The sequence below is a fragment of the Streptomyces sp. NPDC048751 genome (assembly GCF_043198595.1).
In the GTDB taxonomy this organism is placed as follows: domain Bacteria; phylum Actinomycetota; class Actinomycetes; order Streptomycetales; family Streptomycetaceae; genus Streptomyces.
Map to the genome: position 1 here is coordinate 171,698 of NZ_JBICUX010000005.1, position 56,699 is coordinate 228,396.

The 56,699-nt window shown below is 70.7% G+C and carries 51 protein-coding genes and 2 pseudogenes (2 of these 53 running past the window's edge); 33 read left to right on the top strand and 20 right to left on the bottom strand.

Annotation, left to right across the window (positions count from 1 at the left end; all coding sequences use genetic code 11):
* From ACGFNV_RS18095 to ACGFNV_RS18125, 7 genes and pseudogenes are all read right to left on the bottom strand, one after another.
* Positions 1–584, bottom strand: the 5' portion of a protein-coding gene (locus ACGFNV_RS18095) for an NUDIX hydrolase (RefSeq protein WP_393623562.1). The gene continues 124 nt to the left of window position 1, outside the view; 584 of the gene's 708 nt are visible here — the first part of the coding sequence; the start codon lies at positions 582–584; its stop codon lies beyond the left edge, outside the window.
* 97 nt (positions 585–681) lie between these two features.
* A complete protein-coding gene (locus ACGFNV_RS18100; RefSeq protein ID WP_393624059.1) occupies positions 682–2,547 on the bottom strand; it encodes an ABC transporter ATP-binding protein in 1,866 nt (621 codons plus the stop codon).
* Between the two features lie 300 nt (positions 2,548–2,847).
* Entirely contained in the window at positions 2,848–3,459 is a 612-nt protein-coding gene (locus ACGFNV_RS18105) for a hypothetical protein (RefSeq protein ID WP_393623563.1), read from the bottom strand.
* A gap of 428 nt (positions 3,460–3,887) precedes the next feature.
* Positions 3,888–4,265 carry an STAS domain-containing protein gene (locus tag ACGFNV_RS18110; RefSeq protein WP_393623564.1) on the bottom strand — a complete coding sequence of 126 codons (378 nt, stop codon included), beginning with the start codon at positions 4,263–4,265 and terminating at the stop codon, positions 3,888–3,890.
* A 157-nt stretch (positions 4,266–4,422) separates the two neighbouring features.
* Positions 4,423–5,372, bottom strand: a pseudogene (locus ACGFNV_RS18115) (anti-sigma factor RsbA family regulatory protein).
* The gene (locus tag ACGFNV_RS18120) at positions 5,369–6,151 is read right to left on the bottom strand and encodes an MEDS domain-containing protein (protein ID WP_393623565.1); all 783 of its coding nucleotides are present in this window, start codon (positions 6,149–6,151) and stop codon (positions 5,369–5,371) included. The pseudogene ACGFNV_RS18115 and the gene ACGFNV_RS18120 overlap by 4 nt, the downstream one beginning before the upstream one ends.
* Before the next feature lie 163 nt (positions 6,152–6,314).
* On the bottom strand, positions 6,315–6,458 hold the full coding sequence (locus tag ACGFNV_RS18125) for a hypothetical protein (protein WP_393624086.1): 144 nt from the start codon (positions 6,456–6,458) through the stop codon (positions 6,315–6,317).
* On the opposite strand from ACGFNV_RS18125, the pseudogene ACGFNV_RS18130 reads away from it, so the two are divergent.
* Positions 6,390–6,709, top strand: a pseudogene (locus tag ACGFNV_RS18130) (VapC toxin family PIN domain ribonuclease). The gene ACGFNV_RS18125 and the pseudogene ACGFNV_RS18130 sit on opposite strands and share 69 nt — an antisense overlap.
* A 319-nt stretch (positions 6,710–7,028) precedes the next feature.
* Here the strand turns inward: ACGFNV_RS18130 and ACGFNV_RS18135 are convergent.
* The gene (locus ACGFNV_RS18135; RefSeq protein WP_393623566.1) at positions 7,029–9,368 is read right to left on the bottom strand and encodes an MMPL family transporter; all 2,340 of its coding nucleotides are present in this window, start codon (positions 9,366–9,368) and stop codon (positions 7,029–7,031) included.
* A gap of 145 nt (positions 9,369–9,513) precedes the next feature.
* On the opposite strand from ACGFNV_RS18135, the gene ACGFNV_RS18140 reads away from it, so the two are divergent.
* Positions 9,514–10,152: a TetR/AcrR family transcriptional regulator gene (locus ACGFNV_RS18140; RefSeq protein ID WP_393623568.1), complete on the top strand. Its 639-nt coding sequence runs from the start codon at positions 9,514–9,516 to the stop codon at positions 10,150–10,152.
* Here the strand turns inward: ACGFNV_RS18140 and ACGFNV_RS18145 are convergent.
* Positions 10,100–10,423, bottom strand: a complete 324-nt coding sequence (locus ACGFNV_RS18145; RefSeq protein WP_393623570.1) for an MBL fold metallo-hydrolase — start codon at positions 10,421–10,423, stop codon at positions 10,100–10,102. The two genes, ACGFNV_RS18140 and ACGFNV_RS18145, sit on opposite strands and share 53 nt — an antisense overlap.
* Before the next feature lie 26 nt (positions 10,424–10,449).
* Positions 10,450–10,743: an MBL fold metallo-hydrolase gene (locus ACGFNV_RS18150; RefSeq protein WP_393623572.1), complete on the bottom strand. Its 294-nt coding sequence runs from the start codon at positions 10,741–10,743 to the stop codon at positions 10,450–10,452.
* Here ACGFNV_RS18150 and ACGFNV_RS18155 point away from each other — a divergent pair.
* The 5 genes from ACGFNV_RS18155 to ACGFNV_RS18175 all read left to right on the top strand — a co-directional run bounded on the left by ACGFNV_RS18155 (position 10,706) and on the right by ACGFNV_RS18175 (position 14,535).
* A complete protein-coding gene (locus tag ACGFNV_RS18155; RefSeq protein ID WP_393623574.1) occupies positions 10,706–11,455 on the top strand; it encodes a TetR-like C-terminal domain-containing protein in 750 nt (249 codons plus the stop codon). The two genes, ACGFNV_RS18150 and ACGFNV_RS18155, sit on opposite strands and share 38 nt — an antisense overlap.
* Positions 11,456–11,716: 261 nt before the next feature.
* A complete protein-coding gene (locus ACGFNV_RS18160) occupies positions 11,717–11,920 on the top strand; it encodes a cold-shock protein (RefSeq protein ID WP_014145516.1) in 204 nt (67 codons plus the stop codon).
* Between the two features lie 291 nt (positions 11,921–12,211).
* Positions 12,212–13,708 carry a DEAD/DEAH box helicase gene (locus tag ACGFNV_RS18165; protein WP_393623576.1) on the top strand — a complete coding sequence of 499 codons (1,497 nt, stop codon included), beginning with the start codon at positions 12,212–12,214 and terminating at the stop codon, positions 13,706–13,708.
* 45 nt (positions 13,709–13,753) lie between these two features.
* A complete protein-coding gene (locus ACGFNV_RS18170; protein ID WP_393623578.1) occupies positions 13,754–14,158 on the top strand; it encodes a CBS domain-containing protein in 405 nt (134 codons plus the stop codon).
* 50 nt (positions 14,159–14,208) lie between these two features.
* A complete protein-coding gene (locus ACGFNV_RS18175; protein WP_393623580.1) occupies positions 14,209–14,535 on the top strand; it encodes an SCO5918 family protein in 327 nt (108 codons plus the stop codon).
* 73 nt (positions 14,536–14,608) lie between these two features.
* On the opposite strand, the gene ACGFNV_RS18180 is transcribed toward ACGFNV_RS18175, so the two are convergent.
* The gene (locus tag ACGFNV_RS18180) at positions 14,609–14,839 is read right to left on the bottom strand and encodes a hypothetical protein (protein WP_393623582.1); all 231 of its coding nucleotides are present in this window, start codon (positions 14,837–14,839) and stop codon (positions 14,609–14,611) included.
* A 793-nt stretch (positions 14,840–15,632) separates the two neighbouring features.
* On the opposite strand from ACGFNV_RS18180, the gene ACGFNV_RS18185 reads away from it, so the two are divergent.
* The 4 genes from ACGFNV_RS18185 to ACGFNV_RS18200 all read left to right on the top strand — a co-directional run bounded on the left by ACGFNV_RS18185 (position 15,633) and on the right by ACGFNV_RS18200 (position 20,405).
* On the top strand, positions 15,633–15,971 hold the full coding sequence (locus tag ACGFNV_RS18185; RefSeq protein WP_393623584.1) for a MerR family transcriptional regulator: 339 nt from the start codon (positions 15,633–15,635) through the stop codon (positions 15,969–15,971).
* Between the two features lie 222 nt (positions 15,972–16,193).
* A complete protein-coding gene (locus tag ACGFNV_RS18190) occupies positions 16,194–16,754 on the top strand; it encodes a hypothetical protein (RefSeq protein ID WP_393623586.1) in 561 nt (186 codons plus the stop codon).
* 452 nt (positions 16,755–17,206) lie between these two features.
* Positions 17,207–18,892 carry a ribonuclease J gene (locus ACGFNV_RS18195; protein ID WP_133933584.1) on the top strand — a complete coding sequence of 562 codons (1,686 nt, stop codon included), beginning with the start codon at positions 17,207–17,209 and terminating at the stop codon, positions 18,890–18,892.
* Between the two features lie 307 nt (positions 18,893–19,199).
* A complete protein-coding gene (locus ACGFNV_RS18200) occupies positions 19,200–20,405 on the top strand; it encodes an McrC family protein (protein WP_393623588.1) in 1,206 nt (401 codons plus the stop codon).
* A gap of 583 nt (positions 20,406–20,988) precedes the next feature.
* Here the strand turns inward: ACGFNV_RS18200 and ACGFNV_RS18205 are convergent.
* A complete protein-coding gene (locus tag ACGFNV_RS18205; protein ID WP_393623590.1) occupies positions 20,989–22,425 on the bottom strand; it encodes an endo-1,4-beta-xylanase in 1,437 nt (478 codons plus the stop codon).
* Between the two features lie 836 nt (positions 22,426–23,261).
* Here ACGFNV_RS18205 and ACGFNV_RS18210 point away from each other — a divergent pair.
* Positions 23,262–24,686 (top strand): non-reducing end alpha-L-arabinofuranosidase family hydrolase, encoded by a 1,425-nt coding sequence (locus ACGFNV_RS18210; protein ID WP_393623592.1) that lies wholly within the window; start codon positions 23,262–23,264, stop codon positions 24,684–24,686.
* Positions 24,687–25,109: 423 nt separating this feature from the next.
* Here ACGFNV_RS18210 and ACGFNV_RS18215 read toward each other — a convergent pair whose 3' ends face one another.
* Positions 25,110–25,541 (bottom strand): hypothetical protein, encoded by a 432-nt coding sequence (locus ACGFNV_RS18215; RefSeq protein ID WP_393623594.1) that lies wholly within the window; start codon positions 25,539–25,541, stop codon positions 25,110–25,112.
* A gap of 201 nt (positions 25,542–25,742) precedes the next feature.
* Here ACGFNV_RS18215 and ACGFNV_RS18220 point away from each other — a divergent pair, with 201 nt between their 5' ends.
* The 20 genes from ACGFNV_RS18220 to ACGFNV_RS18315 all read left to right on the top strand — a co-directional run bounded on the left by ACGFNV_RS18220 (position 25,743) and on the right by ACGFNV_RS18315 (position 49,014).
* The gene (locus tag ACGFNV_RS18220) at positions 25,743–26,435 is read left to right on the top strand and encodes a hypothetical protein (protein WP_393623596.1); all 693 of its coding nucleotides are present in this window, start codon (positions 25,743–25,745) and stop codon (positions 26,433–26,435) included.
* 61 nt (positions 26,436–26,496) lie between these two features.
* Positions 26,497–26,928: a hypothetical protein gene (locus ACGFNV_RS18225; protein WP_393623597.1), complete on the top strand. Its 432-nt coding sequence runs from the start codon at positions 26,497–26,499 to the stop codon at positions 26,926–26,928.
* A 20-nt stretch (positions 26,929–26,948) separates the two neighbouring features.
* Positions 26,949–29,303 carry a hypothetical protein gene (locus tag ACGFNV_RS18230; protein WP_393623599.1) on the top strand — a complete coding sequence of 785 codons (2,355 nt, stop codon included), beginning with the start codon at positions 26,949–26,951 and terminating at the stop codon, positions 29,301–29,303.
* A 197-nt stretch (positions 29,304–29,500) separates the two neighbouring features.
* Positions 29,501–30,022 carry a hypothetical protein gene (locus ACGFNV_RS18235; RefSeq protein ID WP_393623601.1) on the top strand — a complete coding sequence of 174 codons (522 nt, stop codon included), beginning with the start codon at positions 29,501–29,503 and terminating at the stop codon, positions 30,020–30,022.
* Between the two features lie 508 nt (positions 30,023–30,530).
* On the top strand, positions 30,531–31,412 hold the full coding sequence (locus tag ACGFNV_RS18240) for a LysR family transcriptional regulator (RefSeq protein ID WP_393623603.1): 882 nt from the start codon (positions 30,531–30,533) through the stop codon (positions 31,410–31,412).
* A 69-nt stretch (positions 31,413–31,481) separates the two neighbouring features.
* Positions 31,482–32,537 (top strand): tartrate dehydrogenase, encoded by a 1,056-nt coding sequence (locus ACGFNV_RS18245; RefSeq protein ID WP_393623604.1) that lies wholly within the window; start codon positions 31,482–31,484, stop codon positions 32,535–32,537.
* Positions 32,538–32,798: 261 nt separating this feature from the next.
* Entirely contained in the window at positions 32,799–33,761 is a 963-nt protein-coding gene (locus ACGFNV_RS18250; RefSeq protein WP_393623606.1) for a UDP-glucuronic acid decarboxylase family protein, read from the top strand.
* Positions 33,762–33,799: 38 nt separating this feature from the next.
* Complete coding sequence (locus ACGFNV_RS18255; RefSeq protein ID WP_393623608.1) at positions 33,800–35,461, top strand: carbamoyltransferase; 1,662 nt, start codon at positions 33,800–33,802, stop codon at positions 35,459–35,461.
* On the top strand, positions 35,458–36,474 hold the full coding sequence (locus ACGFNV_RS18260; RefSeq protein WP_393623609.1) for a glycosyltransferase family 2 protein: 1,017 nt from the start codon (positions 35,458–35,460) through the stop codon (positions 36,472–36,474). Before ACGFNV_RS18255 ends, ACGFNV_RS18260 begins: the two co-directional genes overlap by 4 nt.
* A gap of 111 nt (positions 36,475–36,585) precedes the next feature.
* Positions 36,586–37,146: a D-glycero-alpha-D-manno-heptose-1,7-bisphosphate 7-phosphatase gene (locus ACGFNV_RS18265; protein WP_393623610.1), complete on the top strand. Its 561-nt coding sequence runs from the start codon at positions 36,586–36,588 to the stop codon at positions 37,144–37,146.
* Complete coding sequence (locus tag ACGFNV_RS18270; protein WP_393623612.1) at positions 37,143–38,285, top strand: glycosyltransferase family 9 protein; 1,143 nt, start codon at positions 37,143–37,145, stop codon at positions 38,283–38,285. The genes ACGFNV_RS18265 and ACGFNV_RS18270 overlap by 4 nt, the downstream gene beginning before the upstream one ends.
* A gap of 51 nt (positions 38,286–38,336) precedes the next feature.
* The gene (locus ACGFNV_RS18275) at positions 38,337–39,305 is read left to right on the top strand and encodes a glycosyltransferase (protein ID WP_393623614.1); all 969 of its coding nucleotides are present in this window, start codon (positions 38,337–38,339) and stop codon (positions 39,303–39,305) included.
* Positions 39,302–40,570: a glycosyltransferase gene (locus ACGFNV_RS18280; protein ID WP_393623616.1), complete on the top strand. Its 1,269-nt coding sequence runs from the start codon at positions 39,302–39,304 to the stop codon at positions 40,568–40,570. Before ACGFNV_RS18275 ends, ACGFNV_RS18280 begins: the two co-directional genes overlap by 4 nt.
* 142 nt (positions 40,571–40,712) lie before the next feature.
* Positions 40,713–41,330, top strand: coding sequence for an SIS domain-containing protein (locus ACGFNV_RS18285; RefSeq protein WP_393623618.1), 618 nt, complete (start codon positions 40,713–40,715; stop codon positions 41,328–41,330).
* Entirely contained in the window at positions 41,327–42,745 is a 1,419-nt protein-coding gene (rfaE2, locus tag ACGFNV_RS18290) for a D-glycero-beta-D-manno-heptose 1-phosphate adenylyltransferase (RefSeq protein WP_393623619.1), read from the top strand. Before ACGFNV_RS18285 ends, rfaE2 begins: the two co-directional genes overlap by 4 nt.
* The gene (locus tag ACGFNV_RS18295) at positions 42,742–43,728 is read left to right on the top strand and encodes a glycosyltransferase family 9 protein (RefSeq protein ID WP_393623621.1); all 987 of its coding nucleotides are present in this window, start codon (positions 42,742–42,744) and stop codon (positions 43,726–43,728) included. Before rfaE2 ends, ACGFNV_RS18295 begins: the two co-directional genes overlap by 4 nt.
* Before the next feature lie 447 nt (positions 43,729–44,175).
* On the top strand, positions 44,176–45,402 hold the full coding sequence (locus ACGFNV_RS18300) for an MFS transporter (protein ID WP_393623622.1): 1,227 nt from the start codon (positions 44,176–44,178) through the stop codon (positions 45,400–45,402).
* A 114-nt stretch (positions 45,403–45,516) separates the two neighbouring features.
* On the top strand, positions 45,517–46,836 hold the full coding sequence (locus ACGFNV_RS18305; RefSeq protein ID WP_393623624.1) for an aminotransferase class I/II-fold pyridoxal phosphate-dependent enzyme: 1,320 nt from the start codon (positions 45,517–45,519) through the stop codon (positions 46,834–46,836).
* Positions 46,837–46,867: 31 nt separating this feature from the next.
* Entirely contained in the window at positions 46,868–47,761 is an 894-nt protein-coding gene (locus ACGFNV_RS18310; protein ID WP_393623626.1) for a dihydrodipicolinate synthase family protein, read from the top strand.
* Positions 47,762–47,763: 2 nt separating this feature from the next.
* Positions 47,764–49,014: an MFS transporter gene (locus ACGFNV_RS18315; protein WP_393623628.1), complete on the top strand. Its 1,251-nt coding sequence runs from the start codon at positions 47,764–47,766 to the stop codon at positions 49,012–49,014.
* On the opposite strand, the gene ACGFNV_RS18320 is transcribed toward ACGFNV_RS18315, so the two are convergent.
* From ACGFNV_RS18320 to ACGFNV_RS18350, 7 genes are all read right to left on the bottom strand, one after another.
* Positions 48,962–49,708, bottom strand: coding sequence for an SDR family NAD(P)-dependent oxidoreductase (locus ACGFNV_RS18320; RefSeq protein ID WP_393623629.1), 747 nt, complete (start codon positions 49,706–49,708; stop codon positions 48,962–48,964). The genes ACGFNV_RS18315 and ACGFNV_RS18320 overlap by 53 nt on opposite strands.
* Entirely contained in the window at positions 49,705–50,679 is a 975-nt protein-coding gene (locus tag ACGFNV_RS18325) for a fumarylacetoacetate hydrolase family protein (protein WP_393623631.1), read from the bottom strand. Before ACGFNV_RS18325 ends, ACGFNV_RS18320 begins: the two co-directional genes overlap by 4 nt.
* Before the next feature lie 45 nt (positions 50,680–50,724).
* On the bottom strand, positions 50,725–51,657 hold the full coding sequence (locus ACGFNV_RS18330) for a VOC family protein (RefSeq protein WP_393623632.1): 933 nt from the start codon (positions 51,655–51,657) through the stop codon (positions 50,725–50,727).
* A 4-nt stretch (positions 51,658–51,661) separates the two neighbouring features.
* Positions 51,662–52,657 carry an amidohydrolase family protein gene (locus ACGFNV_RS18335; protein WP_393624061.1) on the bottom strand — a complete coding sequence of 332 codons (996 nt, stop codon included), beginning with the start codon at positions 52,655–52,657 and terminating at the stop codon, positions 51,662–51,664.
* 14 nt (positions 52,658–52,671) lie between these two features.
* Positions 52,672–53,808, bottom strand: coding sequence for an FAD-dependent oxidoreductase (locus ACGFNV_RS18340; protein ID WP_393623634.1), 1,137 nt, complete (start codon positions 53,806–53,808; stop codon positions 52,672–52,674).
* 98 nt (positions 53,809–53,906) lie between these two features.
* Positions 53,907–54,869 (bottom strand): cyclase family protein, encoded by a 963-nt coding sequence (locus tag ACGFNV_RS18345; protein ID WP_393623636.1) that lies wholly within the window; start codon positions 54,867–54,869, stop codon positions 53,907–53,909.
* On the bottom strand, positions 54,866–55,849 hold the full coding sequence (locus tag ACGFNV_RS18350; protein ID WP_393623637.1) for a fumarylacetoacetate hydrolase family protein: 984 nt from the start codon (positions 55,847–55,849) through the stop codon (positions 54,866–54,868). Before ACGFNV_RS18350 ends, ACGFNV_RS18345 begins: the two co-directional genes overlap by 4 nt.
* 121 nt (positions 55,850–55,970) lie before the next feature.
* Here ACGFNV_RS18350 and ACGFNV_RS18355 point away from each other — a divergent pair, with 121 nt between their 5' ends.
* Positions 55,971–56,699 carry the 5' portion of a LysR family transcriptional regulator gene (locus ACGFNV_RS18355; RefSeq protein ID WP_393623639.1) on the top strand. The gene runs 237 nt beyond the window's last position, so only the first 729 of its 966 coding nucleotides appear in the window; the start codon lies at positions 55,971–55,973; its stop codon lies beyond the right edge, outside the window.

The window sequence follows — 56,699 nt, forward strand, 5'->3', positions numbered from 1 at the left end:
TTAACGGGCTCTGGCCGCCCGTCGAGGCCCTGGTCTCGGGCGTCCAAGAGCTTGGCACGCAAGGTCGGGGACCTTACGTCGGCGAACTCGAGCCACCGGGCGCCGGCAACGTCATCGTCCTGCAATGTGAGCTCGGGGTGCTGCTCGGGCACGAGGTAGAAGACGAATCGGAAGTCGAAGTGCTGGTGTTCGCCTTCGCCCTTGGCGGGGTTGGCGTCGATGTCGTGGACGTCGATGTCGATCGGAGCGCCGAGGAACTGCGGGGGCAGGCACAGGTCGCCCGGCTGGATGCCGGTCTCCTCGCACGCCTCCCGCAGCGCCGCGGCCAGGAGCGTCCGGTCGTCCTCGACATGGCCGCCCGGAGCGAGGAGCTCCGTGACCTTGTGGCCGATGTGCAGAACGCGTTGTTCCCGGTCGATGACCGCCGCGCTGCAGGTGACGTGACCGAGGAGCGTGGCACGGCTGGCCGGGGCGTCGGCTCCTTCCAGGAGGGACAACAGCCCGGCCAGGGACTCCCGCTCGTTCGGATGCCGGGCCAGGTACGCCTCGGCGGTCGCGCGGATGTGGGAACAGGTGAGCGGCACGTCATCACCTCGGGACGGCATGGGAAGGGCGGGGTCGTCCGCGGCCGTGGGTGCGGCCGCTTCAGGGGGGGGCGTACTGAGGGGGCGCCGGGGCCGCTTATGCGGGGGTTTCGCGCCGCTTCTCGTCGTCTAGTTCGGACGTGATCTGGTAGGACAGCAACTGCTGGAAAAGGCCGGGCTGTTGGGAGAGCTGGGCGTAGGTGCCCTCCTGGACGATTTTGCCGTCGTCGAGGACCACGATGCGGTCGGCGATAGCGACATTGGTGATGCGGTGGGTCACCAGCAACACCGCCCGGTCCCGGGCGAGGTCCCGAAGCCGATGGAAGATGCGGTACTCGGCGCGGGGATCCAGGTTCGCCGTCGGCTCGTCGAGCACCAGCAGACCGGCCTGGCGGAAGAACGCTCTCGCCAGGGCGATGCGCTGCCACTGGCCGCCGCTCAATTCCTCCCCGTTGAGCCACTCGCGGGCCAGGAGGGTGTCCAGGCCGGCGCCGAGCTTGTCGACGACTTCGTCGGCGTCGGCCGCTTCGCATGCCTCGCGGACCGCGGCGTCGCCGCGCGCGGTGGGCTGCCCCTGGGTCACGTTCTCGCGCACGGTCAGTGGCCAGTGTGCGTAGTTCTGCGGTACGAGGGCGACCTGCTGCCACAGGGCCTGCGGATCGGCGTCGCCGGTGGGGACGCCGTCCCACAGCACCTGCCCGTTCGTGGGCAGGTAGAGGCCGCTGACCAGCTTCGACAGGGTCGACTTGCCTGAGCCGTTGAAGCCCACGAGCGCAGTGACCTCGCCCCGACGCAAGGTGAGGGAGACGTCGGACAGTGCGTCGCGGTCCTTGCCGGCGTACCGGTGGGTGACCGACTTGACCTCGATCGTCTCCGGCGGCTCAGGGCGGTGCGGACCCCGGCGCATGCGGAAGCCGCCGGCCTTGTCGAGGAAGCCGCTCCAGTCGTCCATGTACAGCCCGGTCCGCACGGCGCGCGCACCGACGGCCACAAGACCGCGGACCGACATGCCCACTGTCTGCAGGGCGAAGACGGCCGTCCCGGCATGCCCGACGGTGATACGGCCGGTCGCGAGCAGCCACACGACCGCCGCCCACACCACCGCCGACCCCAGCCCTCCGCACACCGCGCCGACCAGGGACATCCGGGCGCCCTTGTCGGCCGCGGCCCGGTCCTCGCGGTTGATCCGGGCGACCGTCTGCCGGTACCGGTCGGACAGGAAGTCGGCCATGGTGCCGGCGCGGATCTGGTCGGCGGCGTCTTTGGTGTAGATGTGCCAGCGCAGGACCGACAGCATCCGGTTGTCGCCGTTGCTGCGGAGGTTGGCCAGGTACCGGACGCGCGCGGCGCTGACCTGGGCCAGGGCCTGCGGCAGGCTGGCTGCGACGAGGAGCGGGAGAAGGACCCAGTGCACGCCGGTCAGCACGATCGCTCCGGCGAGGAAGCCGGCGCCCGACGCGATCAGGTCCTGGCCCTCGTTGATCAGGTCGCCGGTGACCTGGGCGCCGCGGTCGGCGGCCTCGCGGTCGCGGTTGAAGTCGGGGTCGTCATACGCGCACAGTTCGACCTCGGCGCATCCGGTAAGCAGCATCTGCTCGGCCTCACGTGACATCAGCGGGCCAAGCCGGGAGGACAGCCAGTTGACGGTGATTCCGAGGAGCGCGCGCACGCCGGCGGCACCGGCGAGCAGGGCGACGGAGGGCCACGCCTGAAGGAGCCGGTGGTAGACGTCTCCGCTGCGCAGCAGGGCGGTCAGGGTGCCGGCGATGGCGACCAGGCCCAGGGCCTGCATCACGCCGGTGACGGTCTGGCACAGCAGGAGGCCGACGGTCGCTCGTCGGTCGACGCGCCAGGCGAGAGCCAGCGAACGGCGTACCAGTTGCGGCAGGCGGCGGGCCATGTCGCGCATCCGGATCGAGCGGCCGGCTGCCTCGCGGCTGCCGGTCAGGTCGACGTACCGCATCTGCGGCTCGGGAGCGGGCGCGGGCGAAGTGCCCGCCGGCGAGGGTGCGGACAGTCCGGCGGACGGCGCGGAGGGGGACGCTGCGGGGGTGGTGCGCGGTCCCGGAACAATGTCGGGTGATGCATTGGTGGGCTCATTCATGCCGCCCACCTCGTATCCGGACGTGCTGAGCTGAGCTTGTCGTCAACGCTGTGCGTGATCACGCCGGGCCGCCGTTCGATTCCGGGAGGCTGCTGCAAGGGGGCAGGGGTGGGGTGCATGGCGTGTCCTCCGTCTGGGCGTCGGTGTGGCACTGATGCTCTAAAAACGCACTGGACCTGGTCCCGTCACGGCCCGAAGGGAGGGCATCTGGTGAACGGAAGTTCTAATGCCAGCGCCAGGGCGGGCGGGCTCTGGACGGTCGCGACTCAAACTCGTTCGATCAGGGCGGTTCACTCCTTCAGGGGGTTGCGGACAGCACGCACCTGGCCGCGACGGAAGTCCGCGGCGGCTGTGCGGTAGGTGTTCAGCGGTGAGAGCGGCGGAGAAGTTCAGGGTGTCGCCGTCGCGCAGTCCGGTGCGCTCCAGGGTGAGGGAGGTGAGTGAGATGGGCGCGTCGTGGGCGTAGCCGAGGATGGCGTAGGCGGGCGGCCAGCCCTCCTTCAGCCGGTTGCGCAGGGCACCCCGGGCGATGAAGGCGAAGTGCTCGTCTGCGAGTCGGCCCGAACGCTTCCACCGCTGAAGGGTGGTCAGCACGAGGTCGGGCCGGCTGGCGGCGATGTCGCTGAGGTGGTTGGCGACGGAGGTGCGGACATAGAGGTGAACGTCGTCGTAGAGCTGATCGAGGACGGGCAGTGCCGCGTCGACGGGCAGCTGGATCCGTGGAGCCCAGGGCAGCAGGGGCCGGGTGGCCTCGCTCGCCAGTCTGCGCACCCGGAAGTCCTCATCGCGGGTCCACGCGCCGACGGCCTTCATTGTCTCGTCGGGGAAGTCGTCGGGAACGCCCGCCTGACCTGCGAGTTCGTGGGCGGTGAGTGGGAGCGGCAGGCGGGAAGCGCTGGTTCGCCGGAGCTGGGGAGCGCTGTCTCGACGCTTGTTCCGACGGTGTGTCGGACAGAACAGATCGGTCACGGGCGTGGCCGCGGTCGGCAGGGCTGTCCAGGCGAGCGGTGACGGCGCGTGCGGATCCCGGTCGGCGGCCCAGCAGGAGTCCAGGCACAGGTTTTGGTCGAGGCCGGTGGTGGTCAGGGTGTCGGACGAGTCCGCCGGCGTGGCTGAGGCTGACGGCGCGGACAGCGGCTCGCAGACATGATGAGCGTGGTCGGCGGCTCGTCCACATGCCGTTTGTCCGGGTCTTGGGTTCAGGCGTGGTCGAGTGACTCCGAGGTGTCGGCACAGGCGCCTGTGACGCGCCCGTCGAGCGCAGCTTGCACTGTGCGGAAGACGGGGAGCAGTGTTTCGAGGCCGAGGATGCGCCACACCTGCTGGTAATGGTCGCTGAGGGCGGCGAGGCGCAGAGTGCCGGCACGGTCGTCGAGCGCGCGGGACAGCGTGATGATCATGCCGACGCCCGAGGAGTCGAGGTACTGCACGTCGGAGGCGTCGAGTACGAGGGTGGCGCAGCCCTCCTTGAGCAGGTCTTCGCACCGGGCGCCGATGTCGGCGGCGTTGTCGTAGTCGACCTCGGTCGGCAGCCGGACAACCGTCGTGTCCGCGTACCGTACACGCACCCTCAGCATCAAGAACCGACTCCCATCCCAAGCGTGTACGCCCGTGTCCCCGGCGCCTTTCCGCTTGTCGCCGCCCAACGACACCAGCGCGCCTACCCCGGGGCGGCGTCGGGCACGCGTGTCTTCATGCGCCGGGCCGGTGAGCGGAGCGTTGGCACCAGCGGGCTCAGCCGGGCAGTTCGGTGTGCAGGCGGATCGTGGTCCCCTTGTCCGGTGTGGACCGGATCTCGACGAGATCGCAGAGCTGGTGGACGAGCCACAGTCCGCGTCCCCCCACCTGCCTCGCGGTCGGCATCGTGCGTCCGGCCAGTGGGTCCTCCAGGTGGCCGGCGTCCCGGAACTCGCAGACGAGCCGTCGTTCCTCGCTCCAGGTGCGCAGCACGCCTTGTCCGCCGCCGTGGCGAATGCTGTTGGTGGCCACACCGTCGCGGCCAGGTGCAGTTCGCGCAGGCGACGACCGGTCAGACCGTGCTGCTCGGCGCAGGCTGCGATCTTCTCTCGGAGGGCAGGCAGGTCGCCGCTGGTGTAGAGGAACTCGTCGTACGGGTCGCAGGGGTCGGTGAGGGCAACGAACGGGTACGGTGACCGCGCGTCGTAGTCCTCGGACACCACCGTCCGGCCGTCTCTGCGGAGTTGGGGATGGCAGCGTGCCATCGCGGACAGGGCGGCCTTGTCGCGTGCGACGTCGTACGGGCACAGCAGCCACCAGGCCGGGCCGTGGGCGAACGCCCTGTTGAGCAGCCACTCGTGGTAGCGCAGCTCCTCGGCCTCAGCCGCGCTGCGGACTTCGGCCCAGGGGGATTCGCCGATCCCGCGGACGGGCCGTCCCTCCGAGGCGTGTTCCTTGATCCATTCTTGCCAGGCAGCGATGAGTCGCCCCGGATGCCGCGCCACCCGGCTGATGTCGACATAGCGCACGGTGTCGTTCTCTCGGATCTCCGCACGCAGCAATGACGCCTTCTCCTGCGGCACGGCCACGACGACGGCCTCGTCACCGTCAAGCGCTTCCTGGATGAAATCCACAGCGCCCGCGACGAATTCATCGCTGCCCGAGTACGGATACAACTCGTGCCGGTATCCAGTGCCTTCGAGGCGAGTGGACGAAGAGGAGGTCACGGCGCCATCACCACCGGAACGTCGGGGACTGCGAAGCCGGACAGCTTCCAGGCGAGCCGCACGGTCTCGTTGGTGCCTTCCAGGACGACCTTGCGATCCGGAAGGTGCTTGGCGGCATCGGCCAGCGCGCTCATCCCGGCGGCATCGAAAAACTCCACGTGGTGGCACAGCAGACGCACCGTCGGGGTGTGAGCGAGGAGGGTGCACAGGATGGTGCCGAAGGCCACCGCGCCGTCGCTGTCGACCGTCCCGGTCACCGTCCAGCCTTCCTGGTCGGTTCGGAACACTCGGAACGCGGGGGAGACCGGACGGCCGCCCAGATGATGAGGATGCACACAACTGATCTGCTGCAGAGCCGGCAGGTCCCAGTCGGCACCGCTGTAGGCGCAGACCACCATGGCTCCGGTGTCGGCGGCGAACTCTTCCAGATCGAGTTCGCTGCGCAGCCACTCCCCGTTCCGGTCCGCGCGAGGGCCGGGCTTGACATGGTGCAGCACGCGAAGGGAGCGGAACCCTTCCCGGTGGGCAGCAGCTGCCTCCCGACGCACCGCAGAGAGAAGCGAACCCTGCAACCGGGCAGGATCCAGTACAAGCGGTGCGAACTCGCTCCTGGCCCGCGGAGCGGGGCCGACGAACACGACCTTGTCGCCGTGCAGCACACCGTCCGCAACGAAAGCCCGGCTGCGGTCGATGACGTCATCGGTACGATCCAACAGGTGGCAGACATGATCGCCGGTGTCGACCTCGTCCAGGGTTGGCAGTACGCGCGGCGCTCTCACTACACCTCCCTCGCTCCCCGCTCACCCTACTGCTCTCCGTCACCAGGCACCGGGGCCGGCCCGGCGCCCTGCCTGCCGATTCTCCTCTCCCCTCACGACAGCTTCGGCCCCGCGGCCACCTTCGGAGGCCGCTCTCCCCGCCGACATGTGCCACGAGTACCCGCTACGACGCGCCGGTGGACACCGACATCGGCGGAGCGCGTCCGCGGCACGCGCCTTCCCGCTGCTGCTCGCGGAGATCGACCACGTCGCCGCGCGCGAGCTCGGCCGTGAAGCGGCGCTCGGCGCGGTCGACGACATCCGCCACTGGGTGCGACGAGGCCCTGTCGTTCTGCCGGAGATCACGGAGGACCATCTGGGTGTCGCCCAGTCGGTGCGTGCCCGCTATCGCGACTTGGACCTGGACCTCGCGGACGCGGTGAACGTGGCCCTTGCCGCTGAGTACGTGAGTACGACACCGACGCTGTGCTCACGCTCGACCGGCGCGTTTTCCGGGCTGTGCGCCCCTTGGGTCGGCACAAGGTGTTCCGGGTGCTGCCCGACGACCTTCCGATCTGATGTCGGATGGTGCCTGGCTGTGCCGTCCGGCGGATTCCGTCGGACGTGAACGCTCGACGTTCGACCTGTTTTCCAGGACGTACGAGGTAAAGCGTGCGGAGCGCTCGTGAAGCCGCCTGGCCTGGCGTTTCACGAGCGCTGTCGGGATGTCGGTGCGGTCGGCCCTTCTCCTGGCGCGAAGGGAAACCCAATGTCTTGACGTTCGGTTGACGCTGTTCCTGCTGGCTCGTCACCGATTGGGTGGAGGGACCTGCCTCTCGCGTCGGGCGAAGCCGCCGGAGCTCAGCGAAGCGGGGCCAGGAAGAGATGGTGCCGCCGGTCAGCTGGTGGTCTCTGCCTGCTTGGCTCTGGCGGGGTGGGGCAGCGGGATTTTCTGTGCGAGCTTGTCGCCTTCGACGTCGAGGTCGGGCAGGAGACGGTTCAGCCGGGCGGGGATCCACCAGGCTTTCTCCTGGGCGAGTGCCATGGTGGCCGGGATGAAGGTCATGCGGATGACGAAGGCGTCGATGAGGATGCCTGCGGCCAGTGCGAAGCCGGCCTGTTTGATCATGGGTTGGGCGTTGAAGACGAAGCCCGTGAAGACGGAGACCATGATGGTGGCCGCCGCCAGGACGACGGAGCTGGCACGGGCGAAGCCGGTGACGGTGGCGTTGATGGCGGTCGCGCCGTGGACGTGTGCTTCGCGTATGGAGGTCACCAGAAACATCTGGTAGTCCATGGCGAGTCCGTAGAGGACGCCAGTGATGATGACGGGCAGCAGGCTCACGATCGGTGCGGTGGCGTCGAGCCCGATCAGGCTCTGCAGCCAGCCCCACTGGAAGACGGCCGTGGTGAGGCCGAAGGTGGCGGCGATGCTCAGCAGGAAGCCGAGGGTGGCCGTCAGGGGGACCATGAGGGAGCGGAAGACCAGGAGCAGGACGATGAGGGACAGTCCGAGGACGGTGGCCACGTAGAGCGGCAGGACGTCGGCGAGCCGGTCGGAGACGTCGATCGCGAGGGCGGTGAAACCGGCGATGCCGATGTCGGCGCCGTGAGTCGCGCGGATTTGCGCGCTCTTGTCCCGTACGGCGGTGACGAGATCCTTGGTGGCGTCGTCGTTCGGGCCGCTGCCGGGGATCAGGCTGAGGATGGCGGTGGTGCCGGTCTGGTTCATTCCGGCCAGTGAGACCGATGTGGCGCCTTTGACGCCTCGCAGGTCCGAGGTCACCGCGGCAAGGGTTGCGGGGGTGAGGGGCTGTCCGTTCGTGGTGGAGCCGACGGCGATCAGGAGGGGGCCGTTGTAGCCGGGCCCGTACGCGTCGCTGACCAGGTCGTAGCTGCGTCGCTGCCCGGTGTCGGGGTTGTAGCTGGCGCCGGAGGGCAGGCCCAGTTTCATGCCGGCGGCGGGCACCGCCAGGATCGCGGGGATCAGGATCGAGGCGGCGAGGGCGGCGTACCTGTGGCGGATCAGGAGTGCTCCCCAGCGGACGGCCCGGGTGTGCTCGGCACCTCCTCCTGTCCGGTCCTGTTCCCTTCGCCGGGTACGGGCGGGGCAGATGCGTTCTTTGACCAGGCCCAGCAGGGCGGGCAGCAGGGTCAGGGCGAGCAGGACGGCGATCGCGATCGTGGCGGCAGCGACCATGGCCATGGTGCTGAGCAGCGTGATGCCGATGACCAGGAGCCCGGCCAGAGCGATGATGACGGTGCTGCCGGCGAAGAAGACCGCGCTCCCGGCGGTGCCGAGGGCACGGCCGGTCGCTTCGTGGGGGTCCATGCCCTGGTCGAGGATCAGCCGGCGTTCTCGGTTGACGATGAACAGCGCGTAGTCGATGCCGACGGCCAGCCCCAGCATCAGCGCCAGCACCGCGGCGAGTGAGTGGATCTCGAACACGGTGGAGAGGGTGAAGGCCCCGCCGACTCCCACCGTGACGCCGGCCAGCGCGATGATCAGTGGCAGACCCGCCGCGACGACCGATCCCAGAGTGATCAGCAGGACAACGGCCGCCACGGCGACGCCGACAACCTCCCCGACGCCGATGATGTCGGGGATCTCCATCATCGCCGCCGACGGCAGGACTTCCAGGTCGCCGGAGGCGGCCTGCTGCTCGGCGGCCTGGATGGTGCTGTCGATCGTCCCTGAAGGAAGTTCGAAGGTCTGCTCGTCGAACTGGAACTGCATCAGCGCCGTCGAGCCGTCGGCGGAGACGATGACCCCGGGCACCGGCTGACCACCCTGCTGCAAGGGGACGGGCTTCTTGCCGGAGGACGGACCTCCGGCGGCTTGGGCCACCGCCGCCTGGGCCCGCAGCAGTGGGCTGTTCTCGCCGCGGGCGGCTTCCCGGGCCAGGGCTTTCCTGGCGTCGATGACGTGGTCATGACGGTAGACGGCGTCCACGGCGGCCATCAGGGCGGACCGGACCTTCTCGTCGTTGATCCGGGCCCCTTCAGGAGCGGTGAAGAGCAGCATGCCCTGGCCGCCGGACGCCTCCGGCAGGGAGGTGGCCAAGCCGTCGATGACCTTCTGGGACGGGGTGCCGTCGATGCGCACCTCGTTGCTGAGCTTGACCGGATTGGTCACGAGCAGCAGTACGACCGCCGCCAGCACGGCCAGCCATCCTCCGATGACGTACCAGGGTTTGCCGTAGGCGAACTTTCCCAGCCGATACAGCAGAACGGACACAGGCTTCTCCCTCTGATCCAGGCGGCCTGACGGTCCAGACCGCGCTGCGAAGTGAGAGGGTACTATCAAAGTAATAGTGGACTATCGATGCGGTAGGGTGCTATCGAAGGCAGCGACCTCACCGGAGATCAGGGAAGAGTCACAGATGGCAACGATGGAGGGCCGCACGCCCCGGCGCCGGGTCGACGCCCGCTCCAGCATGGAGCGGATCACCGCCGCAGGAAGGACGGTGCTGGGCAGAGGTGAAGCGTCTCTGGAGCAGATCGCGGCAGAAGCCGGCGTGGGCATCGCCACGCTCTACCGCCACTTCCCCAACCGTGAGGCCATCGTCCGGGCCGTCCTGGAGGACATCCTCGAAACCGACCTGCTCCCTCTCATCGAGCGAGCCGCCGACTCCCCGCACACCCGCCAGGCCCTTCAGGACATCGCCACACATCTGCTCGACCTGATCACCGAGGAGCGGGGCCTGGTCACCTTCGCCAGCAACTTCGCCGACGTCGCAGTGGAAGTCCTCCAGCGCTTCAGCGCCTCACTCCACCCACTCCTGGTGCGTGCACAGCAGGCCGGCGAGGTCCGCTCCGACCTCACCGCCGAGGACATCCCTCACTTCCTCGTCATGGCCGTCGCCGGGCTCGCACTCCCCGGCACCCCACCCTCACTGCGCGCCCGCTTCATCGCCCTGCTCTTCGACTCACTCAACCCGGCCAACGCAACTCCCCTGCCCCCGCTGCTCATCGGAGAGAACGACCTGCGCGCCTCGGTCGGCAACGTCGCACGCGCCTGATCCACGGTCTCGGTCGGCCACCCCCTCTTCCGGCAGTGGTGGGCAGGACAACTTCTATTGGAGCGGAGACCCCCAGTGAGGTCAGCGCCTCCAGCGACGTGTGTGCCTGTGCCGTGTCGTGCGTGAACACCGGGCCGATGATCTGGGGGCCGGTGCCGGTCAGGCCCAGCAGGCCGTCGTGGGTGACCAGCGCGTCCCCGGTGAACACCGCGCCCTGAGCGGGCAGATGGAACGCAACGCTGCCGGGCGTGTGCCCGGGTACCGCGACCACCCGGGGCCGTCAGGGGACGTCGAGGGTCATGCCGTCATCGAACGGACTGGCCGAGGTGACGGTCGACGTGCGGAACGCCCCCGACCGGGCCAGATGCACGGGCACTCGCACCGCGGTGGGGTGGCGGAGCAGACAACGGCCCAGGCCCGCCTCAGGCTTGGCGTCGGCCGGCGGCCGGAGGGGGAGGCCAGGGCTGGTTCGTCGCGTGCGTGTACCCAGACGGTGGCGCCGGCTTCCTGTCGCAGTCGTTCGGCCAGGCCGACATGGTCGAGGTGGGCGTGAGTGAGGACGACGGCGCGCGGCACGCCGACGACGAGCATCTACCGGCGCTTCGACGGCAAGCTGTCCCTGGTCCTGTGGGCCCTTCAGGAGGAGTTCGACTCGTTCGAACTCGATCTCCCGGACCACGGCGACCTCCGCGGCGGTCTGCTCGCCTACACGCGACAGATCACCGAAGGTCTCAGCCCCCGGCGGTCCCGCATCCTGGCGGGTCTGCTGCTGCGTATGCGGGACATCCCGGAACTTGCGAGCTTTGTCTCCTCCAAGCTGCCCCAGGCCAGTGCGGACATATGGAGCGCGTTGGTCGAGTGGGCCGTCGGCCGCGGAGAGCTGGACGACCGTCACGGCATGGAGATGATCTCCACGGTCGCGCCCATCCTGATCGACCGGGCGATCACCTTCGGGCGCACGATCGATGACAGGTTCCTCACCGCGCTCGTCGACGACGTCCTGCTACCGCCATGGTGCGCAAGCGCCGGCGTCCTTCCCCGTCTGACGATCAGCCCGACACTCCGCCGACCCCGCGTCGCCCAGGCATCCGGCTCCCGCGCGCCCGCATGGACCCGAGGAGACTTCCCGCGTCAACCACCACGCCACGGACCATCCCCGCCCGCACTCCGTGACGCTTGCCGGCGCCTCCCTGATCTCCACGCCCGCACCATCCCTTGGGGGCAGCCCTTACGCTGGGCGCGCCCCCAATGCTTCCCGAAACGTTACGCTCCGGCTGGGTCAATATCTGTGCCCGCGAGCTGAGATTTCAATGGAACAGGCAGACAGATTCTCTACCGCATTAAGTGGAGGCGGATTCTTCACCGCACACAGGCCGCTGCGGCGTGCTACTGTCGATGTCAGTTGCAGTTGTGGTTCCCAGAACTTCAAGTGCTCTCCGGTAGGTACCTGTGCCACTGGAAGCGCTTTTGTTATCCGGTTATTTTTCCGGGCGGGGTGATCATCGCGGCGACACGGGGTCCGCGCAGTGCGGATCCCGATGCACTGCCCCAAAGGAGAAATGACATGGCTGCTGGTACCGTGAAGTGGTTCAACGCGGAAAAGGGCTTCGGCTTCATCGAGCAGGACGGTGGCGGCGCCGATGTGTTCGCCCACTACTCGAACATTGCCGCCCAGGGCTTCCGTGAGCTGCTGGAGGGCCAGAAGGTGACCTTCGACATCGCGCAGGGCCAGAAGGGCCCGACGGCCGAGAACATCGTTCTCGCCTGACGCCGACTGTCGCGTACTTGTAGCTGGGGCCCGCATCCTTCGGGGTGCGGGCCCCAGCTGCTCGCATTTTCCCGCAGTGGTTTCGCCTGCGGACGGCAACACATAGCTTCATCGCGATGGACTCCCGAACATTGAGTCCGCATCGCGCCACTCATTCCAGCTCCTGTGCCGGCACGGATTTTCCGTCGGACAGATTCGCTTTCGCATTCCACCGGTCCATTCTTGCAATTCTCTGTGCTGCTGATCGCTGCGGGAATTCCTTGATATGTGCCGCATCGAGGAAGGTTCCGCATGAACCGCACACGCACGAACGACCGCTTCACCCGCACCCGTAACGGCAGTGCCGAATCCGGAAGGGGTGGCAGCCGATTCGGTTCGTCGGCCAGGACCCGCTCCGCCGGGTCGAGCCGTTCCGGTGGTTACGGCCGCCGACCCGCCGCGGTCCAGGGGGAGTTCGCGCTGCCCCGGACGATCACTCCCGCGCTCCCCGCCGTGGAGGGCTTCGCCGATCTCGACATGCCCGGGGCGCTGCTGGGCGCGCTCAGCTCGCAAGGCGTGACCGTACCCTTCCCGATTCAGGCCGCGACCCTGCCGAATTCCCTCGCCGGCCGCGACGTACTGGGCCGTGGCCGCACCGGCTCCGGCAAGACCCTCGCTTTCGGGCTGGCGTTGCTGGCCCGTACGGCCGGGCAGCGCGCCGAGGCCGGGCAGCCGCTGGGGCTGATCCTCGTACCCACGCGTGAGCTGGCGCAGCAGGTCACCGACGCGCTCGCCCCGTACGCCCGCTCCGTGAGGCTGCGGCTGGCCACGGTGGTGGGCGGAATGCCGATCGGCCGGCAGGCGAGCGCGCTGCGCGGTGGCGCCGAGGTCGTCGTCGCCACACCGGGACGCCTCAAAGACCTCATCGACCGCGGCGACTGCCGACTGAACCAGGTTTCCATCACCGTCCTCGACGAGGCCGACCAGATGGCCGACATGGGCTTCATGCCGCAGGTCACCGCCCTTCTCGACCAGGTCCGCCCCGAAGGCCAGCGCATGCTGTTCTCCGCCACTCTCGACCGCAACGTCGACCTGCTCGTGCGCCGCTACCTCAGCGACCCCGTCGTGCACTCCGTCGACCCCTCGGCCGGCGCGGTCACGACGATGGAGCACCACGTGCTCCACGTTCACGGTGCCGACAAGCACACGGCAACCACCCAGATCGCCGCACGCGACGGCCGCGTGATCATGTTCCTCGACACCAAGCACGCCGTCGACGGCCTCACCGAGCACCTCCTGAACAGCGGGGTACGGGCCGCCGCCCTGCACGGCGGGAAGTCACAGCCACAGCGCACCCGCACGCTGACACAGTTCAAGACCGGGCACGTCAACGTGCTGGTAGCGACCAACGTCGCGGCGCGCGGCATCCACGTCGACAACCTCGACCTCGTCGTCAATGTCGACCCGCCGACCGACCACAAGGACTACCTCCACCGCGGCGGCCGTACCGCCCGCGCAGGAGAGTCCGGCAGCGTCGTCACCCTGGTCACCCCCAACCAGCGCCGCAGCATGACCCGCCTCATGGCAGCGGCCGGCATCGTCCCGCAGACCACCCAGGTCCGCGTCGGCGAAGAGGCCCTGCACCGCATCACCGGCGCCCAGGCCCCCTCCGGCATCCCGGTCGTCATCGCCGCACCGGTGGTCGAACGCCCCAAGAAGCGCGGCGCCACCTCACGCGGCCGACGCCGCCCCGTCTCGGCGGCCCGGCGCGCGCCCGTACGGCAGTCCACCGCCGGTGCGGCGGCATAGAACCTTGGTGATCAGAAGCCGGCCCAACTCCGCAGGAGGCACCCTTTGACGCTGGACCAGACGCAGTTCCGCCCGGCGAGCGCCCACCCCGCGCACAGCACGGTGGCCGACACCATGGACGCGGCCGGACCGCAGGTCTGGGAGGACATGACCGTGGAGGTGGCACTGTCCGTGATGGCCGCCGCCCGTACAGGTCATCTGGTCGTCTCCGACGAGGACGGTATGTGCACCGGCCTGGTCACCCGGGACCGGCTCACGGCCGTTCGTGACGGTTCCGGATACACGGACCGGATCCGCCTGCGTGACATCGCCGACGTCATCGGGCCCTTCGCCTCGCCGCTGACCACTTGGGTGGAAGCCGAACGTGCGATGCACTGCCGCCGGCTCGGGGAGCCGCCCGTGGTCGACGAATACGGAAACGCTCTGGGCGTCCTCGCCCTCTCCCGCTGAACCGGGCCTCACCCCGCCCTGCCCCGTCTTCTCGTCTCCATGGAGGCATCATGCGCTGTGTCATCGCTCGCTTCCCGTTCGACCTGACCAAGAGCGGCGTGGTGGAATCGATGAAGGGCGTCACACCTGAGCCGGTCACCGGTGAGTTCGTCATCATCGGACGACGTCACTACCCCGCCAAGCAGGTCGGCCAGGTCATCACCCGCCAGGACCGCCGCGATTTCAGCACCGGCGAAGTCCTCAGGGCCATGACCCGACTCGGCTTCACCTGCCGCACCCGCCCTACCGCCGCATCTGCGCTCCTGGCCGGCCCGTACGAGCCGGCTTCCGCAGCGCTCGGCACGCCCCCTGTCCGCCTGACGTACGGACAGGTGTGAGCCGAACAGAGCAGTGAGGCCGCGCCGGCGTGGGCGAAATTCCAGGGGTCGTAGCAACACCGCGGTGACTTGATCAGGCCGCGAGCAGTTTATGCAGGCGCTCGGCTGGGGTTTCCCGGTCGAGCGTTCTGCGTGGGCGGCTGTCGGGCGAGACGGGCGCATATGGCTCCCCTGGTGCCGCAGGCATTGGTCGGCTGCCGTTCGGCTGCCGCAGGTCTTCGATGAACGCTTGTGCGGTCTCGCGTGCCTCGGCAACGGCCGCGTGGAACGGGGCAGCTGTGGCGTTGACGGACATCGTGTTCATCAGAGTCACCCTCGTCTGCGGATCGTTCGTACCCGGCCCTTGCCCACTCGACCCTGTGCCCCGCCCGCCAACCCACCCGAGCCACCGTGCTCGCCGGAGGGGGCTCAGAATCGCGGTCGACGCGCCGCGCCGGTCGGCGCCGCCACGGGAAGCTCCGCGGGCGGCTCTGGGTCTCTTCCGTGCGTCGGACCTGCGCTGCGGACGGCCCCAGTATTCGCAGATCGGCCCAGCGGGAGACCTCATCGTCGAGCCGCAGGAAATCTATGCTGGCTGGAGTAGACATTCGATGTCTTCATGCTTACGATTTCTGTCGTAGCCGAGATCGAGCAAGCCCGGCAGACACGAACTGCCGGGCAGTAGTGCACGTATGACGGTGCGGTGGTGGAGTTTCGAAGCCAGGTTGTGTAGGACGGCGACGGGACTGACGACCGGACCGGGTGGCCTGAAGTGACGAGGGGCCGCCGTAAGCAGGACCGCAGTAGACGCGGTTGCAGTACCAGCAGTTTGCAGTCCCTGTTTGCAAGTGATGGGTTCCGAGAGAAGAACGGAGGAGTCGAGCACCATCAGGATCGCCCGGGCGGGAGACGCGAGCCCGGGTACCGCAGGACATCGATAGGTAGGTGGTCTCCGGTCACGCATCCGCGATCCCCGCACCCCCGTCGGAGTATCAGGCGGCTGGGCGGAAACAGAAGGCCGGCACAGCACTAGGGCCGGCAGATGGTGTTGCAGTTCCTTCGGGGCCTTGGTGCCAAACGGCACCAAGGCCCCTCGACGCGTTCCACAGAGAGGTGAGATGACAGCAGACGAGTCGCTGAGCCGTCTCGACGACGACGACTACCCCGCCTACACGATGGGCCGGGCTGCCGAGTTGCTCGGTACCACTCCCGGCTTTCTCCGCGCCATCGGCGAAGCGCGACTGATCACACCACTGCGCTCCGAGGGCGGACACCGCCGCTACTCCCGCTACCAACTGCGCATCGCGGCCCGCGCGCGTGAGCTCGTCGACCAGGGCACCCCGATCGAGGCCGCATGCCGGATCATCATCCTCGAAGACCAACTCGAAGAAGCCCAGCGCATCAACGCCGAATACCGGCGCACCGACGGATCGTCCAGTCCATCGGCCGCAGCCTGAGGTGAGCGGGCCCGCCGGTATCGGCGGGCTGTCACACCCGCGCGTGGCCGGGCTGTGGCGCACCGAGACGGTGCTCGTGTCCGAAGCCTGCCCGTGACAGCGTCCCTCGAGCTCGGTCTCGCCACCAAGTGGGCCCGCGGAAGCCGTGTAAGCCGCCTGGCCATGGGAAGGACCAAGGTTCCCGAGCGCGGATCTCCGCCCGCCTACGCCGAAGGACCGCCGATGCTTCCCGAGTTCCCCTCCCACGCATCCGCCTCCCTCGCTGATCAGCTGGAACAAAGACTGGGGCTGCCCTCACAGTTCGAAGCCGGCCGTTTCGACGTGGAGCGCGTCGCCGGCATGGCGGTCCTCGCGGCGGCCCACTCCGACGGCTACGCGGCCACCGCGCATCTCCTGGGACTGCTGGCCGCGCTCCCCGCCCCCACCGACGCAGGAGAACGCTTCTGGTCGAACCTGTGGAGATCCTCGGGCACCGCCTACCTGCTGCCGACCAATATCAAGGACCTGGTGCTGCGTTCGCTGGCCGGGGAGGGAACCGGTCTGGCCGGACAGATCCTCTCGGCCGTAGACGAGATGACGCCTCCCCAGCGCGTCGCGGCCGCAGAGGTGATCGGTGAGGCGCTCGCCGAGTCCGACCACCTCCCTGATCTCAAAACACAGGTCATCGGCGAACTCTGGCTCCGGGACCTGGAACTCACCGCCTGGCGCGTCCTTCACGCGGACCACAAGGCGCCCGATGCGGCCGGACGTAACGCCTTCATCGAAGCATGGACGCGTGTCTGACCCCGGCCGAGAGTAATGGCACGGCTGCGCCCGTGGGCGCTCGGGCTCGCCGCACTGTCCTGGTTCCTGAGCGCCGACGGTGACACGGTGCTGACCTGCGCACAGGGGGCCGGTGACGCCGCCTACGGCCCGTACCTGCGGGGCGGCGGCTTGACAGCCGCCCTCGCGGGGCCGTCTCGATGCCGCCGGTACCCCGGTCTCGCCGTAGCCGACGGGACTCACACGCCCGGCTGCCTGGTCACCACGGCCTTGGACGTCATGGAGTCGAGTGGCAGCGCGCCTGCACGGGACGCCGTGATCGCCGCCCCGGTACCGCCTTGCCCCCTCGCTGTCCGGCCGTCGGCTCATCGGATTGTCCCCGGACACCTGTTGTGATGCCCCGACCCTGTCGGGAGGAAGAGATCGCACAGGTAATGGATCACCCTGTCCCACTCTCCGGGTACCGTCAGGGTATGAGTCATCCGCATCCCGAGCTGAAAGCCGCCCCGCCTCTTCCCGAAGGAGGGCTGCGGGTCATCGCCCTGGGCGGCCTCGGTGAGATCGGCCGCAACATGACCGTCTTCGAGCACGCCGGCAAGCTGCTCATCGTCGACTGCGGCGTGCTGTTCCCCGAAGAGACCCAGCCCGGCGTGGACGTGATCCTGCCGGACTTCACCTCGATCCGGGACCGTCTGGACGACATCGTGGCCGTGGTCCTCACCCACGGCCACGAGGACCACATCGGCGGCGTGCCGTACCTGCTGCGCGAGCGCTCCGACATTCCCGTCGTCGGCTCCAAGCTGACGCTGGCGTTCCTGGAGGCCAAGCTCAAGGAGCACGGCATCCGGCCGCGCACGGTGCGGGTGCGGGAGGGCGACCGGCGCGGCTTCGGGCCCTTCGACTGCGAGTTCGTGGCGGTCAACCACTCCATCCCGGACAGTCTCGCAGTCGCGATCCGCACCAGCGCCGGGATGGTGCTGCACACCGGCGACTTCAAGATGGACCAGTTTCCCCTCGACGACCGCATCACCGATCTGCGCGCCTTCGCCCGCCTCGGTGAGGAGGGCGTCGACCTGTTCCTCACCGACTCCACCAACGCCGAAGTACCCGGCTTCACCACCTCCGAGCGTGAGCTGAACCCGGCGATCGAGCAGGTGATGCGCACCGCGCCGCGCCGGGTCATCGTCTCCAGCTTCGCCAGCCATGTGCACCGCATCCAGCAGGTCCTGGACGCCGCCCACCAGCACGGCCGCAAGGTCGCCTTCGTCGGCCGGTCGATGGTCCGCAACATGGGCATCGCCCGTGACCTGGGCTATCTGAAGGTCCCGTCCGGTCTGGTCGTGAGCACCAAGGAGCTGGAGAAGCTCCCCGACCACAAGATCACTCTGGTGTGCACCGGCTCCCAGGGCGAGCCGATGGCCGCGCTGTCGCGGATGGCCAACCGCGACCACGTCATCCGCATCGGCAAGGGCGACACCGTCCTGCTCGCCAGCTCCCTCATTCCCGGCAACGAGAACGCCATCTACCGGGTGATCAACGGGCTCACCCGGTGGGGCGCCCACGTGGTCCACAAGGGCAACGCCAAGGTGCACGTCTCCGGGCATGCCAGCGCCGGCGAACTCGTCTACTGCTACAACATCGTCAAGCCCCGCAACGTCATGCCCGTCCACGGCGAATGGCGCCACCTGCGGGCCAACGGTGACCTCGCCATCCGTACCGGTGTCGACCCCGACCGGGTCGTCATCGCGGAGGACGGCGTCGTCGTCGACCTGGTCGACGGGCGCGCGTCCATCACCGGCAAGGTCCCCGCCGGCAACGTCTACGTGGACGGCATGGAAGTCGGCGGCGCCACCGAAGCGTCCCTCAAGGACCGCCTCACCCTCGCCGCCGAGGGCGTGGTCACGGTGGTGGCGATCGTCGACGCGGACACCGGCGCCCTCGCCGAGGCCCCCGACTTCCTGGCCCGGGGCTTCGTCCACGACGACGCCACCTTCGAGCCGGTCGTCCCCGTCATCGAGAAGACCCTGGCCACCGCGGCCGAGGAGGGCGTCGGGGACGCGCGCCAACTCGAACAGCTCCTCGCCCGCGCCGTGGCGAACTGGGCGTTCCGCACCCACCGCCGCAAGCCCCTCATCATCCCCGTCATCATCGACGCCTGAGTCACACTCCGGCAGGCGTCCAGGGTCGGACGCCGATGTGCACGAGGTGAAACTCGGCGATGAGTCGTTCCTGATGACCAGCCTCATCACCGGCCCACCGGGTCGGCCCGTACGCATCGCGCCCGGGTTTCGCCCGGACGCGTCCGGGGCGGCCCGGTGGCGGGAGCGCTGCGCCGGGCATCCCGGAACACCACTACGGCGAGGGCGAGGACATCGAGAAGCGTTACGGGCTGGCAGCGCTGCGGGCGTCCGTTGCCGCGCGTAGAGCGCCGGAAGTAGGCGACGTCGAGGAAAGCCCTGGCACATCGTGATCGAAGTTCACCTCGTCGAACACACACCTGCACGAATCGTCTCCCTTCCGCACATCGCGGGACAGGCCCTGGCGACGTTGAAGGCCGTAGATGCTGCGCCTGACCCGTACGAGCCGGAGCTGTGGAGGCTAAAGGCGGGAAGCAAGGTCCGGGCAGTGACACTCGACGTCCCAGGACGCGAGACCATGAGGTTGCGGATCACGCCCAAACTGCCCATCCAGCGTTTGTTCTTCCTCCTCGGCTACACCCTCGACCTGGGCGGCTGGCGGGACGGAGACGTGGACGTCGCCGGCTACGACGAACTGCTGCCCGCCATTGCCCACGCCGTCGAGCGGCAGACGGACCGGGCGCTGCGGCAAGGGCTTCTGCAGGGCTACCGAAGCACCGACGCCACGGCGTTCGTCGTAAGGGGCCGGGTTCGCGAGGCGGACCAGATCCGGCGCCGGTTCGGTGCCCCGTTGCCCGCCGAGATCGCGTACGACGAATTCACCACGGACATCGCGGAGAACCGCATTCTGCGCGCCGCGGTGGAACGCCTCCTACGCCTGCCCGGCGTGCCCGGAGCCGTACGGACACGCCTCGTCCACCAGCGGGCCAGGCTCGCGGAGGTCACCCCACTCGTGAGGGGGCAGCCGCTCCCCGGATGGCAGCCGAGCCGTCTGAACGCCCGATATCACCACGCTCTCCGCCTAGCAGGACTTGTACTGGACAACGCATCCGCCGAACATCTGCCGGGTGGGGTACGGATGAACGGCTTCCTTTTCGACATGAACACGGTCTTCGAGGACTTCGTCTGTGTCGCGCTCCGGGAGGCCCTGAGTGCGTATGGTGGGCACGCAGCGCTGCAGGCTACGAACGTCTATCTGGATGAAGCGGAAATCATCCGGATACGACCGGACCTCGTCTGGTACGACGATTCGGGAGCCGCACTGGTCGTGGCCGACGCCAAGTACAAGCTGGGCAAGCCACACGGTTATCCCGACGCAGACCTGTACCAAATGCTGGCCTATTCCACTTCTCTGGGCCTCAAGGACGGCCACTCGGTGTATGCCAAAGGCAACGCACCGCACGCGGGCCATTTGGTGCGGCACTCAGGGATCGCGCTGCACCAACACGCACTTGATCTCGATGTGCCCTCATCGGTGCTCATCCGAGAGATCCATGTTCTGGCCGCACGCATGGTGCGACCTCGACTGGGCTGAGCCCTGTGCTCCAGGGAGGCGGTGACGCTCCGCTGACGCTCTCGGTTGGCCGGCCGCTCCCTTGAATGCCCTGAAATGTGCTCCGAGCTGCGGTTCGGCATGGTTGTCACTGCTGCGATACTTTTTCGATGACGCATCACGTGGAGTGCGTGGCGATTCTGGAGCCCGTTGCAAAGGGCGCCTGACCTGCTGTTCTTCTTGTTTCCCAGGTTGCGGGCGGGTCGTGGCGACATGTTTCCGCAGGTCCATTGCGTGGAGCATGATGCAGGTTCCTGCCACATGTCTCACCTGCGCGGTTGTCCCGCATCACATAGCGCGGGTCAAGCGCCAGCCGGCACGTCCTGGTCGGGGGAAGACGACGCGCACCCGCACTCCGGGATGGCGGCAGCCGGGTGCGAGCCGGTGTCCGAAGCGAGCGAGGGCGGATCTCCGGGTGAGCTGGTTGCCGCAGTCTGCTCAGCCCTGAGCAGGACGGACTCTCCGCCACGGCGACCCGGGACCATCAACGGTGTCCTTGCGGAGAGGCGGGGGAAGCCGCACCGTGGGCTGTCGCGGCTTCCCCCTTCGTTTGTGGCAGGCCCCCTCAGGTACGGGTCCAGCGCTGGTTGTTGCCGTTCGAGCAGGAGTAGAGCTGGAGCTGGGTGCCGTTCGCGGTACCGTTCCCGACGGCGTCGAGGCAGAGACCGGACTGCACACCGACGATGGATCCGTCGGAGTTGAGGCGCCACTGCTGGTTGGCGCCGCCCCAGCAGCTGTAGATCTGGACCTTGGCGCCGTTGCCGGTGCCGGCGGCGTCCAGGCACTTGTTGCCGTAGACCCTGAGCTCACCGGCGCTGGTGGACGTCCACTGCTGGTTGGTGGCGTTGTTGCAGTCCCACAGCTGGACCTGGGTGCCGTCGGTCTGGCTGGAGTTGGGAACGTCCACGCAGCGGCCCGAACCGACACCCTTGATCTGTCCGCCGCCGCCCGACGGAGGAGGCGTGGTGGTGCCGCCGTTGAGCGCGTTGAGGACGGAGGTGTAGGCGGGCTTCTTGCTGCCGTCGCCGTTGAACAGCAGCGGTGTCTGCTCCGACCGCCAGGAGTCGGTGTCGCGCACGCCCCAGACGGTGACGCCGAGGCAGCGCGAGACGGCCAGGCAGTCGTTCACCACGTTGGCGTACGTCGTGGGCGAGGCGCCCTGGATGTCGAGCTCGGTGACGGCCACGTCGACGCCGAGAGCGGCGAAACTCTGCAACGTGGTGCGGTAGTTGCTGTTGTACGGGCTGTCGTTGTTGAAGTGCGACTGGAAGCCGACGCAGTCGATCGGTACGCCGCGCTGCTTGAAGTCCTTGACCATGTTGTACACGGCCTGGGTCTTGGCCCAGGTCCAGTTGTCGGTGTTGTAGTCGTTGTAGCAGAGCTTGGCGGCGGGGTCGGCGGCGCGCGCGGTGCGGAAGGCGACCTCGATCCAGTCGTTGCCGGTGCGCTGCAGGTTGGAGTCGCGCCGGGCGCCCGAGTTGCCGTCGGCGAAGGCCTCGTTCACGACGTCCCACTGGGCGATCTTGCCCTTGTAGTGGTTCATCACGCCGTTGATGTGGTCGATCATCGCCTGGCGCAGGCTGCTGCCGCTGAGGCTCTGCATCCAGCCGGGCTGCTGGGAGTGCCAGGCCAGGGTGTGTCCGCGGACCTTCTTGCCGTTCTGCACGGCCCAGTTGTAGACGCGGTCACCGGCGGTGAAGTTGAACTGGCCCCGCTGCGGCTCGGTGGCGTCGATCTTCATCTCGTTCTCGGGCGTCACCATGTTGAACTCACGGTTCGCGATCGAGGTGTACGCCGAGTCGCCCAGCCTGCCCGAGGCGATGGCGGTGCCGAAGTAGCGGCCGCTCTGTGCCGCCGCGGCGCCAAGCGTGTTCTCGGCGGCGTGTGCGGTCGGCGGTGCGGCCAGTGCGGTGACCGCACCGAGGACGCCGACGGCCAGCGCCAGCAGCAGGCCGTGGATCTTCCGGCGGGTAACGGATCTGGGAAGGGCATACCAGCTCATGACTGTGCCTCCGAGGTAGAAATCGCTGATCGACTGAAGCGCAGGGGATCGCGTCGTCCGGCAGACGTACGGCGGGCGGCGGGCGGCGGGCGTGTTCTACGTCTCGACACAGGCATGGGGTACTCCATCGCGGCTCAGCCGGGGACCGTCACACGGCATCACATACGTCTCCAACTGCGGGAAGAGCCAGGATGCGCTGGTGCGAACCTCACCGGAACGGAACGGGGTGGCGCAGGTGATGTGGTGCGCGGGTCTGCCGTGCAGCTGGTCGCTGACCTGCCGTGCAGCATGGATTGCCCAGACAGGGATGATTGAGGCGTGACCGTGGATCGTCAATACTCTCCGCCGAAGAAATTTCCGATTGGAGGACGAAACTTTCGGTCACCCGGCAAGCGGACGGTGGCCCCCGATGCTGGTGTCGGCGGCGTGCGGAAATTTCGGCCGCTTACGAGCCAGCCATTTGACGGCGTGGCCGCTGGTCGGCTGCGGTGGTGCGAATGTTTCGGCGTTGATGGCGATACATGCGAGAGGTATTGACGCCGTTCACCGGTTCTCTATGATTCGGGTTGCTCGACACCTTGACTTGTGTTCGACATGACGAACATTCTGAGCCGCTCCACCGCACGGTAGGGCCGTGCCGGGCACCCACCGCGTGAAGTCGCAATCGCAAGGACCATGCCGCATCCGTATGCCATGGATTCGCATGTCATGGCCCCGCCAGTTGTCGCCGTCCGCCGTGGTGCTCACGGACTGCTGCACACCGCACCACGCCGACAGTCCGGCCGGCCTCTGACGAGGCCAACCGGAACCGCCTGCTCAAGGTCTAGGGAGTATCCATGCGCAGAGGAAGTACCAGCCGCAGGCATCCGTCTGTGGTGCTCGCCGCCGTGGTTGCGGCCCTGGCGGCGCTGGCGGCGATACTTGTCGCCGCCCCGGCTCAGGCGGCTTCCAGCGGCGCCTTGCGCGGTGTTGGTTCCGGCCGGTGTCTCGATGTGCCGGGCGCCAGCCAGACCGACGGCACGTATCTGCAGATCTATGACTGCTGGGGCGGGACCAACCAGCAGTGGACGTTGACGGACAGCAACCAGCTCACCGTGTACGGCAACAAGTGCCTGGATGTTCCGGGCCACGCCACGACGGCCGGTACCCGGGTGCAGATCTGGACCTGCTCCGGCGGTGCGAACCAGCAGTGGCGGGTGAACTCCGACGGCACGGTCGTCGGCGTGGAGTCCGGGCTGTGCCTGGAGGTTAACGGCTCCGGTACGGTCAACGGCACGGCGGCGCAGATCTGGACGTGCAACGGGGGCAGCAACCAGAAGTGGACCGGCCTGTCCGGGACGACCCCGCCGGGGGACGGCACGTGTTCTCTGCCGTCGACGTACCGGTGGACGTCGACGGGTGCGCTGGCGCAGCCGGCGAACGGGTGGGTCTCGCTGAAGGACTTCACCACCGTGACGTACAACGGAAAGCACCTGGTCTACGGGTCGAACGTGTCGGGGTCGTCGTACGGCTCGATGATGTTCCGCCCCTTCACGAACTGGTCGGACATGGCGTCGGCCGGCCAGACCGGCATGAACCAGGCCGCGGTGGCGCCCACGCTGTTCTACTTCGCGCCCAAGAACATCTGGGTGCTGGCCTACCAGTGGGGCCAGTGGCCCTTCATCTACCGCACGTCGAGCGACCCCACCAACCCCAACGGCTGGTCCGCGCCGCAGCCGCTGTTCACCGGCAGCATCCCGGGCGCCGCCCCGATCGACCAGACCCTGATCGCCGACGACCAGAACATGTACCTGTTCTTCGCCGGTGACAACGGCAAGATCTACCGGGCGAGCATGCCGATCGGGAACTTCCCGGGCAACTTCGGCTCGTCGTACACGACGGTCATGAGCGACACGGTGAAGAACCTGTTCGAGGCGCCGCAGGTGTACAAGGTCCAGGGGCAGAACCAGTACCTCATGATCGTCGAGGCGCGGGGTGCGACGGAGCAGCGCTTCTTCCGCTCGTTCACGGCCTCCAGCCTGAACGGGCCGTGGACCCCGCAGGCCGCCACCGAGTCCAACCCCTTCGCCGGCAGAGCCAACAGCGGTGCGGGCTGGACCAACGACATCAGCCACGGTGACCTGGTCCGCAACAACCCCGACCAGACCATGACCATCGACCCCTGCAACCTGCAGCTCCTCTACCAGGGCAAGTCGCCCTCCGCGAGCGGCCCCTACGACCAACTGCCTTGGCGGCCGGGCGTCCTCACCCTGCAGCGCTGAACGGGCCTGGGTACCTCGCCGACGGCCGGCCTCACCCAGAGCGGGCCGGCCGTCGCCTTTGCCTCCATGAAGCAGCGCCGAGGAAGCCGACGAACCGCTGACGAGCGCCGAGCCGGACACGGCGCTCTGTCGGAGGCTCTATGCGTTGACTCCAGCCGCCGGTCCGGGCTGGTGTTGAGCATGTCACCCGCCGCCGTCATCGCTGCTCGTCGGCTCCCGCATGCAGGCGCGAGCGCGCGCTCTGGCGCCCTTCGGAGCGCGCAGCGAAGGTGCCGACGCCGTTGCCCGCTTCACGCGGCCGCGGCGAACGCGGCGGCGACAGCCGTATCGGTGCGGGTGTGAATGACGAGGTTCGTGCTCCGGTGGTTTCGGCTTTGGCCGCGAGCAGCCGCCGGATGGGCGCGCTGGTGCTGACCACGGACATCAATGGATGAACTGCTGAAGGAGCGGCAGTGGGTATCCCGCAGCGAGCAACGGGCCGCGGACATCGCGGTCGAGGTCGGGCAGGTAGCCGAACAGGACGTCGGCCGGCCCGGTGATCTCGACGTCACCGCACGCCACGGGCAGCAGGAGCGTCTCCGCCCGGCCGAGTTCCTCCCTCCACGTGCCGATCCGGACCCGCACCGGGGCGCCGACGTTGCACAGAATCTGTGCGGTGGCGAAGGACCGGCGCAACGGCTCCGCCGTCCCGGCACGCCAGCGTTCCAGGGCGAAGTAGGGGCTCGCGCACAGGAAGACTCGCTGCACTCCGTCCCCGACGGTGATGCCCAGCCCCGGCGTGAAGTCCGGCCGGCTCTCCAGGTCGGCCTGCCGTATCAGCATGTCGAGGTTGGAGCGGTGTTCCTGATCGCTCACAACAAGCGCACCAGCACCCGGTGAAACGGTCGGGGCGCGGGTACCCCGCTGGTCCCACCGGCACACGGAGCGCTCGCCCGGCGGCTCCCCAGCAAGGGAACGCACCCCCTGGGCGCCCGGCGCAGAAGGGCATGCCGGATCGGTCTTCGCTCGTGAGCCCCTGCGTGGTTCGGCTGACAAGCAAAAAGGACTCGGCCGAGCATGATGGAGAGCATGGTGCGCGGAGGCGCCGCTGGTGCCGCCGGGACGACGGTACTCAACGCCGTGACCTACGCCGACATGACCGGTTCCGTACTGGACCGCGTCTGCGGCCACCACGACGCTTCCGGCGCCGAGCTGTCACCCCGGATCGCGGCGGTGGAACTCCTCAACGTCATCCGGCCCACCACTGCGCTGAGCTGGTTCGCGGCCTTCGCCGCGCAGCACGGCCGCCGCGTCCCGGTCGGCGGGCTGGTTCTGCTGGACGTCCATGGGCAGAACCGCGACGAGCGGTTGTTCAAGGACCCGTACGCCTTCCGCCCGGAGCGCTTCCTCGACCACCCGCCCGGCCGGGACGACCTGATCCCCCAGGGTGGCGCGGATCCCCGCGCCGGACACCGCTTCCCCGGCGAGGCCGTGGCCGTGGGCGTCCTTGAGACGCTCGCCCAGCGCTTGGCCCAGCTGAGCTACGAGGTTCCGCCGCAGGACCTGACCATCCCCTTGATCCGCGTCCCTGCCCGCCCCCGCAGCGGAGTGATCATCAAGGTGCTCGCGTACGCACTGGGCGGCTGCCGTGCCCTGAGACCGACCAGGTGCCAGTTCCTGGAACGTGGGCGGTTCGATCGTTGTCGTCTGGGCTTCGGGGACTCAACTGCCCGCCACCCGTGGGCGGGTGATGATACAAGCGACAGGTGATCAGGTCGGTGGCCGTGCGAGTACGGTGGAGTGGCCTGCCCGGATGGACTTGGGGGAATTCGTGACGTTCGAGCAAGAATGGGCCGAACTGCGCGCGACGGCGGCCAAGCGGACTGCCATGCAGATCAACAGCATTCCGGCCGACGGCGGCGGAGGTGGTGGTGGCGGGGGCGACCTGGTGGTCAATCGGGACGACCTCGGCGCAATCGGCAATGACGCTTATGACCTGCTGGGTCGGCTGACGAAGGAGGGCGACATGGCCCGTTCCTCCACGTTCGACGCGGCGACGGCGCTGACCAACGGGAACTTCGTGAGCGGTTCGGCCGTGCTGAAGGTGCATGACTTCTGGCAGACCCACCTGAAGACACTGCTGGACGCCTGCGCGCAGATTTCGAATCACCTCGATTACAGCAAGGCCCAGCACGCCAAGGACGAGGCGAAGATCAAGGGAGATCTGACACAGGTATCCGTGCTCACGGAATACATGAAATAAGGCTCGGGGGAGCGCGCAACATGCTGAAGTACGAGGACATCATCGACGCCCCGGTGGCGAAGTTGAAGGCCGCCGCCGACGACTGGTCGGAGATGGCGGGGAAGCTGGACAAGCTTGCCACGGACGCCGCCGACGGGATGAAGGCAAAGGCGGAAAAAGCGGCCTGGGAGGGCGTCAACGCAGGGGTCACCAAGGCGTTCATCGGTAAGACGGCCAAGGAGTTCGCGGACGCCGCGGCCGAGGCCAAGGGTGTCCAGCAGATCCTGGAAGAGGGTCACGCGGCCATCAAGAAGGCCAAGGACGACCTGGTCAACATCCGGGACCACGAGGGGCCCGCGGCCGGCATCCAGGTGGACGGCAAGGGCAAGGTCACTGCGCGGAAGCCGTTGTCCGAGAGCCACGCGGCGCGGCACGACCCCGACTACAGCGAGCTCCTGCAGCAGGAGAAGCGGAACATCGAGTCGTGGCAGAAGAGGATCGACCTCATCGTCGACAACTGCAACGACACCGACCTCGCCCTCAAGAACACCCTCGAGGCCAACGTCACCGACCGCAAGGACTTCAGCGCTCCGACGTACACGAAGCTGGACCAGGAGGAGGCCGCCCGCGCCGCCGCCCTGGCGGCCAAGGGCCGGAACATCACACACACGGAACTTCAGCAGCTCAACGAGCTGCTGAAGGACAACAGTTCGTCGGTGGAGTTCTCCAAGGGCTTCTACGAGAAGCTCGGCCCCGAGAAGTCGCTCGCGTTCTTCGGCCAGCTCTCCACGGACACGTACGAGTACGGCAAGGTGGACGCGGAACGTCTCAAGGACGTCCAGGAGCTCCAGAAGAACCTCGGCCTCAACCTGGCCACCGCCTCCCACGACAAGGAATTCACCGACAAGTGGGGTCCGGAGCTGCGCAAGTTGGGAACGGAACGCATTCCGCTGACCAAGCACGACTACGGCGGGCCGTTCGGATACCAGCTGCTCGGCGGGATCATGCGGTACGGGAACTACGACGCGAAGTTCCTCAACCCGATCGCCGAACACGTGGCGCAGCTGCACGCGAAGGACCCGGGCATGTTCGCCGCGAACAAGGTGGTGAACAGTCCGTTCAAGAACCCGTTCAACCCCTCCGGCGTGAACGGGGCCGGTTACGACCCGGCCACCGCCATGCTGGAAGCGCTCGGCAACAGTCCGGAAGCGGCCAAGAAGTTCTTCGCCGACCCGCCGACCGCGTACAACGAGGACGGCACGGTCAACCACGGTGCCACGGCCGACCTCGGAAAGGACAAGGACGGCCAGGCGATCGACAACTACCTCGACTTCTTCGGCAACGAGAAGTGGGAGTCCTTCGGCGACGTCAACTCGCTCGACGACAAGGAGCTCAAGGCGTCGCTCGACCAGATGCCCGACGCTCTCGGCCACGCCCTGGAGGCAGCGACCCTCGGCTATCCGGCCGGGCACCCGGACGCCGGCGTGGTGCGGGACGCGGACAACGCCGCGATCATGCAGAAGGTCATGGAGAAGTACGCTGCGGACCCTGGCCTGCTCAAGGAGCACCACGAGGCGATGGCCGACAGCCTGGGCACCATGGGCGCCGGCTACATCGACGACATCAACTGGGCGTTGGCCAAGAACGATCCGGACAGCGTGTTCGCGCCGGGCAAGAACCCGGACGGGCACCTCGACTTCGCGGACACCGCCGACGGGAACGGGCGGAGCGTCGTCCGGGGCTTCCTCAGCACTCTGGGTCAGCACCCGGACGCCTACGCGACGGTCTCGACCGCGGAGCAGGTCTACACCCGCAGCGCGCTGGAAGGGGCAGTGGGCCCGGACGGAAAGATCACCGAGGAGGTCGAGGCCAGGGCCAGGGCGACCGTGCGCGTGGGCGCCGAGGTGCAGGGCATGCTCGACCAGTCCCGGGCCGACCAGGTGGAGGCGACGAACCTCAAGACCCACGAGGACTACGAGAAGGCGGTCGCCAAGCGGGCGGGCTGGGTCGAGTTCGGGGCCACGGCGGGCATCGCGGCGGGCGTCGCCTTCCTGCCCGCGACCGCTGCCGTGGGCACGGCCGCGGTGCTCATCCCGCTGGCGACGGACACCGCCAGTGGTTTTGCCGAACAGGTCGTGGGCCAGATGGTCGGCGACATCTCCGACAACTCGGTGGATGAGCACAAGGAGAAGGTGGAGGAGCTCAACAGGGTGGAGAAGACCAAGATTTACTCCGCCGGTGAGAGCATGGCCGAGGCCCCGATGGAGGACTTCCTGCGGCACAACGGCGTGGACAACAGCCCGTTCGGAGAGGACCTGCGCGAATCGATGCTGATCGGATACGGGGTCGGCAACGACCGGGAGAACCAGCAGGGCAACGACCCGGAGACCGGTTGAGGCCGGTGAACGGCCGAGGACACGTAAGGATGCGGACAGTGATCAGTCGTAGCTCGGTACGCAGGGGACTCCTCTCCGCGGCCGTGGCCGGGTCGTTGTTTCTCGGGGCCACCGCTTGTGGAGGGGACGGAGACAAGGACGGACTTCCGAAGGACTACAAGGTCGTTGCGGGGACACAACTCTGCGGTGGCGATGCGATGTCCGCCGACGCGTCCAAGGCGCTGAAGGTGATCACGGGGTCGTCGCGCTTCGAGGCGTCGGCACAGGAGTACACCGTCGCGCAGGCCGCGGCGGACCTTGTCGAGGCGTTCTCGAACCCCGCGGTGTATCGCGGGGACGCCTGCCGTGTTTACACGCCCATCGGCACGCCGGATTTCGAGCTCAGAATCACCTGGAGGCGGGTAGACGGTGCCCCGTCGGGCACCCCCGACCCGAAGTTCACCGTGCTGAAGATGGGGGAGGACACCGTGACGGCGGCGGACAAGGCTTACCTCCAGTTCGCGTGCAAAAGCGACAAGTTGGCCGGCTCGTCGACGGCAGCCCACATCATGATCGGCGTTATGCGCGGGGGCATGCCGAAGGACCCCGAGGGCGACACCAAGGCGTTGAAGGACGCCTACGCGACCGTGGCCCACTCCTTCTCACTGGCCATGGCCAAGGAACTGCGCTGCGAGAAGAACGGCGGGCTCCCCGCGCGGCCCGTGCTGGATCCCGCGTAGCCGCTGACATCTGTGGAAAGGACCGTGATCAGGGGGCCCTTCCTGTCCGGAGGAGGGGCCGTCTGCTGTATGCGGTCCGCCACGGACGAGCAGTGCACGGACCTCGTCTCCAGGGGGCGCCGACCTCGCGCTCGCCCACGATCCAACCCGGCCCGGCTCCCCGTACCGGCGGTGTGGAGAGGCCCTCCTCGGCGTCGGCTTCGAGCCGCTCCAGCTCGGGGTTTGGGCTGAAGGTCATGCGGGTGCCCTCTGAGGCAGGGCGACACGTGCGCCGGCGCGTACCCCGCCGAAGACGGTGAGCACAGGTCCGCCTTCGAGTCTTGCCTTGATCGCGGTTGCCGGCCACCGCTGGCGCCCCGGGGGGCGTGCGGTTCGCCCTACCGGATCAGTTGAGAGACAGTACTGGTGAACCAGGGCATGACCGGATCGGTGTGCACAGCCATGGGAGTGGGTCCGGACCGCCGACCCGCGCGCGCCAGGCGGTCCGGCGGGCGGCGAGAATCGGCGCATGGACATCCGGCAGCTCGAGTACTTCCTCGCGATCGTGGATCACGGCGGTTTCAACCGGGCGGCCGCGGCCCTGTACGTCTCGCAGCCGGCGCTGTCGCAGACGGTGCGTTCGCTGGAGCGGGATCTGGCGGCCGACCTCTTCCACCGCATCGGCAAGCGGGCCGTCCTCACGGAGGCGGGAAGGGCACTGATCGAGCCCGCCCGTGCGGCCGTACGCGGCATGGAGACCGCGCGGGCCAGCGTCGACGCCGTGCAGGAGCTGCGGGCCGGCAGGCTCGACATCGCCGCGATGCCCTCACCGGCCGTCGAACCGCTCACCTCCATGATCCGGGACTTCGGTGGTCGTCATCCCGGGGTGCAGGTGAGGGTGCGTGCCGCCTTCACCCCGCAGGACGTGACCGACATGGTGCGCGCCGGCGCGGGCGAGCTGGGGCTGCTCACCACCTCGGGCCCGCTGCCCGAGCGGGGGGTGGTGTCCCACCCCGTGGGGGTGCAGGGACTGGTGCTGCTGACGCCGCCCGACGGGCCGTTCCCTCCGGGCAGGCCGGTGGCCCGCGAGGAGCTGGCCGGGCACCGGCTGATCATCGTGCAGCGGGGCACCGCCGTGCGGGCCTATGTGGACGAACTGCGCGAGCACGGTGTCGAGTTCGCCGTCGCAGCCGAGACGGAACACCGGGCGTCGGTGCTGCCGATGGTGCTGGAGGGGGTGGGGCTGGCGGTGGTCACCGACTCCTGGCGCCGGACGGCGGAGCGGGCGGGCGCCCTGGTGCTGGATCTGGAACCGAACGCCGAGCTGCGCATCGCGTTGATCAGCCGCCGCGGCCCGCTGTCCCCGGCGGCCAGGGCCTTCCTGGACCGCGCGTTGACGGAACCGCGATAAGGCAGCCTTATAAGGCACATCGGGATTGTGTCTTGGACGCGCTGTCCGGCCCGCTGCTGCAATCGGCGTATGACGAACCACCGCATCGCCCTCATCCCCGGTGACGGCATCGGCACCGAGGTCCTCCCGCCCGCCCGGCGCGTCCTGGACGCCGTCGGCCGCCGCCACGGAATCCACTTCTCCTACACCTCCTACGACTGGTCCTGCGAACGCTTCGTGCGCGAGGGCGCGATGATGCCCGACGACGGCCTGGACCGGCTGCGCGAGGCGGACGCGATCCTGCTGGGCGCCGTCGGTTACCCCGGCGTCCCCGACCACGTCTCCCTGTGGGGCCTGCTGATCCCCATCCGCCGCACGTTCCGCCAGTACGTCAACCTGCGGCCGATCCGGGTCTTCGAAGGCGTGGACAGCCCGCTGCGCGTCGCCGTCGCGGGCGAGGTCGACCTGGTCGTCGTGCGGGAGAACGTCGAGGGCGAGTACAGCGAGATCGGCGGCCGGCTGAACCGGGGCACGCCCGAGGAACTGGCCGTCCAGGAAGCGGTGTTCACCCGGGCCGGGGTCACCCGGATCGCCGACTACGCCTTCTCGCTCGCCGCCCGCCGCCGCGGCAGGCTGACCTCGGCCACCAAGTCCAACGGCATCATCCACACCATGCCGTTCTGGGACGAGCTGATCGCCGAGCGCGCCGCCGAGCACCCCGGCGTCACCTGGGACCAGGAGCACATCGACGCGCTGGCCGCCAAGTTCGTGCTCGACCCGGCCCGCTTCGACGTGGTCGTCGCCTCCAACCTCTTCGGCGACATCCTCAGCGACCTCGCGGCCGCCGTGGCCGGTTCGATCGGCATCGCCCCCTCCGCGAGCCTCAATCCCGAGCGGACCCACCCGTCGATGTTCGAGCCGGTGCACGGCTCCGCCCCCGACATCGCGGGACGGGGCATCGCCAACCCGCTGGGCGCGATCGGCTCGGCGGCCCTGATGCTGGACCACCTCGGTCACCCCGAGGCCGCCCGGGACGTCGACAGCGCGATCGTCGCCGTGCTCGCCGAGTCGGACGTCCGCACCCCCGACCTGGGCGGTACGGCGACCACTGAGGAATTCACCCAGAAACTCCTCGAACTTCTCTGAACCAGCCGCGGCACGCGGTTCGCTCGCCCCGCGCCGGCCCGACATCTCCAGGCTCCGGGTCCCCCGCACTCCAGGCCCCCGCATCCGGCCGTACGACACGAGCGAGAGCACGGCCCTGATCACAGGTTTCGCTCAGCGTCGTTCACTCGAACGGCCGACCCCGGGGGCGAAACGCAGCTGAGCGTTCTTGACTTTATCTCGGCAACAGAACACCTCACTGCGCCCTTCGCCCTGCCTTCCACGGAACACGGAGGACAGCTCATGAGTCCCACCGCCGGTTTCACGGGAAGACACGCTGTCGTCACGGGCGGTGCCGGCTTCGTCGGCTCTCATCTGTGCACCGCGCTGGTGGCGGCAGGCGCCACCGTGACATGTGTCGACGACCTCTCCACGGGCACGGTCGAGAACGTCGCGCACCTCGCCGGGCGGTCCGGGTTCACCTTCCTGAACGCGGACGTCACCGAGCCCTTCGAGGTGGACCGGCCGGTGGACCTGGTCCTGCACTTCGCCTCGCCGGCGTCTCCCGCCGACTATCTACGGCTGCCCCTGCACACGCTGGAGACGGGCAGCCTGGGCACCCGCAACGCCTTGGCCCTCGCCCGCCGGGACGGCTCGCGCTTCGTTCTCGCCTCCACCTCCGAGGTGTACGGCGATCCGCAGCAGCACCCGCAGAACGAGCGGTACTGGGGCAACGTCAATCCCGTCGGGCCACGCAGCGTGTACGACGAGGCCAAGCGCTTCGCGGAGGCGCTCACCGTGGCGGAGGCGAACGCGCACGGGACCGACGCCGGCATCGTGCGGCTGTTCAACACCTACGGTCCGCGGATGCGGGGCTACGACGGCAGGGCGGTACCGACGTTCATCCGGCAGGCGCTGGCCGGGGAGCCGCTCACCGTCACCGGAGACGGGCAGCAGACCCGGTCCCTGGCCTACGTCGACGACACCGTACGGGGCATTCTGGCCATGGCGGCCTCGGATCTGCGCGGGCCGGTCAACCTGGGCAACCAGGCCGAGATCACCATGCTCGAACTGGCCCGCACGATCATCACGCTCACCGGCTCGTCCTCCGAGATCCGCTTCGTCGACCGGCCCACCGACGACCCCGCCGTGCGCTGCCCCGACCTCACCCTCGCCCGCGGCAAGCTCCAGTGGGAGCCCCGGGTGGACGCGGGCGAGGGGCTCGCGCGGACCATCGCCTGGTTCCGCGCGCGCCACGACGCCTGACCCACCCGGCGCCCGACCTCCGTCGAAGGGCCTCGCACATGCGCGTACTCGGAATCAACGCCCTCTTCCACGACCCCGCCGCAGCGCTGGTCATCGACGGGCACACGGTTGCCGCGGCCGAGGAGGAGCGCTTCTCCCGGCGCAAGCACGGCAAGCGCCCCGTACCGTTCGCCGCCTGGGAACTTCCGGAAAAGGCCGCCGCCTGGTGCCTCGCCGAGGCGGGACTGCGGCCGCAGGACCTGGACGCCGTGGCGTACTCCTTCGATCCCGCCCTCGCCCGGCCCGCGGGGGAGATGGGCCTGGACGACCCCTGGGACCATCTGCGCCTGACCTACGCCCGCGAAGCCCCCTCGTTCCTGAGCACGGCGTTGCCGGGACTGGACCCGGACATCGTCCGGTTCGTCCCGCACCACATGGCACACGCCGCCTCCGGCGCGTTCGCGGCACCGGACGCCGAGCCGTCCTCCGCGCTGGTCCTGGACGGCCGCGGGGAATCCGCCTCCCACCTCGCCGCACGCCGGACCGGCGACCGACTGGAACCGCTGTACGCGCAGCGGTTGCCGCACTCCCTGGGGCTCGCCTACGAGGAGCTCACCGAACATCTCGGCTTCCTGCGCTCCTGCGACGAGTACAAGGTGATGGCGCTGGCCTCGTACGGCAGGCCGCGCCTCCTCGCCGAGCTGCGCTCCTACATCCGTCCGACCGGTGACGGCGGTTTCCTGGCCACCGGAGTGCCCTGGTCCGAGCTGTGCCCTCCGCTGCGCCCCGGGCAGCAGTGGTCGCGGCAGCACGCGGACCTGGCCGCGAGCGCGCAGGCGTGCCTGGAGGAGACGTTGCTCGACCTGGTGCGCTGGCTGCACGGCCGCACCCACGACGAGGTACTGACCATGGCCGGTGGTGTGGCGCTCAACTGCGTCGCCAACGCGCGTATCGCCCGGGAGGGACCGTTCCGGCGGGTGTGGGTGCAGCCCGCCGCCGGTGACGCCGGTACCGCCCTGGGCGGGGCCCTCCTGCTGGCCGCGCACGGCGGGGACGAGCTCGCGCCGATGCCGGGGGCGGACCTCGGGCGCTGCTGGTCGGACGCGGAGCTGGAAGGGTGGCTCAAGACGGCGGCGGTGCCGTTCGAGCGACCGCCGGACCTGGCCGCCACGGTCGCCCGGGCGCTCGCCGACGACGCGATCGTGGCCTGGTTCCAGGGCCGGTCCGAGTACGGTCCGAGGGCCCTCGGACACCGTTCGCTGCTGGCTCACCCGGGGCACGCGGGCAATCTGGAACGGCTCAACGACGTCAAGGGCCGTGAGCAGTTCCGGCCGGTGGCGCCGATGGTGCTCGCTCATCGGGCGGCCGAGATCTTCGACGGTCCGCTGCCCAGCCCGTACATGCTCTTCGTGCACGACGTCGCGCAGCGATGGCGGGAGCGGATACCGGCCGTGGTGCACGTGGACGGCACGGCCCGCATCCAGACCGTGGACCCCGTGCAGGAGCCGCTGGTCGCCCGGATGCTCGGTGTCTTCGAGGAGCTGACCGGCCTGCCCGTCGTCGTCAACACCAGCCTGAACACCGCCGGCCGGCCGATGGTCGACGATCCGCGCGACGCCCTGGAGTGCTTCGGCTCCACCCCGGTCGATCTGCTGGCCCTCGGGCCCTTCGTCGTCCGCCGCGGCGCCCTCTTCGCCGATGGACGCGGGAGCGGCCGATGAGCGCGCACCGGCCCCCGCCCGACCCGGCGTACGCGGTGGTGATCCCGACGCTCGGCCGCCCCAGCCTGACCGTCCTGCTGGCTGCCCTGGCCGGATGCGAGGGGCCGCGTCCCCGGCGGATCGTGCTCGTCGACGACCGGAGGCCGGACGACCCGACGCCCCTGCCTGCCAAAGTCCCCGGCGAGCTCGACGGGCTCGTCGAGGTCGTCCGGGTCGGCGGGCGCGGACCGGCGGCGGCGCGCAACGCCGGCTGGCAGGCGGCCCGGGAGCCGTGGATCGCGTTCCTGGACGACGACGTGGTGCCCGGGCCGACCTGGGCCGTAGACCTCGCCGCCGACCTGGCGGAGGCCGGATCCCGCACCGCCGGTGTCCAGGGGCGGATCGAGGTCCCGCTGCCCCGGCACCGCAGGCCCACCGACTGGGAGCGCGTGACAGCGGGGCTGGCCACGGCCCGGTGGATCACCGCGGACATGGCGTACCGGCGGGCCGTGCTGGAGGACACCGGCGGCTTCGACGAACGCTTCCCGCGCGCCTTCCGGGAAGACGCCGACCTTGCCCTGCGGGTCCTGGACCGCGGGTGGCGACTGACGCTCGGGAACCGGCGCACCACCCACCCGGTACGGCCCTGCGACCGCTGGGTCTCCGTGCGTGCCCAGGCGGGCAACGCGGACGACGTCCTCATGAACCGGCTGCACGGCCGGGACTGGTGGGAGCGCGCCGGGGCCCCGCGCGGCCGGCTGCCCCGCCATCTGGCGGTGACGGCCGCCGCCACCGCCGCTCTCCTCTGCGCCGCGGCACGACGGCCACGCGCCGCGTCCGCCTGCGCGGCCCTCTGGCTCGCCGGGACCGCCGAGTTCGCGGTCGCCCGGGTCCGGCCCGGACCCCGTACGGCGGACGAGATCAGCGCCATGGTCCTGACCAGCGTTCTGATCCCACCGGTCGCCGCCTACCACCGCGTACGGGGGCTGACCACGGCCGCTCACCGATCGGCGGTGGCCGGGGTGAGGGGGTGAACGGACGGTATGCGACGGCCAGTCGTGCGTGAGACGCCCGGTGTGAAGTCCGGTGCGGTGTCCGGCGCTTGGTTGTCCGGCCCATGGTTGTCCGGCGAGGGCCGGGGGCCCGTGTCGGCGCGCCGCGACCCGGCGCTTCCGGAGGCGGTGCTGTTCGACCGTGACGGCACGCTCATCGAGGACGTGCCCTACAACGGGGACCCCGATGCGGTCCGGCCGATGCCGGGAGCGCGGGCCGCCGTGGACGCCGTCCGCTCCGCGGGCGTGTCGGTCGGGGTCGTCAGCAATCAGTCGGGCGTGACGAGGGGCCTGCTGACGCGTGCCCAGGTCGACGCGGTCCGTCTGCGGGTGGAGACCCTGCTCGGGCCGTTCGGGGTGTGGGCGGTGTGCCCCCACGGACCGGAGGACGGCTGCCGTTGCCGCAAACCCGCTCCGGGGCTGGTCGTCGCCGCCTGCGGCAGGCTCGGCGTGGACCCGCGGCGCACCGTCGTCATCGGTGACATCGGATCGGACATGGCCGCGGCCGCTGCCGCCGGTGCCCGGGGTGTCCTCGTCCCCACGCCAGTGACGCTTCCGGCGGAAGTCGGGGCCGCCACCGAGACCGCTCACGACCTGCGCGCCGCGGTGCTCGAGGCGCTGGGGCGGGCGCCTGGGGCGGGAGGAGTCCGATGAGCCCCGAGCCGCGCACCCTCGTGGTCCGTCTGGACAGCGGGGGCGACGTGCTGCTGGCAGGCCCTGCGGTGCGGGCCGTGGCCGCCGGGTCCGCCCACACGGCGATGCTGTGCGGGCCCCTCGGAGAACGGGCCGCGCGGCTGCTGCCCGGAGTGGATGAGGTGCTGGTCTACGACGCCCCCTGGGTGGGGTTCGACCCGCCACCGGTACGCCGGGGAGAACTGGACGCGGTGGCCGAGGTGCTCGCCGGGCGCCGTTTCGACCGGGCGCTGGTGCTGGCCTCCTTCCACCAGAGCCCGCTGCCCATGGCCCTGCTGCTCAAGGCGGCCGGTGTGCCGTGGGTGGCCGCCGACAGCGAGCACTATCCGGGCTCGCTGCTGGACCTGCGCCATCACCGGGCACCCCACCGGCACGAGACCGAGGCCGCGCTGGACCTCGCCGAGGCCGCCGGGCACCCGTTGCCGCCGGGCGACGACGGACGGCTGCGCATCACCGCCCCGCCGGACACCACACCGCTCACCGGGGCCGCGCCGTACGTCGTCGTGCATCCCGGCGCGGCGGTGCCGGCCCGCGCCTGGACACCAGGCCGGGCGGCGCGTGCGGTGGCCGCCCTGGCCGCGGCGGGACACCGCGTCGTCGTCACGGGCGGGCCCGGCGAGAAGGAACTCACCGACTCGGTCGCGGACCGCCACGCCCTGGACCTGGGCGGCCGGACCACGCTCGCGGAACTGGCCGGAGTGCTCGCGCGGGCGCGGGCCGTCGTGGTCGGCAACACCGGCCCCTGCCATCTCGCGGCGGCGGTCGGCACACCCGTCGTCTGCCTCTTCGCCCCCGTCGTACCGGCCGAGCGCTGGGCGCCGTACGGGGTCCGCAGCGTGCTGCTCGGACGGCACGACACGCCGTGCGCCGGCAGCAGGGCCAGGCTCTGTCCGACCGTGGGACACCCCTGCCTCGACTCGGTGACCGACGACGAGGTGCTCGCGGCGGTCGCCTCCCTGACCGCGGACGCGCACGGCGACCTCCTGACGACCGAGCCCCCGACCACCGAGCCCCTGACCACGGAGGCTCCTACTACCGGCCCCCCGACCACCGGCCCCCCGACCACCGGCCCCCCGGCCACCGAGCCCCCGACCCCCTGACCACCGCCCCCCGACCGTCCCCGACTCCCGCGACCTCCGGAGGTGAGCCCCGTGAAAATCCTGGTGTGGCATGTGCACGGTTCCTGGACCACCGCGTTCGTCCAGGGCCCGCACACCTACCTGGTGCCGGTCCTGCCGGAGCGGGGTCCTGACGGGCTGGGCCGGGCGAGGACGTTCGCCTGGCCGGACTCCGTACGAGAGGTGACGCCGACTCAGCTACGGGACGCGCCGGTCGACCTGGTCGTACTCCAGCGGCCCCACGAGGCGGCCCTCGCCGAGAACTGGCTCGGCGGGCGTCGGCCCGGGCGGGACGTGCCCGCCGTGTACCTCGAACACAACGCCCCCGACGGCGACGTCCCGAACACGCGGCATCCCTGCGCGGACCGCGACGACCTCCTGCTGGTGCACGTCACGCACTTCAACCGGCTCTTCTGGGACAACGGCGGCACCCGTACCGCGGTGATCGAGCATGGTGTCGTCGATCCCGGCCACCGCTACACCGGCCGGCTGGACCGGGCCGCCGTCGTCGTCAACGAGCCGGTCCGCCGGGGCCGCTTCACCGGCACGGACCTGCTGCCCGCCCTGGCCGAGGCTGCCCCCCTCGATGTGTTCGGCATGCGCACCGAGGGCCTGGCCGGACACCTCGGGCTGCCCCCGGACCGCTGCCGGACCGCGGACCTCCCGCAGCGCGACCTGCACGATGCCATGGCCGAGCGACGGCTGTACCTGCACCCGGTGCGCTGGACCTCGCTCGGGCTGTCCCTGCTGGAGGCGATGCATCTCGGGATGCCCGTCGTTGCCCTTGCCACCACCGAAGTGATCGAGGCGGTCCCGCCGGGAGCGGGGGTGCTCTCGACCCGGCCGGAGGTCCTGGCCGCGGCCGCCCGCCACTACCGGGAGGAACCACAGGCGGCGGCCGAGGACGGAGCGCGCGCCCGCCGGGCCGCGCTCGAACGCCATGGACTCAAGCGCTTCCTGGACGACTGGGAACGCGTGATGGAAGAGGTGACCCACGGATGACGCCCATGCCCCCCGAAGGGACCGACCTGACGGGCCGCGCGTACGAAACCGACGCGCTCGACATCGCGCTCGTCTCGGAGCACGCCAGCCCGCTCGCCGTTCTCGGCGGTGTCGACGCGGGCGGCCAGAACGTCCATGTGGCCCACCTCGCCGGAGCGCTCGCCGATCGCGGTCACCGGGTCACCGTGTACACCCGGCAGGACGCGCCGGACCTGCCCGGGCGCGTCCTGATGCGTCCCGGGGTCGAGATCAGACATGTGCCCGCCGGGCCCGCCCGGCGGATCCCGAAGGACGAACTGCTCACACACATGCCGCAGTTCGGCAGGTTCCTGGGCGACGTATGGGTGCAGGCACCGCCGGATCTCGTGCACGCCCACTTCTGGATGTCCGGCTACGCCTCGCTGTGCGCCACCCGGGAGCTCGGCCTGCCGTTCGTGCAGACCTACCACGCCCTCGGCACGGTCAAGCGGCGGCACCAGAAGGACGACGACACCAGCCCCCCGGAGCGGATCACCATCGAGACACGGGTCGGGCTGAGCTGTGACCGGATCATCGCCACCTGTCACGACGAGGTCCGCGAGCTCTCCGCGATGGGCATCCCGCGCGCCAAGGCCGCCGTGGTGCCCTGCGGCGTCGACCCCGCACGCTTCACCCCGCACGGACCCGCCGCACCCCGCGGCGCCGCACGGCAGCTGCTCCAGATCGGCCGTCTGGTGCCCCGCAAGGGAACGGCCGTCTCCATCGAGGCGCTGGCCGGTGTTCCCGACGCCGAACTGGTCGTCGTCGGGGGCCCGCCCGCCGACCGGCTCGACGAGGACCCGGAGGCGCGGCGGCTACGAGCCCTCGCCGCACGGGCCGGGGTCGCGGACCGGGTGCGGCTGACCGGGGGACTGCCCCCCGAGGAGATACCGGCATTGTTGCGGGCCGCGGACGTCGTGCTCTGCCCGGCGGACTACGAGCCCTTCGGGATCGTGCCGCTGGAGGCCATGGGCTCCGGCACGCCGGTGGTCGCCAGTGCCGTCGGCGGCCACCTCGACACCATCGACGACCCCGCGACCGGCCGGCTGGTCCCACCCGGCGACCCGGACGCGCTGGGCGAGGCGATCACCGACCTGCTCACCCACCCCGCGCGGGCCACTGCCTGCGGTGCGGCCGGACGGCGCCGGGTGCTCGCCCACTACGGCTGGAACCGGATCGCGAAGGCCACCGAGGACGTCTACCGCCAGGTGCTGCTACGGCGGCCCGCAGCCCTGGGAGTGGCCTGACCGGCCCGGGACGGCCTCGACCGCTTCCGCCGCAGACCGACGCGGTGCCGAATCGTCGCACTCCGTGAAGTCCCACCCCGTGGAGTCGCACCCCCGTGGAAAGGAGGGAGGACCCGGTCCTCGCGGACCGGAGCCGACCACCATGCCCGATCCCCACCACGCGGCCCGGCAGCACTGCCGGTCACTGCAGGACGCACTCGACGGCCTCGGCCGCCAGGAACTCGGCCGGATCACGGACTGGGGCCGGCACCTCGCCGCCGTCCTGCCCGCCGGCGGCAGACTGCTGGCCGCGGGCAACGGCGGCAGCGCCGCCCAGGCACAGCACCTCACCGCCGAACTCGTCGGCCGCTACCACGACGAACGCCCCGCGTACTCCGCGATCGCCCTGCACGCCGAGACCTCCAGCGTCACCGCCATCGCCAACGACTACGGCTTCGAGGAGCTGTACTCCCGCCAGGTCGCCGCCCACGGGCGCCCCGGCGACGTACTCGTCCTGCTGTCGACGTCCGGACGCAGCCCCAATGTGCTGGCCGCCGCCGACACCGGCCAGGCCGTCGGTCTGCTGGTGTGGGCCATCACCGGGCCCCGCCCCAATCCACTGGCGGTCCGCGCCCACGACGCCCTGTGCGTCGACTCGGCCGACACCGCCACCGTCCAGGAGGCCCACCTCGTCGCGGTGCACCTGCTCTGCGAGGCGTTCGACACCGAGTGCCCCGCGCCGGAGCGCCTCACCGCGACCGTACGGAGGGCGGTCACATGACAGGGAAGCCGGTGGTCGTGGTGGGGGACGCGCTGCTGGACCGTGACATCGACGGGGAGACGACCCGGCTGGCCCCGGACGCCCCGGTTCCGGTGGTGGACGTCGTCCGCGACCGCTGCCGCCCCGGCGGCGCGGGGCTCGCCGCGGCGCTGGCCGCGCGGGAGGGCCGTGAGGTCGTCCTGGTCACCGCGCTCGGCGACGACCCGGCCAGCCGTACGGTGCGGGACGCGCTGCGTTCCCGGGTCCGGCTGGTCGAACTGGCACTGGACGGGACCCTCCCCGTCAAGACCCGGGTACGGGTCGGCGGGCGCCCTCTCGTGCGGGTGGACGACGGCGGCGGCACACCCGGCGAACCCGACGAGACGGTACGGGACGTCCTCGACGGCGCGGGCGCCGTCCTGGTCGCCGACTACGGCCGGGGCACCGCCACCGCCGTACGGCGGCACCTGACGCGGGCGGCGCGGCGGCTGCCACTGGTGTGGGACCCGCATCCGCGCGGCGAGGCACCCGTGCACGGCGCGCGGCTGGTCACACCCAGCGGGGCGGAGGCGTACGCCATGACGCGCGTCGGCGACGACTCGCTGCACGCGCACGCCCTGCGGGGCACCCGTCTCGCGGACCGCTGGCAGGTGGCGGCCGTCGCCGTGACCCTGGGTGAGCACGGCGCGATGCTGACCCGTGCGGGCAACGACAGCCCGATGCTCGTGCCCGCCCCCTACCGCGCCGACGGCGACCCGTGCGGTGCGGGCGACTGCTTCGCCGCGACCGCAGCGAGGGCGTTTGCCGACGGCGCGCTGCCCGAGGAGGCCGTGCAGCGGGCCGTCGCCGAGGCCACCGCGTTCGTCGCCGGGGCCGGGGCGGGTGACCACGCGCTCTGGCAGACCCCCTCCGAGGCGCCCGCCGTACCGCCGACCCGGCCCGCGGATCCCTTCGCCCTCGCCGAGCGGGTCCGGGCGCGGGGCGGGACGGTGGTGGCCACCGGCGGTTGCTTCGACCTGCTCCACGCCGGGCACGTCGGCCTGCTGGAGGGCGCCCGCCGGATCGGTGACTGCCTCATCGTGTGTCTCAACTCCGACAGTTCGGTCGCCCGGCTCAAGGGGCCGGGCCGCCCGCTGACACCCGAGGCGGACCGTAGGCGCATCCTCGGCGGGCTGGGCTGTGTGGACGCCGTCGCGGTGTTCGACGAGGACACCCCGGAGGCCCTGCTGCGCGAACTGCGCCCCCACGTCTGGGTCAAGGGCGGCGACTACACCGCCGACACGCTCCCGGAAGCCGCCGCCCTGCGGGAGTGGGGCGGCCAGGCCGTCGTCCTGCCCTACCTCGACGGCCGCTCCACCACCGAACTCGCCCACCGCGCGGCCCTCTCCCGAGGCCGGAACAGGAAGCCGGAACCCGAGCCGGAACCCCCACGATGACCGGACGGCTGGTGGTGCTGCGCGCACTGGGCCTCGGCGATCTGCTGACCGCCGTGCCCGCGTTGCGTGCGCTGCGCCGGGCCTTCCCGGAGCACGAGACCGTACTGGTGGCACCCGCGCGGCTGGCGGACGCGGTCGCCGCGACCGGGGCCGTGGACCGGCTGCTGCCCGCCGAGGCGCCCGGCCGCGCGGTGCCCGCCCGGATCGACTGGCCCTGGCCGCCGCCCGACCTCGCCGTGGACCTGCACGGCAACGGCCCGCTCAGCCGGGATCCGCTGCGGGCGCTGAACCCCGCCGGGCTGCTGGCGTACGCGCAACCGGACGGGCCGGCCTGGCAGGCGGACGAGCACGAACGGGACCGCTGGTGCCGGCTGCTGGACTGGTACGGAATCGCCGCCGATCCCACTGATCTGCACCTCCCGGTGCCCGATCGCCCGTCGCCCCTTCCGGGGGCGACGGTGGTCCACCCCGGCGCGGACGCCGCCGCCCGCCGCTGGCCCGCGGAGCGCTTCGGAGCGGTCGCGAACGCACTGCGCGCGGCGGGACACCAGGTGGTCGTCACGGCGGGCGCGGGCGAGGGGGCCCTCGCCCGCCTGGTCGCGCGGCACGCCGGGCTGCCGCCCTCGTCGGTCCTCGGGGGACGGGCCGACGTGCCGTTCGAGGAACTCGCCGCCCTCGTCGCCGGTGCCCGCGCGGTCGTGGTCGGCGACACCGGACTCGCCCATCTCGCCACCGCCCTCGGGACACCGTCCGTGGTGCTGTTCGGGCCGGTCGCCCCCCGGCTGTGGGGGCCGCCCGCCGATCCCCGGCATCGCGTGCTGTGGCACGGCGACCCCGGGGGCGCGGCCCGCCCCGGTGACGCCCATGGAGACCGGACCGACGAGCGGCTGCTGCGCATCACGACCGCGGAAGTCATCGACGCGGTGCACCGGCTGCCGAGGCTCGGGCGCGACCGGCCGGCCGTCGCCGGGCGGCTGCGATGACCGTCGGCGTCATCGGTTCTTGGACCGCGGTGGTCGTGATCTTGCCGCGGCGAGGCCTGTGAGGAAGTCCACCATGGCGGTGTAAGGCCAGGTGAACAGGGGGGAAGGGGCCCCTCCGGGGCGGTAGGGCCGGAAGGGGAGATTCCGTATCGGGGTGACCGTCTGTGAGGATGGCTCGGCCCGAGGGCCCGGCCTGCCTCATCGTCGAGCGCGGCATCGCGAGCAGCGAGGGCCCGGCACCCGAACGACGCGTGTTCCGCCCCTGTTCGGGTTGCTGCCCCCTGTGCCCGTACCTCGCCCCGCTGGGGCTTCACGAAGCGCTCTGACGTGTCACTTTCCCCTGAATCCACACTGCCCGTCGCCGGCCCGCGCGCCCGCACCCGTTTGCGAACCCGCTTCGGCAGCCGCGGTGACCGCGTCGCGTGGCGTTGTCTGAGGTACCCCAGCATGCGCTGGTGGTCGGCCGCCAACCTGTTGTCGAACACCGGTACCTGGATGCAGCTGACCGTGCAGAACCTGCTGGTGTTGCAGATCACCGGCTCGGCCGCCGCGACGGGCCTGTCGCTGGCGGTCCAGGCCGCCCCCGGCCTCCTGCTCGGAGTCGCCGGAGGCGCGGCCGTCGACGCCTGGCCGCGCAAGCGCACCGCGCTGGTGAGCCAGACGGTGCTGGCCCTGGTGGCCTTCGTCACCGCGGCGATGGTGGCCCTCGACCAGCTCAGTACGGGCGGTCTGCTGGTGCTGGCCGCCGTCACCGGGCTGGTCGCCACGGTCGACGGCCCGGCGACCGCTCTGCTGGGCAACGACCTGGTCCCGCCGAAGGACCTGCCGTCCGCCATCGCCCTGGGCTCCGCGGTGCACAGCGTCGGCCGGTTCGCCGGGACCGCGTCCGCCGCCGTGGTCGTGGGCCTGTTCGGCAGTGCCACGGCCTATGTGGCCGACGGCTTGTCCTTCCTCGCCGTCGCCGCCGTGATCCCCTTCCTGCGGCCCGCCCCTGTACCCGACAAGCAGGCTCAGGCACCCGAGGAGCAGGCTCAGGCACCCAAGGAGGATCCGGCGGGGGAACCGGGCGGTCTGGCGTTCTTCCTGCGCAGGCCCCGACTGGTCGCGCTCACCGCGATCACCGCGCTGAGCTCGGTCTTCGGCCGCAACTACACGCTGACCCTCGCTGTCCTGGTGACCGGACCGCTGCACGGCGGCTCCGAGGCGTACGGCGTGGTGTCCACCGTCCTGGCCGTCGGTGGAATCGCCGGCGCGGTCGTCGCCGGGCGGCTGCGTAGCCCGTCCGTGCGTCTGGTCGCCGCCCTCGCCGCGGCGGGCGCTCTCCTCCAGGTGGCCGCCGGCCTGTCCGGCACGCTGGTGATGCTCCTGGTCCTGGTCCTGCCCATGGCCGTGCTGGAGTCGGTCTCGGACACGGCCGGCGCCACGGTGCTGCAGACCGATCCGCCGCCTCACCTGCGCGGCAGGGTCCTCGGCGTCTGGCGCAGCGCGAGTACCGGCTGGGGGCTGGCGGGGCCGCCGCTGCTCGGCCTCCTGCTCGAATGGGCGGGTGCCCGCGGGGCTCTGGTGACCGGCGGTCTGATCATCATCGGCGGACTGGCCGCGGGGGCCGTCCGGCACCGGGCCACGACCCAGCCGTCTCCCGTCGTCCTCATCCCCGCCCAACGCTCGGCCTGACCCGGCTGACGGGACTCGGCCCACGGCAGCCTGGCGTGGACGTCGAGGCCCGCCCGTGACGGCTCCCACTTTTGGCATAGGACAAAATGTTAGGGTGGCCGCGGAGGTGATCGCGTGCGCATCAGCGGGACGACCGCGGCCGAGATCGCGGGCAGTGTGCGGGACCAGGTCGCCGCGGGTGAACTGGCGCCGCGGGCGGTGCTGCCGTCGGTGCGGGCGCTCGCCGCCGAGCTGGGAGTGAACCGGAACACCGTCGCCCTGGCGTACCGGCGGCTGGTCGAGGCCGGGGTGGCCGAGACCCGGGGCCGCGGTGGCACGGTGATCGCGGCGGTGCCGCAGCTCGCCCGCGAGGGCGCGGACGTCGGTGGCGACCTGATCGACCTGGCCGGCGGCAACCCCGATCCGGACCTGCTGCCCGATCTCCTCGCCGCGTCCCGCCGGGGCCACTACCGCCCGCCCCTGTACGGCACGCCCGCCGTCGACGCGGGGCTGAGCGACTGGGCCTCCGCCGACTTCGCCGAGGACATCGAGCAGCCGTTCCGCACGTTGGTGGCGCACGGAGCGGTCGACGCCACCGAACGACTCCTGAACGCCCACCTCGCCCGCGGCGACACGGTGGCGATCGAGGACCCCTGCTTCCTGGCGAGCATCGGCACACTGCGGCTGAACGGCTACCGGTCGGCACCGGTCCCGGTCGACGGCGCAGGCATGCGTCCCGACGCGCTGCGCGCCGCCCTCGAGGACGGTGCCCGCGCGGTCGTCTGCACGCCCCGCGCCCACAACCCGACCGGCGCGAGCCTCACCGAGGAACGTGCGGCCGAGCTGCGCGCGATCCTCACGGACCATCCCCAGGTCCTGGTGATCGAGGACGACCACTTCTCGGCGGTGTCCGCACGGCCGTACCACCGGATCACCCCTCCGACCACCGCACGCTGGGCGCTGGTGCGCTCCCTGTCCAAGTTCCTCGGCCCGGACCTGCGTCTCGCCCTGGTCGCGGCCGACGCCGAGACCACCGTGCGCCTGGAGGCACGGCTGAGCGCCGGCACCACCTGGGTCAGCCGCCTGTTGCAGCACATCGCCCGCGAACTGCTGCTCGACCCCGGAGTGCAGGAACTCCACGAGCGGGCCCGCGAGGCATACGCACACCGCAGCGGCCTGCTCGTCGAGCGGCTGCACGCCCATGGCATCGAGGTCCCCGACCGGCCCGACGGGCTGAACGTGTGGGTCGAACTCGACGTCGACGGCCGGTCGGCGGTCGAAGCCCTGGCGCGTCGGGGCTGGGCCGTGCGGTCCGGCCACCTCTTCGTACGCGATCCGTCCACCCACCCGGGTGCCATCCGGATCACCAGCTCCACCGTCACCGCATCGCAGGCGGAGGCGTTCGCAACCGAACTCGCCGCCGTCCTGACGGAATTGCGCGCAGCGAATCGATGACCGTGCCCCCTTCTCCCGTCAAGGAGCCCTCATGTTCCGTGGTCTGAGCGCCTTCCCCCTCACCCCCACCGACGAGCACGGCATCGACGACAAGGCGTTCGCCGCCCTCGTCGCCCGCCTCGCGGCCGCCGGGGTGGATTCCATAGGCGCGCTCGGCTCCACCGGCGGCTACGCCTACCTCACCCGGGAGCAGCGCGCCCACGCCGTCAAGATCGCGGTCGAGGCCGCCGACGGCGTGCCCGTCCTGGTCGGTGTCGGCGCGCTGCGCACCTCGCACGTCCTCGCGCTGGTCGAGGACGCCCAGCAGGCCGGGGCCTCCGGAGTGCTGCTCGCCCCGATGACGTATCAGGCGCTCACCGAGGACGAGGTTTTCGGGCTGTACGAGGAGGTCACCCGCGAGCTGTCCGTGCCGCTGTGCGTGTACGACAACCCCCGCACCACGCATGTCGACTTCACCGACGAACTGCACGGCCGGATCGCCCAGTTGCCGAACATCGGCTCCATCAAGATCCCCCCGCTGTCCGAGGGCCCGGCGCAGGCCAGGGCCCGCGTCGACGCGCTGCGGGCACTGGTCCCGGAAACGGTGACCATCGGTGTGAGCGGCGACTGGACCGCCGCCCGCGGCCTGAACGCAGGGTGCGACGCCTGGTACTCGGTCCTCGGCGGAATGTTCCCGCGGACCGCCCTCGCCCTCACCCGCGCCGCGCAGGCCGGTGACGCGGGCCGGGCGACGGAACTGTCCGACGAACTCGAGCCGCTGTGGGCCCTGTTCCGCCGCCACGGCGGCCTGCGCGTCATGTCCGCCGCCGCGTCCCACCTCGGCCTCGCGGGGGAGCCCAATCTGCCGCGTCCCCTGCGCGGGCTGGACGAGACCGCACGTCAGGACGTCGTCGACGCGCTGACCGCCCTCGGTCTCACCGCCTGAGCATGCGCGCCGTCAACCGCAGACTCAGGGCGCCCGGAGCGAACACCGAGAGCGGGGCGCCCTCTCCCGTCGGCCGCAAGGGGGGCCTGCCGCGCTACGTCGTCGCCGCGGCCCTGGCCCGTACCGCCGACGGGGGTGCGGTCGTCGCCGTCGTCCTGCTCGTCACCGCGTCGGGCGGCTCGGGGACGCTCGCGGGGGTGCTGGGCGCGTGCGTCACCGCGCCGCACTTGCTCGGCCCCTTCGTCGCCCGCCCGCTGGATCTCGCGCGCGACGGACGCAAGGTCATCGCGGTGGCCTGCCTGCTGTACGCCCTCGCGCTGACCGCGGGCGTCCTGACGTACGACCGTGTGCCCGCTCCGGTGACCGGGCTGCTGCTGGCCGTGGCCGGCACCTGCGGCCCCTTGCTGACCGGCGGCATCAGCAGCCGGCTGCCCGCCATCGTCGGACCCCGTCTGCGCACCCAGCGCCGGGCGCAGGGGTGGGACGTGGCCACGTACGGCATCGGCGGAACCGTCGGTCCGTCCCTGGTGGCGGCGCTGTCGGGCGGGGTCTCGCCCTCCGCCGCGGCCCTCGCGCTGGCGGGAGGGGCCGGGGTGGCGGCAGGGTGTGTGCTCCTCCTGCCCCACGCGCCTCCCGCCCACGGCGGGGACAGGGCCGCGATCCTCAAGCCGGGACCCACCCTGGCCCTGATGGCCCGTACCGGCCGACTGCGGCGCACGGTCTGCCTGACCATGATCGTCGCGCTCAGCGTCGCCGCACTGCCCATCACCGCGGTGCACATGACCAAGATCCTGGGTGTCGACCCCGCCACCGCGGCGGTGCTGACCGCCGCCTACGGCCTCGGCAACCTCGCCGGCTCCGCGGTGCTGATGGTCTCCCCGCTCAACGGCGACCCCGACCGCCTCATGCGCCGCCTCGCCCTGGGAGTCGTCGTCGGCCTCGGCCTGGTCGCCGCGAGCCAGGTCTTCGCCCTGTCCGTGGCGGCGTACGGTCTGACCGGCATTCTCAACGCCCTCTTCTTCGCCGCCACGCTCGCCGCCCGCACCGAGTACGCGCCCGCGGAGGCGCGCGGTCAGGTCTTCATCTGGGTGGCGGCCTTGAAGATCACGTCAGGATCAGCGGGTACCGCTCTCGCCGGGTCTCTCACGGGCCTGGACGTACGTCTGCCGCTGCTCCTCGGCATCGCCGCGATCACGGCGATCACGGTGGTCGCAGGGCGTCCGAGATCGACTTCGCGCCCCCGTGCGCGGTGAGGCCGCCGTCGACCGGGATCTCCGCTCCGGTGATGAACGACGCCTCGTCGGACAGCAGGAACACCACGAGCGGGGCGACCTCGTCCACGGTGCCGGTGCGGCCGAGCGGGGTCTCGCGGAGGTTGGCCTCGCGGAACGCGGGTGCGGCGGAGGCGGTCATCGCGGTCTCGATGAAGCCGGGGTGGACGGTGTTGACGCGGACGCCACGCGGCCCCAGTTCCAGGGCGGCGGTCTTCGACAGGCCACGCAGCGCCCACTTGCTGGTCGTGTACGCGACCGGGTAGTGGGCGGTCAGCGCCGCCGAGGAGCCGACGTTCACGATCGACGCCCCCGGACGCATCAGCGGCAACAGGTGCTGGATGCCCAGCAGCGGTCCGGTGACATTGACCGCGTGGACCCGGGCCATGTCCTCGGGACGTACGTCGTCGATGCGGGCCCGCCAGGTGACGCCCGCGTTGTTGACGAGGCCGTGCACCTGCCCGTACGCCTCGCCCAGGTCGGCGGCGAGTTCCGCCCAGTCCCGCTCACTGGCGACGTCGAGGCGGCGGCAGCCGGGTGCCTCCGTCACGTCGGTGGCGATCACGCGGGCGCCCTCGCGGGCCAGTGCCTCCGCCTGGGCGGCGCCCTGGCCGCCGGCCGCGCCCGTGACGACGACGACCCTGCCCAGGAGCCGCTCGGCGCGGAGGCCGGTCACGGCCGCTCCCGGGAGCGACGCCGGGCCGAGGGGACCGGCACCGGATCGGGGCCGCTCACCACGGTGTTGGAGACGCTGCCGATGCCCTCCACGGTGAGCGTCACCGTGTCGCCGGGCCGCAACGGCGGCGGGTCCTGGGTGCCCCGTACGCCCCACAGCTCGGCGAGACAGCCGCCGTTGCCACAGGTGCCGGAGCCGAGGACGTCACCCGGGCGCACCCAGGTGCCGCGTGAGGCGTAGGCGACCATCTCCTCGAACGTCCAGCTCATGTTGGACAGCAGGTCCTTGCCGACGACCTCGCCGTTCACCGAGGCGGTGAGCCCGAGCCGCAGGAAACCGTCCTCGTCGCGGAAGGGCTCCAGCTCGTCCGCGGTGACCAGGTAGGGGCCCAGAGTGGTGGCCGTGTCCTTGCCCTTGCACGGGCCGAGGCCCACCCGCATCTCGGCGGACTGGAGGTCACGCGCCGACCAGTCGTTGAACACCGTGTAGCCGACGATGTGGTCGCGGGCCTGCTCCGGGGTGAGGTCGCGGCCCTCGGTGCCGATCACGGCGGCGACCTCGAGCTCGAAGTCGAGCACGCTCGACCCGGGCGGCACGGGGACGTCGTCGCCCGGGCCGTACACGGCGTACGGGTTGGTGAAGTAGAACGTCGGGGCCGCGTACCACTGCTCGGGCACACCGGCGGCCCCGTCCACGGACCGCCGTACGCCCTCGACGTGTTCCTCGAAAGTGACGAAGTCGCGCACGGTGGGCGGCTGGAGCGGCGCCAGCAGACGGACCTCCGAGACTTGGGGGCCGGTGGCCGGGACGTCGAGCGTCGCGGAACCCGCGGCGAGCAGTTCGGGCAGGCCACCGCCCCCGGCGAGCAGTCCGGTGAGGGAGTTGACACCGGGCAGGGGGGAGAGCGTGCCGTCCTCTTCGACGACGGCCACCTGGCGTCGGTCGCGGTACTCGTATGTGGCGAAACGCATGGCAGGGGTCCTGTCGGCGGAAGGGTGGGCGGGCGAGGCCGGGGGTCAGACCGGCGGGGCCACGAAGCAGCCCCGGTCGGGGTCGTTGAAGGACTCCTTGGCGATGAGTTCGTTCATCGGGTTCGCCGTGCCCCACTGGTCGGTGACCTCGGGCCGGGAGAAGTCGTACACGTGCGGGTGCCAGGTGTCCTCGTCGAGGAGCTCCAACTCCGTCGTGTACTCCACGGTGTTGCCGTGCGGGTCGAGGAAGTACGTGAAGGTGTTGTCGCCCGCCATGTGCCGGCCCGGGCCCCAGACCTTCTTGAAGCCGGCCCGCATCACGCGGCCGGAGCCGCGCATGTACTCGTCGAGGCCGCGCATCTCGAAGGAGACGTGGTGCAGCGAGGTGTGCGGGCCCTTGGCGATGGCCATCGAGTGGTGCTGGTTGCTGATCCGCATGAAGTGCATGACCTCGCCCATGTGCGGGGAGCTGAGCGTGTCGGAGAGGCGGAAGCCGAGGTGACGCTCGTACCACGCACGGGTCTTGTCGAGGTCCGGCGAGTTGAGCACGACGTGCGACAGCTTGACCGGGATCGACTCCTTCTCCTCGATCCTGCGGTGCTGCCGCACGTCCACGTCCGCGGAGACCTCGATGGTGCGGCCGTCGACGTCGAAGAAGCGGAAGCCGTAGCCGCCGCCGGGGGTGTCCACCTTGCCCGGCTGGCAGATCAACTCCACCCCTCCGGCGAGGAGTCGCTCGGCGAGGGTGTCGACGTCGGCCGCGCTCGCGGCACCGTAGGAGACCAGGTCGAGGCGCTTCTCGTCCGCCTTACGCAGCCGGATCACGTACTGCTCCGGGCTGCCCTCGGCGGCGAGGAAGGAGATCCCCGCGTCCTCGGCGACCTTGGTCAGGCCCCAGACACCGGCGTAGAAGTCGAGTTGCTTGTCGTAGTCGGGCACGGCGAGGTCGACGTGCCGGAGGTGGGTGAGCAGGCGCATGGTGTCAGTCCTTCCGGAGGAGGGCGGCCGCGTTGCCGCCCCGTACGGCGTGGAAGTCGGCGTCGGCCAGTCGTGCGGAGCGCAGGGCGCCGACCGGGTCCTCGGTGCCCATGTCGAAGGGGAAGTCGGAGCCCAGCAGGACCCGGTCGGCCCCCGCGACCCGGATCAACTCCCGCAGGACGTGGGGTTCGTGGACGAGGGAGTCGAAGTACAGCTGCCCGAGGTAGCTGCTCGGCTCCCGGGCGCAGCCCCGGGCGTCGGGGCGGGCCCGCCAGGCGTGGTCGGAGCGGCCGAGGTGGGTCGGCAGATAGCCGCCGCCGTGGGCCGCGATCAGCTTCAGGTCCGGATGGCGGTCCAGGACGCCGGAGAAGATCAGGTGCGAGAGCGCGACGGCGTTCTCGGTGGGCTGGCCGACGGTGTTGGACAGGTACCACCGGTCCAGGCGCTCGTCGAGCGTGCAGCCGAAGGGGTGCAGGAGGAGGAGGGCTCCCGTCTCCTCCGCCCGGGACCACAGGGGGTCGTACGCCGGATCCGACAGCTCGCGGCCCGGCGCGTGGGAGGAGATCTCCACCCCCCTCAGCCCCTGCTCCAGCGCGTGGTCGAGCGCCTCGACCGCGAGATCGGGGTGCTGGAGCGGGACCAGGCCCAGGCCGTGCAGCCGGTCGGGGGCCTTGGCGCAGTGTGCGGCGGTGCCCTCGTTGGCCAACCGGCATACACGCTCGGCCAGGTGGGGCCCGGCCCAGTAGTGGTAGTGCGACGGGGACGGGCTGACCAGCTGGACGTCCACGCCCTGCGCGTCCATGGCCGCCAGACGCACGGCGACGTCCGTCAGCTTCGGCACGCGGGCGCCGACCATGGGGCCGTTCACGGCCAGGGCCGCCGGACCGTTGCGGCGCGCGTCCAGGTCACGGGCCTCGGCGAGGCCCGCGGCACCGGCCACGGCCTCCTCGACCTCCGGGAGCAGGAGGTGGGCGTGGACGTCGATCGTCGGTGTCGCCATCGGTACGGGCCCGGTCACGGGAGTTCCTTCAGGGCGGTCATGGTCCGGCTCATCAGTCCGGGTACGTCGGCGTCGCGCACCCCGTCGAGCAGCCATCGGGCGAGCTGGACGGAGGCGTCGACGACCAGGCGGACGCGGGGGATGCGGCGGGCGTGGTAGTCGGTGAGCAGCTGCTCGTCCCAGTTGTCCCGGCCGGTCAGCAGCTCGGCGAGGACCTGGACGTCCTCGAGGGACATGGCGGCGCCCTGGGCGAGGGTGGGCGGGCAGCTGTGGGCGGCGTCCCCGACGAGCACGACCCGGCCACGGTGCCACGGGCCCTCCACCAGGTGCCGGTCGAAGCAGGTGTAGTTGACGGCCTCGGGGTCCGTGAACGCGCTGCGGATCTCCTCCCAGGCACCGCCGTAGCCCGCGCTGAGCGCCCGCATCTCGTCGGCGTACGCCTCCGGGGCCACCGAGCCCCGGTCGCGGGCCCGTTCGACGAGGTACGCGTAGACCGTGTCCTCGCCGGTGGGGCAGTAGCCGGCGATGAAGCAGGGGCCGCCGTAGACCATCTCGGTGCGGCGGACACCGGCCGGGCGGGGCGCCGGTGCGCGCCAGATACCCATGCCGAGCGGCTCGGGTCTGTCGGTGACGCCGATCATCGCGCGGGTGGCGGAGCCCAGCCCGTCGGCGCCGACCACCAGGTCGTAGCGGCGGCCGGTACCGTCCGAGAAGGTCACCTCCACGCCCTTCCCGTCGTCCTCGAAGGCGGTGGCCGTGGTGCCGAGGCGGACGTCGGCGCCCGAGGCGCGCACCTGGTCGATGAGGAGTTGCTGCAGCACGGGGCGGCTCATGCCGATGTGCGCGGGCAGGTCCTCGCCGCCGGTGCGCAGCTCGTGCGGGGTGTGCAGCACCGTGCCGTCGGGGGCGAGGATGGCGAGGCCCTCGGCGGCGAACCCGTGCTTCTCGATCTCCGAGAGGACCCCCACCTCGCGCAGGACGCGCAGCGCGTTGCCCTGCAGGGTGATACCGGCGCCCGCGGCGGCCTTCCAGTCGGGGCTCGTCTCCACCAGGTCGACGGCGATCCCGGCTCGCCGCAGCAGCACGGCCAGGGCGTTTCCGGAGGTGCCACCGCCGATGACGAGGACGGTGGGGCTGGGTCTGTCTGTCATGTCGGGATACCTCCCGGGAACGGGCCGCGCGGCTTCGGGCGGCGAGAAAGAGAGCCAGGGGCGAGAAGAGGGCAAGGGGCGAGAAAGAGGGCAAGGGGCTACTTGACGGCGATCGGGTTGACGGGGGAGCCGACCGCGCCGGTGATGGGGAGGGGAGCGGCGGTCAGCCAGAACTCGTGGACGCCGTCCGCCGCGCAGTCCGCGGCGAGGGTGTCGAGGTCCCACATCTCGCCGATCAGCAGGCCCAAGTGGGGGATGACCACCTGGTGCAGCGGCTGGAAGGCGTGCTCGAATTCGTTCGGCCGAACCTCGAAGCCCCAGGTGTCCGTGGCGATCGCGGCGATCTCGGTGCCGTGCAGCCAGCCTGCGGTGGTGAAGGACAGCCCGGGTGCCGGCCCGCCCGCGTAGTCGCCCCAGCCGTGGCGCCGGGCGCGGGCGAGCTGTCCGGTGCGGACGAGGACGATGTCCCCGCGGCCGACGGCGACCTCGTGCGCCTCCGCGGTCGTGGTCAGGTGCTCCTCGGTGATGGCGAAGCCGTCCGGCAGTTCGCCTTCGGTACCCACGACTCGGCCCACGTCCAGCAGCACGCCCCGCCCCGCCACATACGGCGCCATGTGCTCGATGCCGGTGACGAGGTCGCCCTCGGAGGTGACGACCTTCTCGGCCGCCCGTCCGTTCCACGCCCTGCCGTGGTCGAAGATGTGCCCGAGCCCGTCCCACTGGGTGGAGCACTGCAACGGCATCGCGATCACGTCGTCGGCGCCGCCGATGCCGTGCGGGAAGCCCTGGTTGCCGAGGGCCGCGTCCGTGCCGGTGTCCAGCATGGTGTGCACCGGGTTGGTCCGCCGGCGCCAGCCCTTCTGCGGGCCGTTCATGTCGAAGGACTGCGAGAGGGAGAAACTGACCCCGCGCCGGACCAGTGCCGCGCCCTCGCGCCGTTTGGCCGCGTCGAGGAGGTTCAGGGTGCCGAGCACGTCGTCCTCGCCCCAACGTCCCCAGTTGGAGTACGCCTTGGCGGCCTTGGCGATCGCGCCCTCCGGGTCGTGGCGGTCCGGGCTCATGCCGTTCCCTCCGCCACACAGCGGGTGCGCTGCACACCGAGCCCGGTGATCGAGCCCTCCATGACGTCGCCGTCGCGCAGCAGCCGTCCCCAGTGCATGCCGTTGCCGGCCGGGCTGCCGGTCAGCAGCAGGTCACCGGGCAGGAGCCGGGAGGTCCGCGAGGCGTACGACACCAGCCGCGCCACCCCGAAGAGCATGTCCTTGGTGGACTCGTCCTGCATGGTCTCGCCGTTCAGCTTCAACGTGACGCGCAGGTCACCCGGGTCGGCGATCGACCCGGCCGGTACGATCCACGGCCCCAGCGGGGTGAATCCGGGGGCGTTCTTGCTGCGCAGCCAGTCCGTGCCGATGGCCTTCATGTCCCGGCGGAAGACGGTGGCCCGGTCGGTGAGGTCGTTGGCGATGGTGTATCCGGCGACGTACTCCAGGGCCTCCTCGACCGGCACCTGGAAGGCGGGCCTGCCGATCACGGCGGCCAACTCCAGCTCCCAGTCGGGCTGCCGCGCCCACGAGGGGAGGACCACGTCGTCGTACGGGCCCGTGATCGCGCTCGGCAGTCCGATGAAGACGTACGGCAGGTCCTCGGCGGCCCGGCGGTCCATGACCGCGGCGATCTCCGCCCGGGCCTCCTCGGCGGTGCGGGGGTCGTCGGGGGAGCGGTGGGCGACCTCCAGGTCGATCACGTGCTGCCGGTAGTTGGCGCCGGACTGGAAGATCTGCCGGGGTTCGATCGGCGCGTGCACCCGCAGGCCCTCCAGCGGCCGCCAGTCGAGGGAAATGTCGTCCGCGAGGGAGTGCAGGACGGGGAGGGCCTCGGCCCACCGCTCCAGTACGGCCCGCACGTCGGACGGCGCCCAAGCCAGAGCCCGGGACAGGTCCAGGACCCGGTCACCGGCCAGCAGTCCGGGGAACGCACCCCCGCCCGGGGCGGAGAACGTGCCGAGCGCGAACGGGCCGACAGGTGACGCGAGCGTTGCCATGAGATTTCCTCCCGCTGGGTTGCGGACTACTCTGACCCCCGTCGGCAGATCACGGAAATCAATCTTGTGGATGCGCCGAATCCACGGCATGGATGGCTTTCGACCCGCTAGGCGGTGCCCGGTGAACCTCTCCCGACTCGACCTGAACCTCGTCGTAGCCCTGCGCGCTCTGCTGGAGGAGCGCAACGTCACCCGGGCCGGCGAGCGCGTCGGACTGAGCCAGCCCGCCATGAGCGCGGCCCTGTCCCGGCTGCGCCGCCATTTCGACGACGAATTGCTCGCCAGGACCGGCAACGCCTACGAGCTGACTCCGCTCGGCGCCGCCCTGCGCGACCGCAGCGCCACCGCCTGCGACCTGCTGGAGCGCGTCTTCTCCAGCCAGGCCGACTTCGACCCGGCCGTGGAGACCCGCGAGTTCACGCTGCTGGCCTCCGACTACGGCGCGGCTGTCTTCGGCGCCGCGCTCGCCCGCGCGCTGCACGAGGAGGCGCCCGGCATCCGGCTCACCTTCCAGCACCCGGCGCCCTCCGTCGTGGAGAACACCGCCACCGTGCTGAGCACCGTCGACGGGCTGCTCATGCCGCACGGCGTCATCGACGGCTTCCCCGTCGTCGACCTCCACCAGGACCGCTGGCTGTGTCTGGTCGCCGACGACAACCCCGAGGTCGGCGACGAACTCACCCTCGGCCAACTGGCCCGGCTGCCCTGGGCCGTCTACCAGCGCCCCTACGACGCCCCCGCCGCCCGCCAGCTCAGCATGATAGGCATCAGCCCCCGGGTGGAGGTCTCCGTGCAGACCTTCCAACTGCTGCCCCACATGGTCGAGGGCACCCGCCGGGTGGCGATGATC

What these genes read in the sequence shown, in the direction of transcription:
- ACGFNV_RS18160 (WP_014145516.1), top strand. Translation starts at nt 11,717, where the DNA reads ATGGCTGCTGGTACCGTGAAGTGGTTCAACGCGGAAAAGGGCTTCGGC.
- ACGFNV_RS18300 (WP_393623622.1), top strand. Translation starts at nt 44,176, where the DNA reads ATGCGCTGGTGGTCGGCCGCCAACCTGTTGTCGAACACCGGTACCTGG.
- ACGFNV_RS18220 (WP_393623596.1), top strand. Translation starts at nt 25,743, where the DNA reads ATGATGGAGAGCATGGTGCGCGGAGGCGCCGCTGGTGCCGCCGGGACG.
- ACGFNV_RS18330 (WP_393623632.1), bottom strand. Translation starts at nt 51,657, where the DNA reads ATGCGCCTGCTCACCCACCTCCGGCACGTCGACCTCGCCGTGCCCGAC.
- ACGFNV_RS18175 (WP_393623580.1), top strand. Translation starts at nt 14,209, where the DNA reads ATGCGCTGTGTCATCGCTCGCTTCCCGTTCGACCTGACCAAGAGCGGC.
- ACGFNV_RS18185 (WP_393623584.1), top strand. Translation starts at nt 15,633, where the DNA reads ATGACAGCAGACGAGTCGCTGAGCCGTCTCGACGACGACGACTACCCC.
- ACGFNV_RS18350 (WP_393623637.1), bottom strand. Translation starts at nt 55,849, where the DNA reads ATGGCAACGCTCGCGTCACCTGTCGGCCCGTTCGCGCTCGGCACGTTC.
- ACGFNV_RS18150 (WP_393623572.1), bottom strand. Translation starts at nt 10,743, where the DNA reads ATGCTCGTCGTCGGCGTGCCGCGCGCCGTCGTCCTCACTCACGCCCAC.
- ACGFNV_RS18250 (WP_393623606.1), top strand. Translation starts at nt 32,799, where the DNA reads ATGAGTCCCACCGCCGGTTTCACGGGAAGACACGCTGTCGTCACGGGC.
- ACGFNV_RS18270 (WP_393623612.1), top strand. Translation starts at nt 37,143, where the DNA reads ATGAGCCCCGAGCCGCGCACCCTCGTGGTCCGTCTGGACAGCGGGGGC.
- ACGFNV_RS18280 (WP_393623616.1), top strand. Translation starts at nt 39,302, where the DNA reads ATGACGCCCATGCCCCCCGAAGGGACCGACCTGACGGGCCGCGCGTAC.
- ACGFNV_RS18325 (WP_393623631.1), bottom strand. Translation starts at nt 50,679, where the DNA reads ATGCGTTTCGCCACATACGAGTACCGCGACCGACGCCAGGTGGCCGTC.
- ACGFNV_RS18245 (WP_393623604.1), top strand. Translation starts at nt 31,482, where the DNA reads ATGACGAACCACCGCATCGCCCTCATCCCCGGTGACGGCATCGGCACC.
- ACGFNV_RS18100 (WP_393624059.1), bottom strand. Translation starts at nt 2,547, where the DNA reads ATGCGGTACGTCGACCTGACCGGCAGCCGCGAGGCAGCCGGCCGCTCG.
- ACGFNV_RS18110 (WP_393623564.1), bottom strand. Translation starts at nt 4,265, where the DNA reads ATGCTGAGGGTGCGTGTACGGTACGCGGACACGACGGTTGTCCGGCTG.
- ACGFNV_RS18180 (WP_393623582.1), bottom strand. Translation starts at nt 14,839, where the DNA reads ATGAACACGATGTCCGTCAACGCCACAGCTGCCCCGTTCCACGCGGCC.
- ACGFNV_RS18340 (WP_393623634.1), bottom strand. Translation starts at nt 53,808, where the DNA reads ATGACAGACAGACCCAGCCCCACCGTCCTCGTCATCGGCGGTGGCACC.
- ACGFNV_RS18230 (WP_393623599.1), top strand. Translation starts at nt 26,949, where the DNA reads ATGCTGAAGTACGAGGACATCATCGACGCCCCGGTGGCGAAGTTGAAG.
- ACGFNV_RS18285 (WP_393623618.1), top strand. Translation starts at nt 40,713, where the DNA reads ATGCCCGATCCCCACCACGCGGCCCGGCAGCACTGCCGGTCACTGCAG.
- ACGFNV_RS18310 (WP_393623626.1), top strand. Translation starts at nt 46,868, where the DNA reads ATGTTCCGTGGTCTGAGCGCCTTCCCCCTCACCCCCACCGACGAGCAC.
- ACGFNV_RS18240 (WP_393623603.1), top strand. Translation starts at nt 30,531, where the DNA reads ATGGACATCCGGCAGCTCGAGTACTTCCTCGCGATCGTGGATCACGGC.
- rfaE2 (WP_393623619.1), top strand. Translation starts at nt 41,327, where the DNA reads ATGACAGGGAAGCCGGTGGTCGTGGTGGGGGACGCGCTGCTGGACCGT.
- ACGFNV_RS18345 (WP_393623636.1), bottom strand. Translation starts at nt 54,869, where the DNA reads ATGAGCCCGGACCGCCACGACCCGGAGGGCGCGATCGCCAAGGCCGCC.
- ACGFNV_RS18255 (WP_393623608.1), top strand. Translation starts at nt 33,800, where the DNA reads ATGCGCGTACTCGGAATCAACGCCCTCTTCCACGACCCCGCCGCAGCG.
- ACGFNV_RS18165 (WP_393623576.1), top strand. Translation starts at nt 12,212, where the DNA reads ATGAACCGCACACGCACGAACGACCGCTTCACCCGCACCCGTAACGGC.
- ACGFNV_RS18195 (WP_133933584.1), top strand. Translation starts at nt 17,207, where the DNA reads ATGAGTCATCCGCATCCCGAGCTGAAAGCCGCCCCGCCTCTTCCCGAA.
- ACGFNV_RS18235 (WP_393623601.1), top strand. Translation starts at nt 29,501, where the DNA reads ATGTCCGCCGACGCGTCCAAGGCGCTGAAGGTGATCACGGGGTCGTCG.
- ACGFNV_RS18205 (WP_393623590.1), bottom strand. Translation starts at nt 22,425, where the DNA reads ATGAGCTGGTATGCCCTTCCCAGATCCGTTACCCGCCGGAAGATCCAC.
- ACGFNV_RS18260 (WP_393623609.1), top strand. Translation starts at nt 35,458, where the DNA reads ATGAGCGCGCACCGGCCCCCGCCCGACCCGGCGTACGCGGTGGTGATC.
- ACGFNV_RS18295 (WP_393623621.1), top strand. Translation starts at nt 42,742, where the DNA reads ATGACCGGACGGCTGGTGGTGCTGCGCGCACTGGGCCTCGGCGATCTG.
- ACGFNV_RS18315 (WP_393623628.1), top strand. Translation starts at nt 47,764, where the DNA reads ATGCGCGCCGTCAACCGCAGACTCAGGGCGCCCGGAGCGAACACCGAG.
- ACGFNV_RS18140 (WP_393623568.1), top strand. Translation starts at nt 9,514, where the DNA reads ATGGCAACGATGGAGGGCCGCACGCCCCGGCGCCGGGTCGACGCCCGC.
- ACGFNV_RS18210 (WP_393623592.1), top strand. Translation starts at nt 23,262, where the DNA reads ATGCGCAGAGGAAGTACCAGCCGCAGGCATCCGTCTGTGGTGCTCGCC.
- ACGFNV_RS18335 (WP_393624061.1), bottom strand. Translation starts at nt 52,657, where the DNA reads ATGGCGACACCGACGATCGACGTCCACGCCCACCTCCTGCTCCCGGAG.
- ACGFNV_RS18190 (WP_393623586.1), top strand. Translation starts at nt 16,194, where the DNA reads ATGCTTCCCGAGTTCCCCTCCCACGCATCCGCCTCCCTCGCTGATCAG.